This window comes from Desulfovibrio legallii (genome assembly GCF_004309735.1).
GTDB classification, from domain to species: Bacteria; Desulfobacterota; Desulfovibrionia; order Desulfovibrionales; family Desulfovibrionaceae; genus Desulfovibrio; species Desulfovibrio legallii.
Map to the genome: position 1 here is coordinate 1 of NZ_SIXC01000013.1, position 56,202 is coordinate 56,202.

The window sequence follows — 56,202 nt, forward strand, 5'->3', positions numbered from 1 at the left end:
CGAAACGTACACCCACTCATGGAAAAGGGCAGCCAACTTGCCCATATGGACGCATCACTACAATTATTCGCGTCCTCACACGGCTCTTGGCAGGAAACCTCCGGCTTCAAAATTGGAGCGAGGGTGAACAACGTATTGACACTCTACACCTAGAGTAGTTAACACTTGAAATGCTCGCTTACGGCAGGCAAAAGCCTGCCTTCTCGCATTTCGTGGCAAGGATTTTCAAGAAAATCCTTGCAGAGCAGTTAGCTCATTTCATTCGCGAACTGCTCTAGAGCAGATTACCTTTGAGAATATGTATTCTCAAAGGTGAAAACACGCTCGTTCCGGCGCTTAACCGCGCAAATAAATTGCGCTTGCGCCTCCACGGCGGGCGGCTGCTTACGCAACCGCCAAAGCATTGCAACGTTGCAATGCGTTACGGCGTCACAGCGGCTTCGTCCAACGGCTGGGGGACAGGCAAAGGCGGGGTTTCATCCCAGTGCAGGGGCGGCGCGGTATCCGGGGCCAGGGGGGCGCCCTTCAGGGCTGTGCGCACACGGGTCTGGAAGTCCTCCAGGCTGAAGCGGGCCGCCCCCACCACCGGGGGCGCGCTGACCACGGCCTCGCCGGCTTTGTGGGCGCGGTCGGGGTCTGCAGGCGGCGTCGCGCCGGGGGTCAGGGCTTCGGGCGGCAGGGGCGCGGCAAAGGGAGCGTGCAGGGCCTCCAGGGACTGGGCAAAGAAGCGCGGCCGCACCTCGCGTTGGCCGTTGCGTTCCCAAAGCTCCAGCAGCAGCACGCCGCCAGGCGGCACCATGTCGTCCGGGTAACCGGGGGCCTGCCAGGTGAGGCCCAGGAGAGAAGCCACCTGGGTGATGTTGGTGTCGTGCCCCACAAAAACGGTCAAAGCCGCCGCATTGCAGCGCTGGTCCGGGTGTTTGCCCAGAAGTGCGGCTGTCATGGCGTTGAGCAGGCTGGCCCCGTTGGCTTTGGCCACGTGCGGCGCACGGTTGATTACGTCAAAGACCCGCACACGCAGGGGCAGCAGTTGGCGCAGGGTCTGGGCGTCCACCTGGCCCCAGCCGGCGTTGCTTTCGGGCCACTGGGCGTATTCCAGCAAAAAAATTTCGGCCAGGCTGGCTGCTGCGTGCAGCCCCCCCGCCAGTTTGACCCCATTGCCGCCGGCGGCCACGCTTACGAAATTGGGGATGTCCGCCAGGCCACAGTTCGGCGACAGGTTGAAGCGCGCGCAGAATTCGGCCGAAACCGGCGCGCTCAGGGCCTCCAGCTGGATAAGGGCCTCGTTCTGCTCCTGGCGCAGCTGGTTCAGGTCGCCGTCGGCCATGCGCAGCACTTCGCCGGCCACCTGGGCCGGGTCAAAGGCGTAGAGGCCGGACTTGACGGGATGGAAGAGGGGGTCGGGGTCGGTATCGGCCACGGCGTAGCCCCGGTTGCAGCCGGGGGCCAGGCCTTCCAGCAGGGCTCTGGCCGTGGCGCGGGTGCGCTGATCCACATCGGCGCGCACAAAAATGCGTCCCGGCGGCGGGCAGACGCCTTCGGGCAGGATGCCCAGACGCAGCAGCTCGCCGCGCAGATCCTCCCACATGGCCGTGACGAGCTGCCCCCCGCGCGGCGTAAGCCAGCCCTGCGGCACGGGCCACTGCGGCCAGGCGCGGGTGCTCCAGAGGGCCAGGGTTTTGGCCTTTTGGGTGGGTGCGCGCACGCCGTGGCGGGTGAGGGCCACAATTTTGAGCAGCCGGGTCGGTTCGGATTCCGGGGTAGGGGCCTGCGCGGGCGCGGCCAGGGGCGCGCAGAGGCAAAGCGCCGCACAGACAAGGCCCGCAAGGAGCTGGTGGAGGGGGGTGCGCATGAGGTCTCCTTGGCAAGAACAGAGGCCGTCCGGCGGCCGCCGTGGGCTCCAGCATATCTGTAAAACCGGCGGCGGGCAATGCCGGCCCGTGGCGGCGGGGATTATTGCATTTGCCCGCGTTCAGCGCTAAAAGATTTTTTTTGCTTTGTCTCGCCGGTGCGGCCTTGTGGCCCCCGGCGACAAGGCGGATTTTTTGTCAGCACAGGTACAAGAGTTATGCCCGTCGCCGTCCCGCGCTTCGGCGCCGAAGAGTGTCCGCTGCTTCCCCCCGTGCGGGTGGAAGATCTGGAGGGTCTGGTCATCCGCCCGGCCACGGTGCGCGACGTGCACGGCATGTCGGCCCTGATCAACCAGTACGCCGCCGCCAACGTCATGCTGGCGCGCGGGCCGCAGTACCTCTACCAGCACATTCAGGACTACATGGTGGCGGTGACGCCCGCCGCCGACGGCAAGACGCCGGTGGTGGTGGCCTGCGGCGCGCTGCATGTGCTGTGGGAAGATCTGGCCGAGATCCGTTCGCTGGCGGTGCACGCCGCCTGTCAGGACCACGGCCTGGGCCGCCGGATGGTGGCTGCCCTGGTGGAACACTGCCGCGCCCTGGGCCTGCCGCGCGTGTTTGCCTTTACCCTGGCGGCGACATTTTTTGCCCGCTGCGGTTTCAGCGAGTACCAGCGCGACAAGCTGCCGCCCGTGGTCTGGGTGGAGTGCAGCAAGTGCCCGAAGTTCTACTGCTGTGACGAAACAGCCATGATTCTGGAGCTGTAGGCGGCCCGCAAAGGGCGCACAGAAATATTCTGACCATCCCCAAGCGGCGGGGCCCGTGCGGCCCCGGCGGTCAGGATGGCGTGACGCCGCCCGCGGGCGGGACAGAGAGGAGGCGGAAGCCATGAACAGACTGCACCAGCGCGATTTTTTAAAGGAACTGGACTTCACGCCCGAAGACCTCACCTATCTGCTGGACCTGGCGGCCTTGCTCAAGCGGGCCAAAAAAAACCGCACCGAGCCGCAGTATCTGCAGGGCCGGAATATCGTCATCCTGTTTGAAAAGGATTCCACCCGCACCCGTTGTTCCTTTGAGGTGGCGGCCTTTGACCAGGGCGCGCGCGTAACCTATCTGGGGCCCTCCGGCTCGCAGATGGGCAAGAAGGAATCCCTGGCGGATACGGCCCGCGTACTGGCCCGTTTTTACGACGGCATCGAATACCGGGGCTACGGGCAGGAGCGTGTAGAGGCCCTGGCCCAGCACGCTGACGTGCCCGTGTGGAACGGCCTGACCAATGAGTGGCACCCCACCCAGTTTCTGGCCGACATGCTGACCATGCGCGAAAGCTGCCCCAAGCCGCTTTGCGAGCAGACCTTGGCCTATCTGGGCGACGCGCGCTACAATATGGGCAATTCTCTCATGGTGGGCGCGGCCCTGCTGGGACTGGACTTCCGTTCTGTGGCCCCGCAGGCGCTGTGGACCTCTGACGAGGTCTTCCTTACGGCGCAGAAGATTGCCCAGAAAACCGGGGCGCGCATTACCCGCACGGAAAATGTGGATGAAGGCGTGCGCGGCTGCGATTTCCTTTCCACGGACGTCTGGGTTTCCATGGGCGAACCCGACGCGGTGTGGGAGGAACGTATCCGCCTGCTCAAACCTTACCGCGTGGACGCCTCGGTCATGAACAAGACCGGCAACCGCGACTGCAAATTCCTGCACTGCCTGCCCAGCTTCCACAACCGCGAAACCGCTGTGGGCGAGCAGATCTATCAGCGCTTTGGCCTGGAGTGCATGGAAGTGAGCGACGAGGTTTTTGAATCCCCGCGCAACCTGGCCTTTGAAGAGGCGGAAAACCGTCTGCACACCATTAAGGCCGTCATGGTGGCCACCCTGGCCCAGACGCCCATTGCGGTGGAGTAAGATCCCGATTGGATTTTCAGCTATGGAGGGGCCGCTGCCGGAAGGGGGCGGCCTCTATTTCGTCGTCTCGTCCTCTGCGTCCATAAGCCGCAGCAGCTCAGCGGTTTTGTCTTCCAGCAGGGCGCGGTCGCCGCGCGTTTCCACATTAAGGCGCAGCAGGGGTTCAGTATTGGACCTGCGCAGGTTGAAGCGCCACTGGGGAAATTCCAGGTTCACGCCATCGGTGTGGTCCTCGTGGACGGCCTGCGCCGCATAGCGCTCCCGCACGCGCCGCATGAGGGCCGGGGCGTCCGCCACCCGGCGGTTGATTTCGCCGCTGCAGGGGTAGAGGGCCATGCGCTCGGCCACCAGTTCGGCCAGGGGGCGGCCCGTGCGCTGCACCAGCCCCAGCACCAGCAGCCAGGGCAACATGCCCGAATCGCAGTAGGCAAAGTCCCGAAAATAGTGGTGGGCGCTCATCTCCCCGCCGTAGACCGCGTCTTCGGCCCGCAGGCGTTCCTTCATGAAGGCGTGGCCCGTCTTGCCCATGACGGGCGTGCCCCCGGCGGCCAGGACCACCTCGCGGGTGTTCCAGTACACCCGCGTGTCGTGCACCACCTTGCCGCCGGGAAAGCGCCGCAGCAGTTCTCCGGCCAGCAGGCCCACGCAGTAATACCCCTCGATAAAGTTGCCCTCGCCGTCATAAAAGAAGCAGCGGTCAAAGTCGCCGTCCCAGGCCAGGCCCAGGTCGGCCCCGGCCTCGTGCACGGCGGCGGCGGTGGCGGCGCGGCGTTCCGGCAGCAGGGGGTTGGGCACGCCGTGGGGAAAGGTTCCGTCCGGCTCCATCTGACGGCAGACAAAGTCGCAGGGCAGGGCGGCGGCCAGCTCCCGCAGGACCAGCCCGGCGCAGCCGTTGCCCGCGTCGGCCACGATTTTGAGCGGTCGGCCGGGGCGCGCCGCCGGTTGCGTCGCGCCGCTGTAGTCCAGCAGCCAGCGCACATAGGCGGGCCGGTAAGAAACGGCGTCCAGGGGCGCATCCAGGGCCGTAGTCTGGGCCGGAGCCAGGGGCGCCGTCTGCGTGGCGGCGGGCCTGTGGGCGTTCTGCGCTGCCGCCAGCAGCCGGGCTACCCGGTCGCGCAGGGCCAGCAGGCCGGAATCTCCGCTTACCGGCACGGCCCCGGCGCGCACGATTTTAAAGCCGTTTTCGTCCGCCGGGTTGTGGCTGCCGGTGATCATGATGCCCGCGTCGTAGGGCTGATGGGCGGCGGCATAGTAGATTTCCTCCGTGCCGCAGAGCCCCAGGTCCGCCACCCCGGCCCCAGCTTCGCGCAGGCCTGCGGCCAAAGCGTCGCGCAGTAAGGGGCCGGAGATCCGGGCGTCGCGGCCCAGCACCACCATGCGCGCGTTGAGAATTTCCGCCACTGCGCGGCCCAGAGCGCGGGCCAGGGGGGCGTTGAGGGCCTCCGGCACCCGGCCGCGGATGTCATAGGCTTTGAAGCAGGTAAGATCGACGCTCATGGGCTTTCCTTTCATAACGGCTGGCGGTGAAAAGGCTTGTGCGCGGTCGGGGCATGCCAACGTTGCAATGCCCTGGCGGTGGCGTGAGCAGACGCCCGCCGTGGAGGCGCAAGCGCCATGTAGTTGCGCGGTTAAGCGCCGGAACGAGCGTGCCGTGCCATTTGAGAATACTGCATATTTTCAAAGGCACGCTGCGCTAGAGCAGTTAGCGAATGAAATGAGCTAACTGCTCTGCAAGGATTTTCTTGAAAATCCTTGCCACGAAATGCGAGAAGGCAGGCTTTTGCCTGCCGTAAGCGAGCATTTCAAGTGTTAAATGCTCTAAAGGACAGGCGCTTTCCAGAAGGGGGCCGCCGCGTCCTTTTCTGACAACCGGGGTTTTGCCACGGGCCAGCGCACGTTGAAGGTGGGGTCGTTCCAGCGGATGGCCCCTTCATCTTCCGGGCAGTAGTAGTCCGTGCACTTGTAGTGGAAGTGGGCCGTTTCACTGGTGACCGCAAAGCCGTGGGCCAGGCCCGGCGCAATCCAGAGTTGCCACTGGTTTTCCTGGGTCAGCTCCACGCCGTACCACTGGCCGAAGGTGGGCGAAGCGGGGCGGATGTCCACGGCCACATCAAAGACCTTGCCCAGAGAAACATAGACCAGCTTGCCCTGCGGCCGGGTTTTCTGAAAGTGCAGGCCACGCAGAATGCCGTAAGTGGACATGGAGTGGTTGTCCTGCACAAAGGGCAGGTTTATGCCCGCCGCCGTGTAGCGCTCCTGCTGCCAGGTTTCCACAAAATAGCCCCGCGCGTCGCCCCAGATTTTGGGCTTGATCAGCAGCACGCCCGCGATAGGCGTGGACACTACTTCCACGGTTGTCCTCCCGTATCCACCAGTTCCAGAAGGTACTGGCCGTATCCTGTTTTAAGCATGGGGCGGGCCAGATCCCGCACCTGATCGGCCGTGATGTAGCCCTGCCGCCAGGCGATTTCTTCCAGGCAAGCCACTTTGAGCCCCTGACGGCTTTCCACAGCCTGCACAAAAGCCCCGGCGTCCATGAGCGAATCGTGGGTGCCCGTGTCCAGCCAGGCGATGCCCCGGCCCATGAGCTCTACATGCAGATCGCCGCGCTCAAGATAGGCGTTGTTCACGTCCGTGATTTCCAGCTCGCCCCGGGCCGAGGGGCGTACCTGCCGGGCGATGTCCAGCACGTCCCGGTCGTAAAAATAGAGGCCTGTGACCGCAAAGTTGGATTTGGGCGACTGGGGTTTTTCCTCAATGCTCAGCACGCGGCGCGCGGCGTCAAATTCCACCACGCCGTAGCGCTGCGGGTCGCGCACATGGTAGGCGAAGACCGTGGCCCCGCGCTGTCGCGTCATGGCCTCGTGGGTCAGGTCCGGCAGGCCGTGGCCGAAAAAGACGTTGTCGCCCAGGATGAGGCAGGTGTTCTGCCCGGCGATGTGTTCTTCCGTCAGCAGAAAGGCCTGGGCCAGGCCTTCGGGCCGGGGCTGCTCCACATAGTTGAGGCGGCAGCCCCACTGGCTTCCATCGTGCAGCAGGGCCCGGTAGAGGGGCAGATGCTCCGGCGTGGAAATGAGGCAGATATCCCGGATGCCCGCCATCATGAGCGTGGCCAGCGGGTAGTAGATCATGGGCTTGTCGTAGATGGGCATGAGCTGTTTGCTCACGCTCAGGGTCAGCGGATAGAGCCGCGACCCGGACCCGCCGGCCAGGATGATGCCCTTCCAGTCGGTCATGACGCGCCTCCCTGGGTCGCGCGCGCCGGGACGGCCCCTTCTGCTCCGGGGCTTGCCGCTCCGGTGCTTTCAGGGGCGGCGTCGCGGTTGGCATAGTTGACGGCCAGCCACTGGCGGTAGGCTCCGCTCTGCACATGCTTTACCCAGTCCGCATTGTCCAGATACCAGCGCACAGTGGCCCGCAGGCCGGAAGTGAAATCGTGCTGCGGCTTCCAGCCCAGGTCGCGCTCCAGTTTGGCGCAGTTCATGGCATAGCGGAAGTCGTGGCCCGGCCGGTCGGTCACAAAGCGGATGAGCTCCGCGTGGGGCGTTGCCGTCGGGGCCAGCTCGTCCAGCAGAGCGCAGACGGCCCGCACCACCTCCATGTTGCTGCGCTCGGCCCGGCCGCCGATATTGTAGCTTGCGCCGGGCCGGGCGGCCTCCAGCACGCGGAAGACGGCCGCGCAGTGGTCTTCCACATGCAGCCAGTCGCGGACATTGCTTCCTTGGCCGTACACGGGCAGGGGGCGGCCAGCCAGGCCGTTGAGGACCATGAGCGGGATGAGCTTTTCCGGAAACTGGCGCGGCCCGTAGTTGTTGGAGCAGTTGGTCAGCAGGACGGGCAGGCCGTAGGTTTCGTGAAAGGCCCGTACCAGGTGGTCGCTGGCGGCCTTGGAGGCGGAATAGGGGCTGTTGGGGCTGTAGGGCGTGGATTCCGTAAAGGGCGGGTCGTCCGGTCGCAGCGCGCCGAAGACTTCGTCCGTGGAAACGTGCAGAAAGCGGAAGGCCTGCTGCCGGGATGCGTCCAGCCCGCGCCACCAGTCCTTGACCACCCGCAGCAGAGTGGCCGTGCCCAGCACATTGGTGCGTGCAAAGGCTTCCGGGTCCACGATGGAGCGGTCCACATGACTTTCCGCCGCAAAGTTGAGCACGGCGTCGGGGGCGTAGACGCGCAGCAGGTAGTCCACCAGCTCGGCATTGCCTATGTCGCCGCGGACAAAGATGTGCTCCGGATCGTGGCGCAGGGCGGCCAGATTTTCCAGATTGCCCGCGTAGGTCAGCTTGTCCAGATTGACCACGCGAAAGCCGCGCGCGCGGGCCAGCAATACCTGGCAGGAGCCGATAAAGCCCGCGCCGCCGGTGATGAGCAGGGTGGGACGGTCGGTGGTGGGTGTCATGGGCGCGTATCCGCTCCGGGTTGGGGTTTGCCGCAACGCTTCGTGTCGGCAACGCGCCGGGCGTGGCCGGGCGTGCGGAACGGCGGCGTGGAATTGGTCCAAAAGCATAGGTCAAGATGCGGGGCAAGGCAAGACAGGGGCATTTCCGTCCTTTTTGGCCGGTGGGAGGGGCGGACTTGTCGATTCCGCTTATTTGTCAGATAACCACGGGGGCGGACCGCTTTTAACCCGGCGTTAACCGCGAACGTCTTCTAGTGTCGTTGAGGTAAACTATGACGGATTGGAAAACCTTGCTGCAAAGATACAGGAAACCTTTGCCGGCGTTTCTGGCTTTGACGGCATTGCTTCTGGCTGCCGGTCTTTGGTGGTGGACGGGCCGGGGGAGCGGCGAGCCCTTTTACCTGACCGAACCGGTGCGCCGGGGAGACATCAGCCACACCATCAGCGCTACGGGCGAGGTCAAGGCCGCGCACCTGGTCACGGTGGGCGCGCAAGTTTCCGGGCAGATCACCAGGCTGCACGTGAATGTGGGCCAGCAGGTGCTTAAAGGCGACCTGCTGGCGGAAATCAACTCTACCAAGCAGAAAAACCAGCTGGAAACGGACAGGGCCCGTCTGCAATCGTATCAGGCGCAGCTGGAATCCAAAAAGATCAGCCTGCGGGTGGCCGAGCGGCAATACAAGCGGGAAAAAAACCTCCATGCCGGGGACGCCGCCTCGCGTGAAGACCTGGAAAACGCCGAAACGGCCCTGGCCCTGGCCAAGGCCGAAGTGGCCGCTCTGGAGGCCCAGGTGCGCGAAACGACCCTGGCCGTGGATACGGATGCGGAAAACTTGGGCTACACCCGTATAACCGCTCCCCTGGACGGAACGGTAGTTTCCGTGCCCGTGGACGAAGGACAGACCGTCAATGCCGCGCAGACCACGCCCACCATCGTGCAGATAGCCGACCTCAACAAGATGGAAATCTGGCTGGAGATTTCCGAAGGGGACATTCCCTCGGTTTCGCCGGGCATGGAAATGTCTTACACCATTCTGGGCGAGCCGGACACGCGGCGCACGGCCGTCATCGACTCCATAGATCCCGGCCTGACTACCCTTTCCGACGGCAGCTACGAAACCAGCTCCAGCGGCGTTTCGGGCTCCAGCGGCTCGTCGTCATCCTCTTCCTCGGATACGGCCGTGTATTATTATGCCCGCGCGGTCGTGGACAACAACGACGCCCACCTGCACATCGGCATGACGGCACAGGCTTCCATTACTGCGGCCACCCACAAGGGCGTGCTGCTGGCGCCGCTGTTGGCGGTGGAAAACGCTGCCGGCGGCCGGTTCGTCCGTGTGCTTGACGCTGACGGCAAAGTTCAGACGCGGCCTGTGACCACAGGGCTGACCGACGGCGTGCGGGTGGAAATACGCTCCGGTCTGGAAAACGGCGCAAAGGTGATTGTGGGCGAGCTTACCCAGGCGCAGGTGGAAGCCAGCGAACAGCGTCGCGGCCCCGGCCCCGGAGGTCCGCACTGATGCCGCTTATTGCAGTGGAGGGCGTGTCCAAATGGTACGGGGCAGAGCAGAATCGTGTACAGGTGCTGCACGGGGTGAGCTTTACCATTGAGCGCGGCGAGTTTGTGGCCATTATGGGGCCCTCCGGTTCCGGCAAATCCACGCTTATGAACCTGCTGGGCTGTCTGGATACGCCCGGCGCGGGCGTCTGCCGCATCAACGGGCAGGACACCGCCGCTCTGGATGCCGATGCCCTCTCGGACCTGCGCTGCGCGCATCTGGGCTTTGTGTTCCAGCGGTACAACCTGCTTGGCAGCTGCACGGCGGTGCAAAACGTCGCCCTGCCCGCTGTGTACGCCGGCACGGGCAAGGCTGCCCGTCTGGCGCGGGCCGCCGCCCTGCTCGGCGCTCTGGGGCTGGCGGACCGGCTGTGCAGCCTGCCTGTGGAGCTTTCCGGCGGGCAGCAGCAGCGCGTGAGCATTGCCCGCGCCCTGATGAACGGCGGGGAAATCATCCTGGCGGACGAGCCTACAGGCGCGCTGGATTCCGCCAGCGGCGCGCAGGTTATGGATACTCTGGAGGCCCTTAACCGTAAGGGGCATACGATCATTGTGGTCACCCACGACCCCACGGTGGCGGCCCGCGCCGCCAGGGTCATCCGCATCAGCGACGGCCGCCTGGTGGCGGACGAACGCCGTGGGCCCCTGGTCACGGCCGCGCCGCCGCCGCAGACCGGCCTTGCGCCGTCCTGGGGTCGGCTGGAGCGGCTGCGCGAGGCCGCGCGCATGTCCGTGCAGGCCATCTGGGCGCACAAGCTGCGTTCCTGCCTGACCATGCTGGGCATCATCATCGGCATTGCGGCTGTGGTCTGCGTCATGGCCCTGGGCCGGGGCTCGCAGGAAAAAATCGTGGCCGACATCAGCGCCATGGGCACCAATACCATCGATAWTTTCCCCGGCAAAGATTTTGGCGACCGGCACGCCGCCAAGGTAACCACCCTCACGGCGGCGGACGCTGCCGTGCTGGCCCGGCAGACCTATCTGACAAGCAGTACGCCCAATGCCGCCGCCAGCGGCGTGCTGACCTGGCGCAATGTTTCCGTTACCGCCCAGCTCAACGGCGTGGGGGCGAGCTATTTTGACGTCAAGGGGCTGGAGCTGGCCGCGGGACGGTTCTTTGATGCGGCGGACGTACGGGCCAACGCCTCCTGCGTGGTTATTGACGACAATACGCGCAAAAAACTTTTTCCCCACGGCGATGCCGTAGGGCAGGTGGTGCTGTTCAACAAGCGCCCCCTGCGGGTTGCGGGCGTGGTGAAAAAAAAGGATATGGGCTTCGGCCCTTCGGATACCCTCAACCTCTGGGCCCCGTATACCACGGTCATGTACCGGGTAACGGGCACGCACAGCATTTCTTCCATCACAGTCAAGGTGGCGGACGACGTGCCGCCCTTGCTGGCCGAGCAGAACATCGTCCGCCTGCTTACGGCGCGGCACGGCAGCAAGGACTTTTTCACCTTCAATACCGACACCATCAAAAAGACGGTGGAGAGCGCCACGGGCACCATGACCCTGCTGGTCACAGGCATAGCGCTCATCGCGCTGGTGGTGGGAGGCATAGGCGTTATGAACATCATGCTGGTTTCCGTCACCGAGCGTACCCGCGAAATCGGCTTGCGCATGGCCGTGGGAGCCCGGCGGGGGCACATTATGGAGCAGTTTTTGATGGAGGCCGTGTTCCTCTGTCTGGCGGGCAGCCTGGCGGGCATTCTGCTGGCCGTGGCCGTGAGCGGCCTTGCGGACCTGCTGTCCACGACCTTTCCGCTACGCATTGCGCCCGATTCCATTATTCTTTCCGTGGTCTGCTCTTCACTCATCGGCACGGTGTTCGGCTTTGTGCCTGCTCGTAACGCCGCCCGGCTCAACCCCATCGAAGCGCTGGCCAGGGAATGAATATGCGGATTTTTTCTTCCGGCCGCCGGGCGCTGGCGGCCTTTGTCCTGGTGGGCCTTGTGCTGGGAGGCTGTGCCGGCGCGCGGTACGACAGCGCCGACCTCACCAGGGCCGTGGCCGCGGAGACGGATGTGGCCGCCCGCTATGGCCTGGATACGGCCTGGTGGCGCGCCTATGGCAACCAGGCGCTGGACAAGGCCGTGGACCTGGCCCTGGAGCGCAATGTGGACCTGGCTAAGAGCGCCCTTACGGCCCAAAAGGCCCGCTACGCGGCGCGGCTGCGCCTGAGTGACCTTATCCCCGCCCTGTCCGCAGAGGGGAGTGCAACCTCCACCCGCAATCTGGGCGAGCATGACGCGGGCGGGGAGCGGGACATGTACGAAAGCTGGGCGGTCCAGGGCTCTCTGAATTACGAACTGGACCTTTGGCAACGCCTGGCCGCCGCCCACGACGCCGCCTCCTGGGAATACCGGGCCACGCTGGAAGACCTGGCCGCCGCGCGTCTGGCCCTGATCAACAGCGTGGTGGGAAGCTGGTGGGAAATCGCCTACCTGGATCAGGCCATGCGACTGGTGGAGGGCAATATTGCGGCCTATGCGCGTATTCTGGACATAGCCCGGCAACGCTACGCCCAAGGCAAGGCGGCAGTAGTGGAGCCGCTGGAGGCTGACCAGGCGCTGCTGACGGCGCGCCATAGCCTCACGACCCTGCGCGTCCAGCGCGCCCAGGCCCTGCAGACCCTGCGCGATCTCTGCAACCTGCGCCCAGGCGAAGACCCGCCGCTGCCCGACGGCCTGGATATTCTGGCCCTTGTGGGAGCGCCGGTAAATCTGGACGTGCCCATTGCCGCCCTGGCCGCACGGCCGGACATTCGCGCGGCCGAATCCCGTGTGCAGTCCACTTTCAAGACCGTGGCGGCGGACCGGGCCGCCTGGTACCCCAGGTTCAGCGTGGGAGGCAGCCTGGAGGCCACGGCCGGCAGTTCCGGCGCGGTGCTTGACACCCCTCTGCTGAGCGGGCTGGTGCGCCTGAGCCTGCCCTTTCTGGACTGGAACACGCTTTGGTGGAACCTCAAAGTTTCGCAGAGTGAATTTGAAAGTGCCAAGCTGCAGCTGATCCAGAGTCTGACCACGGCCCTCAACGAGGTGGACGCGGCCTACGCCGCCTACCGTCTGGACGGCGAAGCCCTGGTCCAGCTGCAGACTGTGCACCAGCGCGACGTGCACATAGCGGCCTATTATCAGGCGCGGCATGCCGTGGGCCGGGCGGCCCTCAAGGACTATCTGGAGGCCCTGGCCACGGCCAACAGCTCGGCTCTGGCCGCGCTGGAAGCCCGCTACAACAGGCTGATGCAGGAAAACGACGTGTACAAGGCCATGGGCGGACGCTACACGCCCCTGCGCCCGGCACAACAGTAGGGCCTTGCAACGTTGCAAGGCCCTGGCGGCTGCGTAAGTACAAGTTATTTGCGTTGTTAAGCGCCGGAACAAGCGTGTCGTAAATTTTGAGGATATAGATTCGCAAAGTTGATTTGTTCCAGGGGGCGCAGATGCCGCAGGTACTGCTGGTCGAGGACGATGTGGATCTGGCCACCACCATAGTGGACCGGTGTTTCCCGGGCTGCCAGGAGGTGGAAGTACGGTTTACGCCGCTCGGGACAGGGGCGCGCATTCTGCCCCTGCCCTGAGCGGCGTTGTTTTCAGTTCAAAGCAATGGCGCCGTGGAAAAGCCCTAGCCGAAAAAGGCCTTGAGGTCGTCCTGCGGGGTGGTGATGCCCGCGATGTTGAACTGCTCCACCAGCACCTTGGCCACGTTGGGCGAGAGGAAGGCGGGCAGGGTGGGGCCCAGGTGGATGTTTTTCACGCCCAGGGCCAGCAGGGCCAGCAGCACAATGACGGCCTTCTGCTCGTACCAGGCGATGTTGTAGACGATGGGCAGGTCGTTGACGTCGTCCAGGCCGAAGACTTCCTTGAGTTTCAGAGCGATGACGGCCAGGGAATAGGAGTCGTTGCACTGCCCGGCGTCCAGCACGCGGGGGATGCCGCCGATGTCGCCCAGGTTGAGCTTGTTGTAGCGGTATTTGGCGCAGCCCGCCGTGAGGATCACCGTGTCCTTGGGCAGGGCTTCGGCGAACTCCGTGTAGTAGGAACGGGACTTGGCCCGGCCGTCGCAGCCCGCCATGACCACAAACTTCTTGATGGCGCCGGACTTGACGGCTTCTACCACCTTGTCCGCCAGGGCCAGCACCTGATTGTGGGCAAAACCGCCCACAATGGAGCCCGTTTCGATTTCCGTGGGCGGCGGGCAGGTTTTGGCGTGAGCGATGAGGGCGGAAAAGTCCTTGCGTTCGCCCACTTCGCCGGAAATGTGCTTGCAGCCGGGAAAGCCCACGATGTCCGTGGTGTAGATGCGGTCCTTATAGCTTTCCTTGGGCGGCACCAGACAGTTGGTGGTCAGCAGCACGGGGCCGTTGAAGCTCTCAAACTCTTCCTTCTGCCGCCACCAGGCATTGCCGTAGTTGCCCTTGAAGTGGCTGTATTTCTTGAAGGCCGGATAGTAGTGGGCGGGCAGCATCTCGCCGTGGGTGTAAACGTCCACGCCCGTGCCCTCGGTCTGCTCCAGCAGCATTTCCAGGTCGCGCAGGTCGTGGCCGGAGATGAGGATGCCGGGCCGGTTGCCCACGCCAAGGTCCACCGTGGTGATTTCCGGATGGCCGTAAGCCCCGGTATTGGCCGCGTCCAGCAGGGCCATGGCCGTAACGCCGGCCTTGCCCGTCTCCAGCGTCAGATTGACCAGTTCGGGCACGCTGAGGCTGTTGTCCAGGGTTTGGGCCAGAGTCTTCTGCATGAAGGCGTCCAGGCCCTTGTCGTGGCGGCCCAGCACGTCCGCGTGCTTGGCGTAGGCGGCCATGCCCTTGAGGCCGTAAGTGATGAGCCAGCGCAGGGAGCGTACGTCGTCGTCCGGGGTGGCCAGCACGCCCACGGTGGCGGCTCTGGCCAGAATGGCTTCGTCATCGCCGGCTTCCCACAGGGCGGCGTCGGTCAGGCCCGCGGCATCGGGCAGGCCCGTCCGCAGCTTTTTGGTGGCGGCACAGGTTTCGCGCACGCGCCGGGCCAGAATAGCATCGTCAAAGTTGGCGTTGGTGATGGTGGCAAAGAGGTTGCCAGTCACCAGGCGGTCAATGTCGTGGTCCACGGCGGCGCCCTGGGCGCGCAGCCTGGTGGTTACCTCGCCCAGCCCTTTGGTGGCGTATATCAGGGCGTCCTGCAGGGCGGCGGTACGGGGCTTTTTGCCGCACACGCCCATCTGGGTGCAGCCCTTGTTGCCAACGGTTTCCTGACACTGGTAGCAGAACATGGCGTTGCTCATAGCATTGTCCTCTTGCGCTCCGCGCTGCGGAGGTTGCGTGCCCGCCGGGGGGCGGCGGGCGGTCGTTTCAGGTTTGGGCTATTCCCCGGCCTGGGGGGCGAAAACAACAGTCAGCAGCATGGCGCTGCGCTCCACGGCGCGCACGGCGTGGGGCTGGCCTGCGGGCATGACGATGACCTCGCCCGCGCGCACGGGCTGCGTCGTGCCCGCTATGGTCACTTCCAGCGCGCCTTCCAGCACCTGCACAAGCGCATCGCCCGTGGAGGTGTGGCTGCTGATTTCTTCGCCCGCGTCAAAGGCGAACAGGGTCAGCCCCACGGCCGGGTTCTGCACCAGGGTCTTGCTGGCGATCTGGCCGGGGCGGCAATCTACCTGCGCCGCCAGAGGCAGCGGGGTGGCGTAGTCGAGATTTTTGAAGAAGTGTTGCATGGGGGCCCTCCTTGCCGTTTCAGGGTGCGAGGCTTTTGCCTGACGATTCTTTTGTAGCAGGGGTGGGGCCAGGGTTCCGTAACATTTGTTACGGGGCAGGAAAAAATGTGAAAAAGGTTATGCCGGCGTGAAAAAAGTCTGTGCCGCGTCGCGAAAAGTCGGCGCGAGGCCGCCTTTTGCCTGCGGGGCACGCTCTGCGCGCGCCCAGGGTGCCGGAAGGTTTTTGAAGGGTGGGGGGGATGAGAACGGGGAACTTTTGTCCGTAACAGTCCCCCGCCCCCAGACAAAAGAGCATTACATTTCGTTAGGATACTCGCAAATACGGCGCAGGGCGGCCGTGTCAGGCACGCGCACGCGCCTGCCGTGCAGGTCCAGCAGGCCCTCGTCACGCATGGCGGCCAGTTCGCGCGAGAGGGAGGGGCGGGTCACGCCCAGGAAATCGGCCATCTGTTCGCGGTTCATGCCTAAGGCCAGGCTGCCGTCGGGGTGCAGGTGCTCCAGCAGCAGGCCGGCCAGTTTGCGGCGCAGGCTGCCGGAAGAAAGCAGAGCCACCCGCCTGGTGAGAAAAAGGGCCTTGTGGGCGAAAATGCCGAGCATGTTGCGGATCATGCGGGCGTGCACTGTGCAGCCCTTTTCGCAGGTGGCGTAGAAAAACCGGCCGGGGATGCCCAGCACGCGGGTCTGGCTTTCGGCCAGCACGCTGCAGCCGTAGGCCGCTTGGTCCAGAAAGACGTAGACCTCGCCGAAGAGGTCGCCCGGCTGGTCGATGTGGGCCATGACCGCCCGCCGTCCCTGGGCGGATTCGCGGCAGACGCTCACCGCGCCATCCAGCAGCACATAGAGCCTTGCCGGGGGGTCTGTTTCGGCGAAGATAAGGCTGCCTTTGGCGTGGGAGGAGACTGCGGCGCCGCTGCAGGCCAGGCAGCGGCGGGCTTCTTCCGGTGTCATGCCATGGAACAGGGGGCAGGTGCGCAGGGCCTGATCCATCAGGTCTCCTTCCCGGAGCGGGATGTTACATATAAATCCCCAGCAGTACGCCCGCCAGCACCACAGGCGAAATGACGCCGTTGAGGGTAAAAAAGGCCGTGTTTACATAGCGCAGGTCCTGGGGCCGCATGAGCCGGTGCTCCACAAAGAGCAGGACGACGATGCCGCCCCAAAGGACGTACCAGGGCCAGGCGAGACCGGCGGCGTAGCCTGTGAGCAGCAGAAAAATGGCCGTCATGGAGTGGGAAAACGCCGCCAGCAGCAGGGCCGCGTCCGGGCCGTAGTCAGCGGGCACGGAGTGGAGCTCAAAGGCCTGGTCGAACTCCAGATCCTGAAAAGCATAATAGATGTCAAAGGCGGCCACCCAGAAGGTAACGGCAAAAAAGAGCAGCGCCGCGGGCAGACCCAGGCTGTCGGGGTTCACGGACAGCCAGCCCGCCAGGGGGGCCAGCCCCAGGGTGGCCCCCAGCCAGAAGTGACAAAAAGGCGTAAAGCGCTTGAGCAGGCTGTAGGCCGCGGCAAAGAGCAGGGCGGGCACGGAGAGCCACAGACAGACCGTGTTCAGCGCCGCGCAGCAGGCAATGAAAATCAGGGCCATGAGGGCGCAGAAGGCCCAGGTCTGTTTGGCGCTGATGACGCCGGTGACCAGGGGGCGGTCGCAGGTGCGGGGGTTGTCGCGGTCAAAGGGCAGGTCCGCCAGGCGGTTGAAGGCCATGGCAAAGGAGCGCGCCGCTATCATGGCAATGGTCAGAAAAATCAGGGCGCGGCCAGAGGGCAGCCCCCCGGCCGCCAGAAAGGCTCCGGCCCAGGCGTAGGGCAAGGCGAAGACGGAATGCTCTATCTTGACCATGCGGCAGATATCGCCGAACTGGCCGAAGGGGGTGGACAGGGCAAAGCCGGAAGGCGGCAGAAAACGCATGCGAAGTTCTCCTTGCGGGTGACAAAGCGGGGCACGGCGCGCCCCCAGGGGTTCCGGAAAATGTATCGGCGTGCGGCGGGACCGCACTGACGCAGTGTATTTTTGCAAAGGCGCATTCTGAAATTCTCATAACGCCCCTTCCAGCGCTTACGCCTTTGTGGCGGCGGTTGCCTGTGCAGCCGTCAGAACAGCGCCACAGTGGCGCTGCGCTATCCGCCGCAGTCGGCGGCATCGCCCTGCAGCTTGGCCAGGGCGTGGGGCAGGGCGGGCAGCACGGCGGCCAGGTTTTCAACCACGGCCTTACGGCTGCCCGGCAGGTTGATGACAATGCTGCGCCCCAGCGCGCCCGCCGCCGCGCGTGAAATGACCGCGTGGGGCGTCTTGGCCAGGCTGGCGGCCAGCATGGCCTGAGTAAAGCCCGGCAAGGGCATGTCCAGCAGGGCCGCCGTGACCTGCGGGGTAGTGTCGCGCGGCGAAAGCCCTGTGCCCCCGGTGGTGCAGATGAGGTCATAGCCCTGGTTCAGGGCCAGGTCCGTGAGCAGGGCGCGCAGTTCCTGCGGTTCGTCCGGCAGTAAAAAGCCCTGGCAGTGGCAAAGGGGCAGGGCTGCGCCCACGGCGACGGCAATGGCCGGCCCGCTCAGATCTGTGCGTTGGCCGCGCGCGCCCCGGTCTGAAAGCGTGACCCAGGCGAGGCTCAGGCCCTCTTTGCGGGGGGTGAGCTCCAGCGGACCTTCGGGAAGGTCGACCAAGGCCGTGAGCAGAAAGGCATTGACGGCGTGGAGGCTTTCGGCGGCAACCGGCGGCAGCCAGGCCCGGCCCGTCACCTTGAAAAGAGCCGTGCCGCAGGCCCCGCACAGGTTTGTGCCCACGTCCAGCCGGGGCAGGGCCCAGGGTTCCGGAGCCAGCAGGCCGTGGCCGCCGGTGCAGCCCGCGCCCTGGGTGGGGGCCGGCAGCAGGGGCAGACATCGGCCCTGCGTGCAGGCCTGGATGTGCAGTCGGATATTCATGCGTGTTCTCCACTGGGCTGGCGCGCGCCGGGGGGCGCGCGCGGACGGAGGCATTCCCTCATTGTAGCCGCAAGCGCGATAGGTTACAAGGGTGGGGAAGCGCCGTGCCCAACGGCGCGACCAGACAAGGAGTTCGCCCATGACCAGTCGCAGCCAGGACCAGACCGGGAACCTCAAGGTGCTCGGTTCCGGTCGCCTGCACGCCCCGGAAGGAGGCCCCAGCGTTGCTCTGCTGGAATCCTTTCCCAATTGTTTTCCCCAGCGTCCTTACGTCATCAGTTTTACGTTTCCGGAGTTCACCTCCCTTTGCCCTGTGACCGGCCAGCCCGACAGCGGGATCATCACGGTGGAATACATCCCGGACCAGCGCTGCGTGGAGTCCAAGAGCTTCAAGCTCTATATGTTCGCCTTCCGCAACCACCAGTCCTTTATGGAAACCATCACCAACACGGTGCTGGAGGATCTGCGCGCTCTCATGGACCCCTGCTGGTGCCGGGTCAAGGGCTTGTTCGCCCCGCGCGGCGGTACCCGCATCCATGTTTTTGCCGAGGATTTTAAAGAACTGCCGGAAGAACGCGAGCGCTTGGTGCGCGCGGCCGTGGCCGCCTGGAAGTCTGAGCCCGACCCGCACCGGCCGTAAACCGCACCCTGCGTGCAGGGGGACCACAAAAACCGCACGTCCGACCTTGCCGTGACCTGCGGATTCTTCCCCCTCGCCAAGGGTGCGGCCTCTGTGTACGGCCGTGCGGTATGCCCTGTGCCCGCTCATGTGTCCCCGCAACCCTGTAAAGGACGACCACCGTGYGGCCAGTGACAGAAAAGCCCCACGCGCCGACGGCCCCTGAAGCTCCGGCGGCGCAGTTGGCCCGCACAGCGGCCCGGCTGGGCGGCTATGCCCTGGCTTCGCGTCTGCTGGGGCTGCTGCGGGATATGTGCATGGCCTGGCTGGTGGGCAGCGGCCCCACGGCGGACGCTCTGGCCGCCGCCCTGCGCCTGCCGCACGCCCTGCGCCGCCTGCTGGGGGAAGGCTCCCTGTCCATGAGCCTCACCGCGGCTCTGGTGCGCCATTGTCGTCCAGATACGGCGGCGGGTCGCAGTTACCTTGCGCAGGTGGGCCGCGCCCTGGCTGTGCGCCTGGGAGCAGCGCTGGCCCTGCTGCTTCTTCTGGCCGTGGCGGCCGCGCCCTGGCTGGCGACAGGACTGGCTCCGGGCTTTGCCGGGCCGGAGCGGGAACTGGCGATCTTTTTGCTGCGCCTCTGTCTGCCCTATGGGCTGGCGGCCTGCATGGCGGCCCTGGGCACGGCCCTGCTGCACAGTCTGGGCCTGTTCCGGCTGCCGGGGCTTTCGCCTGTGCTGTTCAATGTCGTGGCCCTGGCCTTTGCCGGGGCGGCGGCTTTGGGGCTGTGCCCTCCGGCCCCGGCCCTGGCCCTGGGCATGAGCTGCGCGGGCTTGGCCCAGTGGGCCCTGCTGTGGTGGGGCGCGCGCCGCGCCTTGCGCCGACCGGGGCCTACAGGGGCGTCTCTGGGGGGCGCCGCTGCCGCCTTGTCTGAGACTGTCGTTGCGGCAGCGGCAAGGTCTGCGCCCGCACCTGCCCCCGTATCTGCGGCAGGGGCCGCTGCCTGGCGCTGTCTGGCGGGCACGCCCGCGGGCCTGCTGGGGGCCTGCGCGCCGCAGTTCTGCCTGCTGGCGGCGGCGGCTTTGGCCTCCGGCCTGGGAGCGGGTCTGGTGGCCGGTCTCTATTATGCTGAACGTCTGCTGGAAGTGCCCCTGGGCCTGGTGGGCGCGTGCCTGGGCACGGCCAGTCTGCCCGCCCTGAGCCGCCTGGCCGCGCAGGGCCGCCAGGCGGATTTTGCCGCAGCCCTGCGCACGGCCCTGCGCCTGACCTTGCTGCTCAGTCTGCCCGCTGTTGCGGGCCTCTGGGCCGTGGGCGCGCCCCTGGTGCGGGCTTTGTTTTGTCATGGCGCGTTTGACGCCCAGGCTGCACAGACCGCCTGGTTGATGCTGACCGGTTTTTTGCCCGCGCTGCCGGCTCTTGCCTGCAACCGTTCCCTGCTGGCGGCCTGCAACGCCCTGGGCCAGGAGCGGCGCACGGCGCTGAGCGCCCTGGCCGCCGTGGCGTCCACCCTTGCGGTGGGGGCCGCGCTGGTACATAGTCGTGGGGCCGGGCTGCTGCCCCTCGCATTTGTGCCGCCGCTGGCCGCCGGCGTGGGATTGTGGCTGCAGACGGGCTTTCTGCTGCGCGCCCTGGCCGTGGCCCTGGGCCGCGCCGGGGCGGCAAACGCGGGGGCCGTCGCCGTGTCCGCCTGTCTGCCCGGCTGGGCGGCGGTGCTGCGGCACGGGCTGGCCGCCCTGGTTACGGGGCTGGCGGCGCGGGGGCTGGTGCTGTTGACGGAGGGTTGGCCTCCGGGGTCTGGTCTGGCCGTGGCCGTGTCTGGCGGCGCGGTTGCCTGGGTCATGGGTCTGCTGCTGTTGCGGGATGGGGATATGCTGGCCCTGGCCGCGCATCTGCGCGGTCGGGGAGTGCTGGATTCCGTCAGAGAAACGCGGGGGACCGCCCCCCGTCGGTGAGTGTTATGCGCCACATTTTTTCCGTCAGACGACGTCGGCTGGCTTTGCTCCTCTGGGCGGCAAGTCTGCTGCTGTTTTTGCTGCTGGGCGTCTGGAACATCAATGCCGACAAGGAAGAGACCGCCAACCGCCTGAGCGGCGATGCGGGCCGCATGGCGGCTCAGCTGGCGGCCCTGCTTTCCCTGCCCGCCTGGGAACTGGACGAACTTACGGCCCGCACCATTGTCATGGCTGCCATGGAGGACGAATCCATCTACGCCATCAAGGTGCAGACCAAACGAGGCATGCTGGAGGGCCAGCGCCGCAACTACCAGTGGGAACCCGTGCCCTGGGACGATGAGATCACCGAAGACAGCGTGCAGGGCATGAACCCCCTTAAAATGGAAGGCCGGGTGGTGGGCTCCGTGGAGGTTTATCTTTCCCCCCGCGTGAGCGATGAAGATCTGGCCCGCAAGGCCCGGCGGGAGGTCTGGCGTTTTGCGCTTTCGGCCCTGTTGGCCACGGGCGTGCTGGGCCTGCTGCTCTGGCAGTGGGGCGACCTGGACCGTCTGCGCGGTCTGACCCGGCGGGGCGGCCGTGCGGACGGTCCCGCAGAGGGGCTGGAGGCCGTTGCCGGTGCGGCATTCGGGGCTGCAAAACCTTCTGCTGCAAAGCCGGGTTCGGCGGGCACGGGGGCGGACGCCGAAGGTGTGCCCTGGGGCGAAGCTCCGGCGGATGGCGTGTCGGGCCGGGTGAAAGACGACGCTTTGAGCGCCGGGGCCGTGGTCAGCCCGGCTCTGGGGCGGGCCTTTGCGCTGCGTCGGCCCGAAGCCTGGCGGGTGACGGCGGGGCTGTTTGGTCAGACCTTTGCCCATGCGCCCTTCCTGCTCGGCCGTCTGTATGAGGACGGGGACGCGGCGGCCCTCTGCCGCTTGGGGCAGGTACTGGAAAAGGCGGCCCCGGCCGTGGGCGCGGAGCGCCTGGCCGCGGCGGCCCGCGCCATGCAGGCCGCCCTCAACGATCCGGATTGCCCCACTACGGCTCTGGCCGTGGAAGACTGCCTGCACGCCCTGGAAGAGGTGCTGCGGACCCTGGACGGCGCGCCGCAAGGCCCGTCTTCGGAACAGACCGTTTAGAGCGCCGCATTTTTGCAAGGCTTCGGCGGCCGCCTACGCGGACGCCCGCCGGGGCGCAGACACAGCAATACAGACGTCGGGGCGGCACACCGCCCCTGTGCACATGTATAGGAGAGAGTGGTATGGGATTTTTCAGCGCCATCAAGAAGATATTCGGCGGTGAGCCCGGAGAAGCCGCGCCCGGAACAGTTGCGCCGGAAGGGAGCGGGCCCGTCGCACCGGCCCCGGCAGCGCCTGCGGTCGCCCCGCAGGGCGGCGCTTCCGAAACTGCGCCGGAATCCGCATCGGCTACAGAGGCGGTGGCGTCGTCCGCGTCGCCCGCCGTCGCCGCGCAGGAGACGGCCCTGACCCTGCGCCTACGCGAGGCCGAGCCGCGTCTTTCGGTCTGGCTGGGCATTGTGCTGGAAGGCGTGGAAGAAACTGGCGAGGCCCTCCGGCAACGGCTGCTTTTTCTGCTGCGCGCCCTGGACGCCCCGGAGGCCGAGGCCCAGGCCTTTGTGCGGGATTTTGAGGGCTGGCTTGCCCGCATGGACTACCGGCTGGTGGAGGAATTCCGCTCCGAGCTGCAGTACCGTCTGGCTCTGGCCCTGGACCTGGAGGACGAGGAGGACGAGCGCAACCGTCTGTTTGTGAAGATCAGCGAAGGCCTCAGCCGCACGCGGGAACAGCTGGCCCGCGGCCTGGACACGCTGTTTGCCGGGCACGGTGAGCTGGACGAAGCCTTCTGGGAAGAGCTGGAAGAGCTCTTCATCATGGCCGACCTGGGCTATGAACCGGCGCTGGAGCTGGTGGAGCGCCTCAAAGAGCGCGCCCGTAAGGAAAAGATCACCCAATCCGAGGGCGTGCGCGAGCTGCTCAAGGCCGAGCTGGAGGACATTTTCCGCGCGCCCCGGCGCATTGCGGCCGTCAATCCGCCCGAAGTGGTACTCATGATCGGCGTCAACGGCGTGGGCAAGACCACCACCATCGCCAAGCTGGCCCATCGGGAGCGCATGCAGGGCAAAAAGGTCATGATCGCCGCGGCAGACACCTTCCGCGCGGCGGCCATAGAACAGCTGCAGGTCTGGGCCGAGCGCGTGGGCGCGCTGTTTTACGCGCGGCAGGCGGGTTCGGATCCGGCGGCCGTAGCCTATGAGGCTGTGGAACGCGCCGTGAAGGAAGGGGTGGACGTGCTGTTTGTGGATACGGCGGGCCGCTTGCAGACCAAGGTCAACCTCATGGAAGAGCTCGCCAAAATCCGCCAGGTGCTGGGCAAAAAGCACCCCGGCGCGCCGCACCGCAGCATTCTGGTCATCGACGCCACTACAGGGCAGAACGCCCTTTCGCAGGTCAAACTTTTCAAGGAAGCCGCCGGGGTGGATGAGCTTATCCTCACCAAGCTGGACGGCACGGCCAAGGGCGGCGTGGCCATTGCCGTGGCCATGCAGCACCATTTGCCCATTACCTATGTGGGCCTGGGCGAAAAGCTGGAAGACCTGCGCCCCTTCAACGGCGCGGACTACGCCCGCGCGCTGCTGGAAGCGCCGTCAAGTTCCGCGCCTGTCGGCCGATAAGACCAACAAGGGGCCAAAGTCTTGGGCAGGGCGGGCAAGCCGTCCGTCAGTCCTGGCCGTATTCCTGCTTGAGGACGGCTTCGGCCTTGATGCGGTCCAGCAGCTCGGCAAAGGTGGCTTTGACATGCTCGCGGATGTCGCCGGCCACCACCAGAAAAAGCAGGTCGTCCCCAGGGCGGAGCAACCCCTCGGCGCTTTCGGCCAGAATGGCAAATATGCCGGGGCGTTGTTCCATCTCCCTGCAGATGGCGGACATTTTGGCCCTGTCCGGGGTGACGCGCACCTGGCTTACGGGGCTATGGTCCTTGCGCGACCAGGCGCGCACTACGCCGTTGTGCACCAGGGTCATGCCCACGTGTTCGGCGAAGCCGGGGCGGGCTTTGAGTTCCTGCAGCGTTTTATTAATATCCATGGCTACCTCTTGCATTGGGGCTGGCGGCACGGGCCGACCGTGTCGGCAGCTTGGTTACGGTTGCTGATGGTAGTCCTTTTCAGTCGGTTTTCAAAGGATATTGTGCATGGCGCAGTTATCGCAATTATTGGCCCGCCTGCCGGAGTGCCGGGAAGTGCGCATGAGCGCCACGGGGCATGTGCTGTGGGTCTGCTGGCAGGGGACGCTGGCCCCGGCCGTGGGGCAGACCCTGCTCAACTACGGCGGCATGCAGGTGGGCGAGGCAGCGGAACAGTCCCTTTGGTTCTTTTTTACGGATGACGTGTTTCTGGCCCTGGCGCGTCTTCAGGTCTGGGGCAATTTTAATGAGCTTGCGGTGGGCGTGGAGCTTATGCCGGGCCGGCTGCAGATGGGGCGGCGGCGCGAAGCCACTGTCTTGCTGGACGCTGCCCTGCAGAATCAGGAAATGCTGGTCACAGACCAGCTGGATGTCTGGGTGCACCCCAAGAGCCGTGAGGGCAGGGGCACCATGCCCGGCATCAGTTTTGAGCGTCACGCCGCCCGCCAGGGCATGGCCGCTGCGGATTGGTCCGGCATGGTTGTGGATGTGCGCATGCCCTACGCCTCCACCCAGTCCTGGTTTGCCATTCTGCACCCTTTGGGCAGCCCGCTGGATAAGGCTTTTCAGGCCGGCTGGAGCGCCATGTTTAAAAGGGTGGAAGCCCTGCTGCAGCAGCTCAAAATCAAGTTTATCGTCCATGAAACCTTTGTCATGCTGGCACTGGAAAATCTGCTCATGCTGCGCACCTTTATGCGCGATTACCTGCACAGCTTCGACAAGGAACACGGCGAAGGGGCCCACTGGCCCTGCGTCTGCGTGCTGGCAGACCGCAATAACCTCAATTTTAACAGTGAATTGCCCAAGAAAATCGGCCTGCAGTGGGATAAACTCATGCCCGATTTTCCCTACCTGAGCTACCGCAATGCCTATTTGCTGGGCGAGGGCTTTACGGTGCAGGATCTGCGCTACACGGGCGAACAGATGTCCGTGGACAACTGGTGCAACGTGCTGCTGGATGAAAACAGCTTGAGCGGCCGTTCCATCCCCCTGCTCATGCCTGGCCAGCTCACGGCCGGCAACGGCGTGGGCTGCTTTTACTGCGGCGTGCACAGCCATACAGCCGAACAGTGCCCCACCAGAGCCTGCCCCCCCAGCCGGGCACAGGTTTGGGACGACCTGGCCGGGATGGATCTGGAGTCGATTAACGAAGGCTTTCGGCAGACAGAACTGGCCCTGGCGGAACAAGGCGTGGCGGCCTACCCCGCCCTGCTGGCCGGGGGCGGCCCGGCGGCCACAGTGCTGGCGGCCGTGCTGGACCTTAACGGCGCCTGCCAGTTGCGCAACGTGCCCCGGCGCTGGCTGTACCGCAGTCACGACCCCGATACGGAAGGAGAAAATCCGGCCAGGGACGACAGCCCGGCCTGGGTCCTTTTGGACGCTCTGGCCGGAGCCGGGCCCGATGAACTGGCTGACCTGGAAAAAAGGATCACGCAGACCATTGCCCGCCACCAGCGCGACCCGCGCCTGCGCATGGTGCTGGCGTTCACTCAGGTGGAACGGGGTGAGCTTGAGCGCGCCCTGGGCTCCTTCCGGGAGGCGGCCTCCCTGACCCCTTCACCGGCCCTGCAGGCCTGGAATGAGTTTTTACAGGCCCGGCTGGCTGAGGAACAGGGGCAGTTCGGCTCTGCTATTGAGCAGTACACCCAGGTCTGGCGGGTCATGCCCCAGTGGCGCGAGGTCAGGTATAGGGGGATGGTCTGCAAGGTCAAAATGGGCTTTGCCGAGCCGGTTCTGGACCAGATTGTCAAACTGGTGCGCGAAGACCCGACCTACTTTAACCGCGTGCTCATCGACCCGGCCCTGGAGCGGGGCCGCCTGCTCATTCTTTCTGCCCTCTACGAGCTGTGGGAAGAAGCCCGCAAAAAGGCCGAGGCCGAGCGCGTCTGCATCAACGAGCTGCGCGCGCGGCTGGAGGCCTGGTTCCCCGCCGACCACCCCGTACAGCTGCAGATGGGCGAACGCCTGGGCAACCTGGAGGCGCTTTCCAACGTCAGCAACTACATGGCTTTTCTCAAGGTGGTGGCGGACCGTCCCACCCTGGAAAGCGAACTGGACGCAGCCATTGCGCAACAGGTGGAAGACCTGCGCAACCGCTACAAATACTATCTGGACATCCTGCAGGAAATCCGCGACGAAGCCTCATGGTTTCCCTTCCCCACGGCTCTGCGCGACTTCAGCCGGGAATTCAACGAGGCCGCCGGTATTATCAACCGGGCCTTTGCCTGCAACTTTCGCGAGGCTGCGTCCTTCAAGCAGGTGCAGGCCGAAGCCCCCCGCCTGGCGGAACTCTTGCGTGAGCTGCGCAAGCGTCTGCAAAACCTGCGCATGGTGCGCGACGGTACCCTGTTCGGCCTGACCATGGCCCGCACCTTCATCTGGGTGGAGGCCGTGGGGCTGCTGCTTTGCTTTATCGGTGTGCCCGTGGTGGTTTTTTGGGGCGACGCCCTGCGTCTGGGCTGGCTTAAGCAGATCCTGGGCGCAGACCAGTGGTCCATCCAGAAGGTGCTCATCCTTATCGTCAGTGTCGTGGCCTTGGGGCTGGCCGCCCTGCGCACTACCCTGACCTTTGACCGCAAGCGGGAAAAGCTCCTGGAGCAGGCGCGGGAACAGCGTGAGCAGGCCCAGCGCGCCCGGCTGGAAAAGATCAAACGCCAGCGCCGCGCTGAAGCGGAAAAGGCCGAGCGTGAACGCTCGGCCCTGGCTGCGCGAGAGATGAAAAAGCAGCGAGATCGTGCGTAAAACCGCTTGGCGCAGGGCGCACTTGCGCGCGAGGCGGCAGACAGCCTGCTTTCCTTTGAGAAACCTTCCCGAAGGAAGAGCCGTATGGGGAGCAAAGGGCGGGCCTTTGCCCTTGAAAGGTTTATTCCTGGCCCAGCTCGTGTTTGAGCCATGCCTTGACGGTGGGCGTAGGCGCGCTTATACCGCGCCAGTTGCCGTGGGCCTGGTGAAAGTCCGCCAGCAGTTCTTCCGGCAAAGGGACAGTAATCAGATCTTCGGCCTGTTCAGAATTGCGGCGCACCAGACGTACTACGGGCGGGTTCTGCCAGCTGTCCACCACAAAATAATGGGAAACGTCGTCCTTGGAACGCACGGGCGGGTATTCCGAATGCCAGTCGTTGTTGCCCCACTCCAGATACATGGTCACGGCGTGTTCCGGAGTCAGGTTCCAGTCGATGTCATAGAGGGCGAAATCCTTGAGCTGGGGCATAAGCGACCTCCTTGGTGCAAAGATCCCCTGGGCCGTTGCGCCACAGGCTTTGTGATTTATCAATAACAATTCTTGATAAATCTGGCAAGCCCCCAGCGTCCCTTTCGTGTGCGCCGGTGGTGCGCCGCTAGAGCAGAGTACCGTTGAGAACACATATTCTCAACGGCTACGGCACGTTTGTTCCGGATCTTACCCGTGCAACTACATAGTGGTGCTGTCTTTGCCCGTAACTTCCTTCCTCGTAACGGGCCAGGCGCTTGCGTTGCAACGGCTGAAACTGCGCTTGCACCTCCACGGCGGGCGTCTGCATCCGTAGCCGCCAGGCCTTGCAACGCTGTAAGGCCTTACTGCCCCTGCGCGGCAATCCAGGCATTGGCCTCTTCAAGGTGGAGCGTTCCTTCGTAGAGGGCTCTGCCGCTCACGGCCCCTACCAGGCTGGTGCTGCCCACCAGGGGGTAGAGGCGCTGCACGTCTGCCAGGGTGGCCACGCCTCCGGCGGCAATGACCGGCACGCGCGCAGCGCGGGCCAGGTGTTCCAGGGCGGGCAGGTTTACGCCGCTCTGCATGCCGTCGCGGTCGATATCCGTATAGATGATGAAGGCCGCGCCGTCGTCCTGCAGGCGGGGCAGCACGTCGTCCACGCTGAGGCCCGTGTCCGCCACCCAGCCCCGGCTTTTGAGCCGACCGCCTTCCGCGTCCAGTGAAACGCCCACCCGACCGGGAAAGGCGCGGCAGAGCGCGGCAAAAGTTTCCGGCTTTTCCAGGGCCAGGGTGCCGATGATGCAGCGGGTTACGCCCGCATCCAGGTAGGCGCGGGCCGTTTCCAGATCGCGGATGCCGCCGCCCAGCTGCACGGGAATGGTCAGGGCCGCGCAGATGCGGGCCACCACTGCGCGGCTCTTGGCCGCGCCGTCAAAAGCGCCGTCCAGGTCCACCACATGCAGCCAGCGCGCGCCGCGTTCCTGCCAGGAGCGGGCCGCTTCCGCGGGGTCTTCGGCAAAAACCGTGCTGTCGTCGGCGCGGCCGCGCCGCAGGCGCACGGCCTTGCCGTTCTGAATGTCCACAGCGGGGAAAATGATCATAAACCTATATCCTTCACAGCCTTGCGCATGCCTTCTGCGGCCAGTTGCTCGGCCGTGACCCATTGGCCCCGACGTTTAATAAACGTGCCCATATTCAGCAGGTTGTCCGCCAGGCCTACCTGCTGCTCGTCGTATACGGAGCGGGAGGCCACCTCGCCCTCGTCCACCCGCAGGAGGAAAAATTCCACCCGCACATGCGCGGCGTTGGTCACCCCGGCCTTGGAGCCCTCACGCTGGTGCCAGTCCAGCACTTGCGGCACCAGCAGATAGTGCGCGCCCTTTTTTTTGCCGTAGGCTATCCAGCGGGGCAGGCCCTGGGGCTGTTCAGAACTGTGAAACGCGGTGGCGTCTGCCGGCAGCTCCTGTTCGGTAATAAAAGTATACTGCCGTTTGCTCTCGGCCGTGAGGATGTGGCGCAACTGCAGGTTGAGGGCCTCCATGTCTTCGGGGGTGATGCGCCCCTGGTTTTCAGGGATGCGTCCCGCAATGAGCTGGCTGGCGTTGCGGGGCTGCGTAAAGGGCGCCACGCTGACGGCAAAGGCCGCCGGAAGAGAACGGGGTACCTCGGCCGTGCTGCGCGGACGGCGGCTGCAGGCGCAGAGCGCCAGGACCAGGCAAAGGGCCAGAATAGATAGGGAACGGGTGTGGGCGGGCATCAGTCAAGACCTCCCTTGGTGCTTCGGACAGTTGTGCCGTGTTGCCGTACGGCCTGGGCCAGGGCAAGGCCCAGACCCTTGGCGACGGACTCCAGCAAATGGTGGCCGTTCTGGCCGTAGCGAAATTCCACATGCAGGTTGCAGCGGGCGGCGCTGGCCAGGGCTTTGTAATATTCGCGCCAAAGGTCTTTTTCTTCCCCGGCCAGCACGGGGGGGAGCAGTTCGCCGCCGCGCCACTCCAGCCAGGGGCGGCCGGAAAGGTCTACGGTCACTTCGGCCAGGGCTTCGTCCATGGGCACGCGGCCGTAGCCCACGCGAGCAATGCCGACCCGGTCGCCCAGGGCCTCCAGCAGGGCTTTTCCCAGGGTCAGGCCCACATCTTCGGCCGTGTGGTGCGCGTCCACTTGCAGGTCGCCCTTGCAGTCCAGGCGCAGATCCATACCCGCCCAGAAGGCCGTGAGCGTGAGCATGTGGTCCAGCAGGCCGAAGCCCGTATTCACCTGGGTCTTGCCCGTGCCGTCCAGGTTGAGGCGCAGGTTGATGGCCGTTTCGGCGCTGGTTCGGGCCTGCTCGGCCACGCGCTGGGGCTGGTTCATGCGTCCTCCGTGGGGCCTGCGGCGGGCTTGTCCGCAGCTGCGGGGCCTTCCTCCGGCTTGGGCTGGTCGTCTTTGGGCGTGTCTTTTGCGGCGGCTGCGTCGGGTTTTTCAGCCTTGTCCTTTTTGTTGCGGTCGCGGCCGAACAAGGCCGCCACGCCAATGCTGATCTCATAAAGAATCAACATGGGGCAGGCCATAAGCAGCTGCGAAACCACGTCCGGCGGCGTCAGGATGGCCGCCACGATAAAGATGCCGAGAATGGCGTAGCGCCGCACCTTGCGCATCATGGCGGCGGTGATGAGCCCCATGCGCGCAAGGAACAGGGCAAACAGGGGCATCTCGAAAATGAGGCCGAAGGCCAGGATGAGCTTGAGCACAAAACTCAGGTAATCGCTGACCTTGGGCATGGCCACGATTTCTTCTGTGGCAAAGCTCACAAAGAAGCTGAAGGCATAGGGGAAGACCATGAAGTAGCAGAAGGCCCCGCCGCAGACAAAGAACAGGGCAGAGATCACGGCCACGGGGATGATGTAGCGTTTTTCCTCATCATACAGGCCGGGGGCGATAAAGGACCAGACCTGATAGAAGATGACCGGGCTGGAAACAAACACGCCCGCCACAAAGGCAATGTACATGCGGGTAAAAAAGCCTTCGGGCAGGGTGGTGTAGATGGCGTGCGAGCCCTTGGGCAGCACGGCCAGCAAAGGATCGACCAAGGCGTTGAAAATGGGGTCCACCACGGCCCAGCAGGCCAGAAAGCCCAGGCCCACGGCAATGCAGCAGCGCACCAGCCGCACGCGCAGTTCGCCCAGATGGTCCATGAGGCTCATGGGCGTGTCTTCGGGCGCGCTGTTTTTTTCGCCTTCCTGCGGTGCAGGCAGGCCGCTGTCGTCCGACAGCTGGGCCGGGGGCGGCGCGTCAATGGGCGGGGGCGGCGTGCCCGCCGCCTCAGTGGCCGGAGAGGTCGGCTCTGCGGCGGCCGCGTCCGGCTGCCATTGGGGCACGGCCAGAGCGGCGGCAAAAGCGTCGTCGGCCCCGGCCGGGTCAGAGCCAGCCGCGTCAGAAATAGGCGCGTCAGATAGGGGCGCGTTGGGCGTGGTCGCAATCGCTTGCCCGGAACCGGCGGCGTCCGTTTTGGGTGCGGCCTCCTGAGCCATTTTCGGCGGTTCGGGGGCGCCCTGCGGTGCGGCGTTCGTCGCCGCGTCTGCGGCGGGAGGCGCAGCGGCGGCGGCCGCGGCCACAAAGTCCGGGATGACAAAGCGCGGGGCGCTGGGGGCCTGGTCTGCCGTTTGCGCTGCTGGCTGTATGCCCGCTTCCGGCGTTGCTGCCGTCGGTTCGGGTGTGGTGGCGGGCGCAACGGCCTGAGGGGCCGTCGTCGCGCCCACTGCCGACGTTGCTTGCACAGCGCCGTCCTCGGCGGCAACGCTTACGGAAGCCGTTGCGTCCGCGACTGTGGGAGGAGAAGGCTGCCTTTCGCTCATACCTTGCCGCCGTCGCCGTTTTGCGGCTGGCCGCCCGGCGCGTTGACCGTGTCCATGGCCCCGGCGTTCCCAGTGTCGGCGCTTCCCTTGCGCGCTTCGGAAGCGTTGCCGCACGTAGCTGCCTGGGCTGCAGCGCTGGTCTTGGCCAGGGCGGCGGCCAGGGGGCTGCCCGGCGGGGGCGTGGGCGCGCCGGCGGTTTCGGGCGCGCCTGCCGCGGCCGGTGCGGGCGGGGCAGGGGTCACGTCAATGGTTGCGGTCTCCGCCGCAGTTGTTCCTTCTGCGGGGGCATCAGACGCTGCCGCCGCTGCAGCCGGTTTTGCCTTTGCCGCGCCTTCCGCCTGTTGGGGGGCGGGGGCGGCTTCGTCTGTGGCGGTGGGGGACTTGGCGGTTTTTACCCGTCGCTGCTCTTCCTCGGCCGCAGCCTCGGCGTTGAGCGTGCGTTGAAAGTCTGTGGAAACGCGGCGAAATTCGCCCATAGCCTTGCCCAGGGTGCGCGAGACATTGGCCAGGCTTTTGGGGCCGAGCACAATGAGGGCCACCACCAGGATGACCAGTAGTTCCGTGCTGCCGATGCCGAACATGGGTTTACTCCCATTCGATGGTGCTGGGCGGCTTGGAGGACACGTCGTAGACCACGCGGTTGACGCCCTTGACTTCATTGATGATGCGCCCGGAAATGCGCCCGATGAGTTCTGGGGGCAGGCGGGCCCAGTCTGCGGTCATGGCGTCCACGCTGTCCACCACGCGCAGGGCAATGACGTGCTCGTAGGTGCGGCCGTCGCCCATGACGCCCACGGTGCGCAGGGGCAGCAGCACGGCAAAGCCCTGCCAGACCTTGCGGTACCAGCCGGAGGCGCGCAGCTCCTCTTGCACGATTTTGTCCGCCTGACGGAGGGTGTGCAGCCGTTCCGGGCTCACTTCGCCCAGTACACGGATGGCCAGACCCGGACCGGGGAAGGGGTGCCGCCAGACCACGCTTTCGGGCAGGCCCAGCTCCACGGCCACCTTGCGCACTTCGTCCTTAAAGAGTTCGCGCAGGGGCTCGATGAGCTTGAGCTGCATGGTGTCGGGCAGGCCGCCCACATTGTGATGGCTTTTGATCACCGCGCTGGGGCCCTTGTGGGAGACGGACTCGATCACGTCGGGATAGAGCGTGCCTTGGGCCAGAAAATCCACTTGCGGCAGTTTGTTGGCCTCTTCATCAAAAATTTCAATAAAGGTATGACCGATGATTTTGCGCTTCTGCTCCGGGTCGTCCACGCCCTTGAGACGGGAGAGGAAACGCTCCTGCGCCTGTACAAAAGTGAGGTTGAGGTCGAAATGCTCAGTGAGGCAGTCCACCACTTCCTGACCTTCGCCTTCGCGCAGCAGGCCGTTATCCACAAAGATGCAGTGCAGGCGTTTGCCGATGGCCCGGTGCAGCAGCACGGCCACCACCGTAGAATCGATGCCGCCCGAAAGGGCGCAGACCACATGGCGGTCGCCCACCTGGGCGGCCATGTCGGCCACGCAACGCGTCACAAAGGAGGACATGGTCCAGTCCGGCGTGATGCCCGCCACCTTGAACAGGAAGTTCTGGAGCATGCGTTCGCCGTCCACACTGTGGTGTACTTCAGGATGGAATTGCACGGCGTAGATGCGGCGCTGCGTATCGGCCATGGCGGCCACGTCCAGGGTGGGGGTGCGCCCGGTGACGGCAAAACCCGGCGGCGGGGTGAGCACGCGGTCGCCGTGGCTCATCCAGACCCTGGTGGGGGAGGCCACGCCTTCCCACAGGGGGCAGGGGGCCGTGAGGGTGAGCTCGGCCGGGCCGTATTCGCGGGTCAGGGATTGGGCCAGCTCGCCGCCCAGATGCCTGGCCAGCAACTGCATGCCGTAGCAGATGCCCAGCACGGGCACGCCCAGGTCCAGAAAACCGGGGTCCAGGGCCGGGGCGTCTGCTTCGCCCACGCTGGCTGGCCCGCCCGAAAGAATCACGGCCTGGGGCCGCATGGCCGCCACCTGCGCGGCGCTGGTGACGCAGGAGTGGATTTCGGAATACACCCCCGCCTCGCGCACGCGCCGGGCAATGAGCTGGGTGACCTGAGAGCCGTAGTCGATGATGATGACCTTGCTGGGCATGGTTTGCGTCCCTGAAAAGCGGCAAAAGGTTGCGCGGCCCCCTCGCTGCAGCCAGGAGGGGGCGCGGGCCTAGTTTTCGATGCGGTAGTTGGGGGCCTCTTTGGTGATGACCACGTCGTGGACGTGGCTTTCACGCAGACCGGCCGGGGAGATTTCGCAGAAGGTGGTATTTTCGTGCAGTTCCTGCAGGTTGTGCGCGCCCACATAGCCCATGCCCGAACGCAGGCCGCCCATGAGCTGGTAGATGGCCTCCATGACCGGGCCACGGTAAGGAACGCGGCCCACAATGCCTTCGGGCACAAGTTTTTTGCTCTTTTCCTGGAAGTAGCGGTCGGAGCTGCCTTCCTTCATGGCGTCAATGGAGCCCATGCCGCGATAAATCTTGTAGGTGCGGCCCTGATAAAGGATGGTTTCACCGGGGCTTTCTTCCGTACCGGCAAAGAGCGAGCCGATCATCACCGAATGCGCCCCCACCACCAGAGCCTTGACAATGTCGCCGGAAAATTTGATGCCGCCGTCGGCAATGCAGCAGCGGCCCATTTCACGCGCGGCGCGGCTGGCGTCCATCACGGCCGTCACCTGCGGCACGCCCACGCCGGCCACAATGCGGGTGGTGCAGATGGAGCCGGGGCCGATGCCCACCTTCACGGTGTCCGCTCCGGCTTCCAGCACGGCCTTGGCGCCTTCATAGGTGGCCACGTTGCCGGCCACCAGCTGGCAGGTGGGGAAGGCGCTTTTGACCTGCCGGATGGCCTTGAGCACATTGACCGAATGCCCGTGGGCCGAATCCAGCACGAGCACGTCGGCCCCGCCCTCCAGCAGCTGTTCGGCGCGGGCCTCGCAGTCCCGCCCGATGCCGATGGCCGCGCCCACACGCAGACGTCCCTTGTCGTCCTTGCAGGCATTGGGGTATTTTTGCACCTTGTCAATGTCCTTCATGGTGATGAGGCCGCGCAGGCGGCCGCCTTCGTCCACTACCAGGAGTTTTTCGATGCGGTGCTCGTGCAGGTGGCGTTTGGATTCCTCCAGTGAGGTGCCCATGGGCACGGTGACCAGATTTTCGCTGGTCATGACCTCGGCCACGCGTACGGCCTGGGCGTCCTCCACAAAGCGCACGTCGCGGTTGGTAAGGATGCCCACCAGGCGGTCGCCCTCCACCACGGGCAGGCCGGAAACGCGAAAGTCCGACATGAGGTCCAGGGCTTCCTGCACCGTGTTGTTGGGCGAGATGGTCACAGGGTCGAGGATCATGCCGCTTTCGCTCTTCTTGACTTTTTCCACCTCCAGCCGCTGGCGGGACACGGGCATATTCTTATGGATGATGCCGATGCCGCCCATGCGCGCCATGGAAATGGCCATGGCCGCCTCGGTGACGGTATCCATGGCGGCGGAAAGCAGGGGAATGCGCAGGGGGATGGATGGCGTGAGCCATGTGGTGATGTCCACGGCGTCCGGGGTAATGTCCGAAAAGCCGGGGATGAGCAAAATATCGTCAAAGGTCAGGGCCTTGCCGCGATTGGTGAACATGACTGCCTCGTAATGGTCTGTAATAACTAATCAAAATATAGACAGATAGGGTATCCCCTTGCGGGGCGTATGTCAATGTGGCAAAGCCGCGCGCAAAGCCGCCCCACGCCGGGCAGCGGCGCCCTGCAAACCGGAGCAGCGCAAGGCGCGCCACTGCGGCGCGAGCCCGCGCGGCAGACTCCGGACGCGAACTGTGGCGGTCGTACTTGACGCGGGCGCGCAAACAGCCTATGAATCACCACTTCGCCCCTCTGGGGGCGCGGCGCAGAGGTAACTATGTTTGAGAGCCTTTCCGACAGACTTTCCGGGGTGTTCCGCGACTTTCGCGGGCAGGGGCGGCTGACCGAAGAAAACGTGCAGGCCGGCCTGCGCGAGGTGCGGCTGGCCCTCCTGGAGGCGGACGTCAACTTCAAGGTCGTCAAAGACTTTGTGGAAAACGTGCGCGAAAAATGCCTGGGCCAGGAAGTGCTCAAAGGCGTGAGCCCGGCGCAGCAGGTGGTCAAGATTGTCCACGATGCGCTGGTGGCTCTGCTGGGTGGCGAAACCGCCGGTCTGCAGCTGCAGGGGCGGGAGCCCGCCGTGATCATGCTGGTGGGCCTGCAGGGTTCGGGCAAGACCACTTCGGCGGGCAAGATCGCCAATCTGCTGCGCAAGCAGAAAATGCGCCCCTATCTGGTCCCGGCGGACGTTTACCGTCCGGCGGCCATTGACCAGCTTACCGTGCTGGCCAGGCAGCTGGATATGCCCTGCTACCCCTCCACCACGGATATGAACCCCGTGGACATCGCCAGGCAGGCCGTGGCGGCCGCGCGGGAGCAGCAGGCCACCGTAGTGCTGCTGGATACGGCGGGCCGCCTGCACGTGGACGAGCCCCTGATGCAGGAGCTGGCGGCCATCAAGGCGGCGGTGGAGCCGCAGGAAATTTTGTTTGTGGCCGATGCCATGACCGGTCAGGACGCCGTGACCGTGGCCCAGAGTTTTAATGATCGGCTGGGCGTCACCGGCGTGGTGCTGACCAAGATGGACGGCGACGCGCGCGGCGGCGCGGCCCTTTCCATCCGCGCGGTGACGGGCGCGCCGGTCAAGTTTGTGGGCATGGGCGAAAAGCTCTCGGAGATGGAAGTTTTCCACCCCGACCGCATCGCCGGGCGCATCCTGGGCATGGGCGACGTGCTCACCCTGGTGGAAAAAGCGCAGGGCGCCATCAACGCCGAGGAAGCTGAAGAGTTGGCCCGCAAAATGCAAAAGGCCAGCTTTGATCTGGAAGATTTCCGCACCCAGATGCGCCGCATCAAAAAACTGGGTTCGCTGGACAGCATCCTCAAGCTCATTCCCGGTTTGGGCGGCCTGCGCGAAAAGCTGGCCCAGGCGGGCGGGGCCGTGCCGGAAAAAGAGCTGGCCCGCACTGAGGCCATTATCAGCTCCATGACCATGGCCGAGCGCCGCAACCCCGATCTGCTCAACGGCAGCCGCAGGGCGCGCATCGCCAAGGGCGCGGGCGTCACGGTGGCCCAGGTCAACCAGCTGGTGCGCCAGTTTGAGCAGATGCGCAAGATGATGCAGGGTATGCTGGGCGGCGGCAAGGGCGGCAAAAAGGCCGCCATGCCACGTATGCCCCGCATGCGCGGCATGCCTCCGGGCCTGAATCTGCCCGCGGGCATGGGCGGCATGCCCTCCGGCATGGGGATGCCGGGCATGGGCGGCATGCCGGGTATGCCCGGTATGGAAGGCCTGTCCGCCGGGCGCTCCGGCTCTGGCAAGTCCGCAAAAAAGCGCAAGAAAAAAGAACGCCCCAAGCGCAAAAAGAAATAGACGCAGTTTTCCACGGCAAGGGCGCCGCCGCGAGCGGCAGACATCCTGTATGCGCCGGGCCATTTCGCCCTTGCCCTTTCCCGGACGCAACGCTAACATACTACCAGCAAGGGAGTTTGACGCAATGGCTGTAAAGTTGAAATTGACCCGCCTCGGCAGCAAGAAGCACCCCTTTTACCGGGTTGTGGCCGCCACGGACGAAACCCGCCGTGATGGCCGTCCTTTGGCTTTTCTTGGCTACTACAACCCCATGACCAACCCCGTGGACGTGAAGCTGGAAGCGGACCAGATCAAGGAATGGCTGGCCCGGGGCGCGGAACCCACGGACACCGTGCGCGCCCTCATCAAAAAATACATGGCCTGATTGCACCGGCCTTAAGCGCGGAGCGCCCTGAAACGCCGCGCGTTTCAAAGGTTTGTGCAGCTGAGAGCTTTGCTTTTCGGCTGCATTGACGCCGCTTCGCGTTACGCCGCATTCCTTGCGGCGCAGGTCTTGTGGCGCGGCAGCGCCCCGGCGACAGACGCCATTTTGTCCGGCCAGGCGCGCTGCGGCTGCCCGGCCCTTCAGGCCCAGGCCCCTTTGGGAGGAAACCCCATGAAAGAGCTCATCCAATACATCGCCCGGTCCCTGGTGGACCATCCCGAAGAGGTGCAGGTCAACGAAGTGGAAGGAGAGCAGACCACGGTGCTGGAACTGAAGGTGGCCAAGGAAGACCTGGGCAAGGTTATCGGCAAACAGGGACGCACGGCCCGCGCCATGCGCACTATCCTGAGCGCGGCCTCCACCAAGTGCAAGAAGCGGACGGTGCTGGAAATTCTGGAATAAGACCATCTATGGCCGCATCCTGGATTGAAATGGGCACGCTTGCGCGGCCCCACGGCATCAAAGGGGAGCTCTGCATCGACTGGCATGCGGACTCCCCCTTGCTTTTGCATACCCCCCTCTGGCTGCGGCAGGGCGCAGCTCCGCCCCGGCGCGTGCGCCCTTTGGCCGTGCGCAGCCACAAGGGACGGCCTTTGCTCGTTCTGGAAGGCGTGGACAACCGTACTGCGGCCGAGGCTCTGCGTGGTGCGGCACTTCTGGTGCGGCGCGAAGATTTGCCCCCCCCAGACCCGGACGAAGTCTATCTGCACGACCTGCTGGGCTGCGCCGTGTTTCTGCCTGACGGCGGCCGTCTGGGCCGCCTGGATCATGTGGAGTTTCCCGCCGGTCAGGAAGTCTGGTCCATCCGCACCGACGATGACCGCGAAGTGCTCTTTCCCGCCCGACCCGAATACATTCTGCAGCTGAGCCCCCACATCCCTGCCGTGACTATTGATCCGCCCGAAGGACTGCTGGAGATATATCTCGGCGAATAGAACATTTAACACTTGAAATGCTCGATTACGGCAGGCAAAAGCCTGCCTTTTCGCATTTCGTGGCAAGGATTTTCAAGAAAATCCTTGCAGAGCAGTTAGCTCATTTCATTCGCTAACTACTCTAGGGCGTCAACCCGGCCATGTTCGGCGCAACCCTGTATGCCGCGCGCAACTCCCGGAGAGAACCTGGCGGAGCGCTGCGGCCGGTCTGCATTTGATGGGGAGCGCGGCAACGCTGGCCGCAATGACAAAAACGGCCAGYCTTTTTTTCGGCCAGGGTACGCCCCGCGCGGTTCTGTGAGGAAATAACGTTTTTTGAAGGATRGGGGGTGTGGGGGGAAGGGAACTTTTGTTCACAAAAGTTCCCTTCCCCCCACAAAACGTTTCCCCCCAATCTATTGCAATGCCGCCAGCTTTTGCAGGAGCAAAGCGGCTTTGGCGGGGCCGATGCCAGGCAGGCGGCGCAGGTCATCCAGGGAGGCGGCGCGCATGGCTTCCACGCTGCCGAAGTGGTCCCAGAGCAGGCGGGCGGTGGCGGGGCCGATGCCGGGCAGGCGCATGAGCTCACCGGAGAGGGCCGCGCCGCGCCGGGCGCGGCGGTGGCGGCCGATGACGAAGCGGTGGGCCGTATCGCGCACGTTTTGCAGGAAGAGGAGCTCCGGGCTGCCTTCGCGCAGGGGCAGGGGGTTGACACGCTCTGGGGTAAAGATGCGGTCGGCAATGTTGCCGGCGCGGCGGTCAGCGTGGCCGGCGTCGTCGCGGGCCTTGGCGATGGCCGCCAGGGGGAAGAGGGCAGCGCGCCCGGCTTCGCGCAGGGCGCGCTGCACGGTATGGAGCTGGCCGCGGCCGCCGTCGATAAGCAGCAGATCGGGCCAGGGCGGGCCGCTTTCCAGGCGGCGGGCCACCCAGGCGTGGAGGGTGGCGTAGTCGTCCCCGCTGTCGGGCATGGCGTAGTTGCGGTACTGGCCGCGTTCGGGGCGGCCGTCCTCAAAGACCACCAGGCCCACGCGGGTTTGTTTGCCGCCGGTGTGGGAGACGTCCACGCATTCCAGGCGGCGGGGCGGGCCGGGCAGGTGCAGGGCCGCGCCCAGGCGGGCAAGGATATCCTGCGCGCCGCCGCGTTCCTGACGGTGGGCCTCCTCCCGGGCGTTGCCCTGGGCCAGATCCACCAGGCGGTTGTCCCCGGCGTTTTGCGGGGCCACCAGGCGTACGGGGCCGTTGCGGCGGTCGCTCAGAGTCTGCTCCAGCAGCTCGCGTTCGCTGCAGGCCGCGCGGGCGGCGGGGGTGGCGGAAACTGCGGCCGCCGCGGCAGTGGGGGCAGTTGCGGATGCGGGGACTGCGTTGGGGGTAGTGGGAGCCGCGGCGTGGTCCTCCCTGGAAGGTGCCTGCTGGGCGGGCATGGGCTGCGGCCCAGCGTCCGGCGCGGCGTCTGGGGCGACATTCAGCGCGGCGTCCGGCGCGGAATCTGGGGGGGCATCCGGGAGCGCAACGGTGGGGGGCTCCGCGTTGTGTGGGGCAGTTGCGGGGTCCGCTTCCAGATCCGGCGGCAGCCAGGGCAGCAGCACGCGCGGCGGCGGCGTGACCTGGTTGTAGTACTGAGAGAGGAAGGACCAGAGCAGTTCCGGGGCGTCCTCAAAGCTCAGGCCCGGCCAGTAGAAGGCCCGGCCGTCGGTCACGGCCCCGTTGCGCACAAAGACCAGGCCCAGGGCCAGGCCGCGCTCGCCCGGGGCTAGGCCCAGGGCGTCCATGTCGCCGCCGCCGGGCAGCACGGCGGCCTGCCGCTCCACCGTGCGCTCCACGGCGCGGATCTGGTCGCGGAGCAGGGCGGCGCGTTCAAATTCCAGGGCTTCGGCGGCTTGTTCCATGCCCGCCTGCAGCCGGCGCAGCAGCTCAGCGGAGCGGCCTTCCAGCAGATCGCAGACTTGGCGCACGCGGGCGTTGTATTCCTGCGGGGTCACCAGGCCCATGCAGGGGGCCGGGCACTGGCCCATGAAGTGGTAAAGGCAGGGGCGCACCCGGTTTTTCATGGCCTTGTCCGTGCAGCGGCGCAGGGCAAAGGCGCGGTGCAGCAGCTTCCAGGTTTCGCGCGCGGCCAGGGCGGAAGTGAAGGGGCCGAAGTAGCGCGCGCCGTCCCGCCGGGCCTGGCGGACAATTTCCAGCCGGGGAAAGGGGTGGCGCAGGTTGCAGCGAAAAAGCACGTACTGCTTGTCGTCGCGCAGCACGATGTTGTAGTGGGGTCGGTGCTTTTTGATCAGGCTGGCCTCCAGCAGGAGGGCCTCTTTTTCCGTGGTGGTGGTGAGGTAATCCAGTGTGGCGGCGTGGGAGAGCATGGCCAGGGTTTTGGCGGGCAGGCCATCGGGCCGGAAATAGGAAAGCACCCGGCGGCGCAGCACGCGGGCCTTGCCCACATAGATGACGCGGCCGCGCGCGTCCTTGTACAGGTACACGCCGGGGGCCGTGGGGATGCTGGCGGGGTCGGGCTTCTGCATGGGCGGCGGGCTGGGGGAGGAAATGGCGAGGGACGCAAAGGGGGAAGCCTTGCGGCTTCCCCCTTATAGGCTCTGTAAGCGCGTGCGCTCTTAGAAGGAGTACACGAAGCTCAGGTTCACGTTCCAGGGGTCACGCACCTGATCGCTCTTGCCGTTCAGCTTGCTGTCGCCCCACACGGAGTCGGACTGATCCAGCCAGGTGGCGATGTACGCGGCGTCCAGGAAGACGGTGAAGTTTTCGTACATCTTGTAGCTGTTGGTCAGGCCCACTTCCATGGCGGTGTCGTTGGTGGTCAGGTACAGGGGATCCATACCCACGCCGTAGGCATTGGCGCCGTCATAGACATCTGCGCGGCTGCTGGCGCTGCTGCGCAGATACCGCTTGGCCATGGTGGTGCTGTTGGTGCCACCCATGACGTTCAAGCGCAGGGTGTGCTTCAGGTTCTCCACGAAGCTCACGTCCTTGACGCGCACGCCGATGCCCCAGGTGCCGGTCATGGAGTCGCTCAGGATGGCTTCACGGGCGATATAGGGGTTGCCGTTGAGGGCGAAGTTGGAGAACTCGTTGTTGCCGTTGGCGTGCAGGGTAGGCATGCGCTCGGAACCGTTGGCCGGGTTGTTGTCGTCGCCGGAGCCGTACCAGCCGTACAGGCCGGGAACGCCCCAATCCAGCTTGTATTCAAAGAGCAGAGAGGCCAGCCAGCCGGCGCGGTTCAGGCGGCTGTCGTCATAGGTCACGGAGCCGTAGTTGAAATCCCACGCGATGCGGAAGGGATCAAACATGGTCACGTCGCCGGTCACGCCCGCCCAGATGGCGTTGCCGTATTCAAACAGGCCCTTGCCGTCAGGCGTGCCGTCCTTGTGGAGCGCGCCGCCCACGGGCAGCATGCCAGAAGCGAGGTTCCGATAGGCGTTGCCGTAGGTTGAGCTGCTGGTGCTGCTGGTGGGGTCGGCGAAGTTGCCGTCGCTGGTGCGGAAGGCGTTGGGGCCGATGCCGGCGTACATGGCCCAGGGGGTCACCTTCACGCCGTCAAAGGTCAGGGGCAACAGCAAGGCAACAAGGTCCACATTGTCCATGTAGTTGTTGCGGGTGCCGTTACGGTAGTCCTTGTCGGAGAAGTTGTCGTTGTAGGGGCGCGCCCAGAAAGCGGAGAGGCCCACGTTCTCGTTGAACTGGTAGGAGGCCACCACGGCGGCCACGTCGTCGTTCAGCACGCTGCTGGCATTGGTGGTGAAGCTGGGCAGGGCCAGGCCCTGGATGCCCATGCGCACCTTCAGGTCAGTCTGGGGCACCATCCAGTCGATGTAGGCGTTCTTCACTTCCACAACCTGGCCGTCAGCGCCCAGCGCGCCGCCCTGTTTATTTTTGCCCCAGGTCTGATCGCCGATTTCAAAGAACACGGTGCCGGACAGGGCTTCGGAGGCCACGGCGTCCAACTGCAGGCGCACGCGCTGCTTGGCCTCAAATTCGTCTTCATTGGCGTAGCGGCCGCCCTTGACCCCATTAAAGCCGGTCTGGCCGTTGCCGCCGGTGAAGCCGCCGTTCTGGCCGTAGTCAAAGCTCATGATCCACTGGCCCTTCGCCTTGAAGTCGATGGCGCTGGCGCCCGTGGCAGCGCCGAACACAAGGCCGGCCGCCAACAGAAGAGTAGCGATCTTTTTCATGGTTAACCTTCCTTTCTTTTGCCCCGCATGGGACGATGGTTTCACTGTAAACGCCTGTGGAGCGGTTTCCCGCTTCGTTGAGAATATATGCAAGGCCCGTGCACTTTGCAAGCGGAATCGTGCAAAAATTTTTACCCTTCGCGGTCCTTTTGGTTCCTCCTGGTATTTTTATCCGTAAAATCGTTATATTAAATACTTTCTAGAGAGAAAGTTTTTTTGGAGACAGGGACGACGAAGGGCCCATGATAGAAAAATTTTGCCGCATTTGCCCGTCATTTGCCCGTCATTGGCCCGTTAGCGCTTGCGAATGCGACGGTATAAAAATTTTTCCGTGTCATTTTTGTGACGCGGCCTGCAGCGGTCATGGAAGGTAAAACCGGCCGCAGACCGCGCCTGGGTGGGGAGCTTTGCCGTTATGCCGGGGGCGTTTCCCGGCCCAGGGCCGCCACCTGGGCCACATCCTTGTCGCCCCGGCCGGAGAGGTTGACCAGCAGGATGGCCTCGGGCGGCAGGGTGGGGGCCATTTTGAGGGCCTGGGCCAGAGCATGGGAGGATTCCAGCGCCGGGATGATGCCCTCGTGGCGGGAGAGGGCGAAAAAGGCGTCCAGGGCTTCCTGGTCCGTCACGCTCACATAACTGGCGCGGCCCGTATCCTTAAGCAGGGCGTGCTCCGGCCCCACCGAGGGATAGTCCAGCCCTGCGGAGATGGAGTAGACCTCCCCGGCTTCGCCCTTGGCGTCCTTGATCATATAAGAATTAAAGCCGTGCAGCACCCCCGGCTCGCCCAGGCAAAGGGAGGCCGCGTGCTGGCCGTAGCCTGTGCCGCGCCCGCCGGGCTCCACGCCGATGAGTTTGACTGCCGCGTCCTGCAAAAATCCGGCGAACAGCCCGATGGCGTTGGAGCCGCCGCCCACGCAGGCCAGGCAGGCGTCGGGCAGGCGGCCCGTCTCGCGCAGCATCTGGGCCCGGGCCTCCCGGCCGATAACCGACTGGAAGACGCGCACTATATAAGGATACGGGTGCGGCCCCACGGCCGAGCCCAGCACATAGAACATCTCCGGGTCGTTGACCCAGAGCTCCAGCGCTTCGTCCACGGCTTCCTTGAGGGTGCGCTGGCCGCTTCTGGCCGCCACCACCCGCGCGCCCAGCATCTGCATGCGCACCACGTTGAGGTGCTGGCGCTCCATATCCACTTCGCCCATGCAGATGGTGCACTCCAGCCCCATAAGGGCCGCGCTGGCCGCCGTGGCCACGCCGTGCTGGCCCGCGCCCGTTTCGGCGATGACCCGCTTTTTGCCCATGCGCCTGGCCAGCAGGCACTGGCCCAGGGTATTGTTGATTTTGTGCGCGCCCAGGTGGTTCAGATCCTCGCGCTTAAGCCAGATCTGCGCGCCCTTGCCTTCGCGGCTCAGGTTGGCGCAGTGGAACACGGGGCTGGGGCGGCCCGCAAAGTGTTCGTTAAGGCTGTCCAGCTCCCGCTGGAATTCCGGATCGGCCTGGGCGGCCTCCATGGCGCGGTTCAGTTCGTCCAGCCGCGCCTTGACCGGCTCCGGCACATACTGGCCGCCGTATGCGCCGAAAAAGCCCTTGCTGTCCGGTTTGTCGCCGGAAGTGGATTGATCGCTCATGCCTGCTCCTTACTGCTTCAGATTTCGTTTCCAGATTCCGTTGAGGTTTGGGCGCAACGGGCCCCGCACCCCGTCGCCGTAGCACGCCGTGGAGGGACGGCGTGCGCGGGCAGGCGGCCGACAGACCCTGCCTTGCCGCCCCTTCGCCGTAACAAAATATTCTGGCGGGGGGGCAAGCGGCTGTCAAGGCGCATGCCCCTGCAGCGGGCGCACGCCTTGCCGCCCAGAGGGCTTTGGCCTATACTGCGCCTTCCCCGCGGGCGGACGCCGCGCGGCACCACATACGGAACAACAGCGCTGCGGCGCGGGTGACGGAAGCTATGCTGGAAGAAAAGTATACGGGCAAGGGCAAGGTCAGGCTGCTGGCGGGCGGCGGCAAAATCTACACGGACATAGCGGCCCGTTTTGTGCGCAGCGAGCGCAGTATGGACGATATTGCGGCCTCGCCCTATTCCCGCAAGATTGTGCAGAACATTCTGGAGTCCGGCCACCGCGCCGCGTTGGAATTCGATTTTTTTCTTTTTGGCGTGGAGGGCTACTCGCGCGTCACCGAAGTGCAGCTGGTGCGCAAGCGGCTGGCCTCCTACCTCATCAAATCCGGCCGGGCGGAGCTGGGCGGCAAGCGCAGTTACAGCGTGGTATATCCCCGCCGGGTGGCGGACTTTGCGGCGCGGGTCACCTTGCCGGACGGGCGCGAAACGTCCCTCAGCGGGCGTGATCTGGCCGATTTATCCCGCCAGTGGTACGAGGCCGGACTGGACGCCGGTCTGCCCGAAGAAGATCTGCGTTATCTGAAGCCCCAGGCCACGGAATTTAAGGCCATCATCGGCATGAACGCGCACGCCCTGCTGGACTGGTTCGCTATCCGCTGTTGCCGCAACGCCCAGCACGAGATCCGCCATCTGGCCTGGCAGATGCTGCGGCTCTGCCGCAAGGCCGCGCCCGATTTGTTTGTGGGGGCGGGCCCCAGCTGCGTGCAGCTGGGCTACTGCCCGGAAAACCGTCTGCAAAATCCGCGCTGTCAGGGGCGCATCCTGACCAGGGACGCCGCCCTGGAGCTGCTGCGCGCCCGCGCCGCAGAGCGCAACGCCCCCTTGCCGCCCGCCCCGAACGAGTTTGACGAGGACGAGGCCTAACCCTGCGTCCCCGCCGGGGCGGGAGCCTGTGCGGCGCCGTGTCCGGCGCGCGCCGGGCAGGCCGGTTCCGGCCCGTTGCACACGGCCCCCAACATGACGCCCAGATGGCTCATGGCCAGAGCCAGCCACCAGATGCGGTAAAAATCGTGGCCGAAAAGGCCGTTGGCGAACCAGGCGGCATAGCCCAGCCAGAACCAGGCCGTCAGCCGCCAGTAGACGCTGCCGTAGCCGGCGGCCCGTTCCGCGGCCAGCCGCGGGCGGATGCGCGCATAGCCCCACCACAGAAAGCCCAGCAGGGCGGTCATGCCCAGGGCAAAGCCCACCAGGCCGTGAGCGTAGAGGATATCCAGATACAGGTTGTGAGGATGGCTGATGGTGATGAGGTCTTTTTCCGGAGCGAGGCCCAGAGCGCGGAAGGCTTCATTATAAGTGCCCGCGCCGTTGCCCAGCCAGGGGTGCTGCATAAAGACGCGCCAGCCCAGTTCCCAGAGACTCCAGCGGCCATCTTCCACCACGGCGTCCACCTGAGCCCGGCCTTGCAGGGCCAGCACGGCCAGCAGCAGGGTCAGGGCGCAGAGGGCGGGCTTGAGGCGGCGACCGTCGGGCCAGGCCAGCACAAACCAGAGGGCCACGGCGGCCGCCAGGGCCAGGGCCCCGCTGCGGCTGGCCGCGCCCACCAGCAGAAAAAAAGCCGGCCAGAGCGATGCCGCCCACAAAAAAACCGCAGCCGCAGGCGGGAGAGCCCGGCGCAGCAGAAACCAGAGGGCGCAGGCCGGCACCAGGGCCAGGGCAATGTAGTTGCCCACGGTGTAGTCGCCCAGGCTGCCCGTGAGCCGCCCGGCGTTGGGCTGATAGCCCATGATGAAGTCGTAGCCCGTGCAGGCCTGCCACAGGCCGTCCAGACCCTGCCAGAAGCAGGCCAGCACGCAGGCCCAGACCAGACGGCGCAGATCTTTTTCGTCCCGCACGCATTCCATGGCGATAAAGGGCAGGATAAAGCCTTTGTTGATGCCCGTGCCCGCGTGGAGCAGGGAAGTCCACACGTCTTCGGAAAAAAACACGCCTATGAGGATCATGCCGCCCAGGCAGTAAAACAGCGGACGCACGGGCAGGCGGCAGAGCACGCTTTGCCGCCAGGCGCGGCGGTAGTAAAGGAGAAGAAAGACCAGGCAGACCAGGGGCGTGACCTCACGCAGGCCGTAGCCCATGGGAAAGGTGGCCAGAGAAAACCAGAAGGACCAGAACAGGCAGATCCACGGAGCCTGACCAGAAGGGTCGCGCCAGACCGAGGCCGTCAGGCTGCACAGGCGCTGCGCGCCCTGGGCCAGGGCGGTCCGGGCCGCTGCAAGGCGACCCGCTGGACTACCGTTGTGTTCTGTTGCTTCCATACACGCTCCCGGCGCAGTTTTCATGAAGGTGGCCCGTCTTTTGCGCCGTACGGTGGCGCTTCCGTGCGGAAGGCACCGTATCAAGTTGGGGCACAATTGAAAAGAAGGCTGGGCCCCGCAAAAATCTTGCCTTGACGCGGCACAGAAAATATACTTCTTTTCTTGGCTTCGACTTTTATTTTGTAGAGGATACTATGGCACGTTTTACTGGTTTTGATGAAGTGCTCAGCGCACTGTATGTGGATTTTGACAACATTTATACCAGGTTTCTTGAAATTGACCCAGAAGCCGCCCGGTCTTTTGGATCCGCCCCCTACCGCTGGGTGCGCTGGATCGAGAACCACGCCCTGCGCATTCTGTACGGCGAGGGGGTGCGCAGGCGCATTCTCAAACGCATGTGCTACCTCAATCCGCAACGCTATCAGGAATTCCGCAATCCCTTCATCCGCAGCGCTTTTCAGGTGGTGGACTGTCCGCCGCTGACCTCGCGCGGCAAGACCAGCACGGACATCCACCTGGTCATGGATTGTATGGACGACCTCTCGCATACCACCCATTTTGACGAATTCATCATTCTTTCCGGCGACGCCGATTTCACGCCCCTGCTCATCCGTTTGCAGGAGCACGCCCGCCGCACCCTGGTGCTTTCTGTGGGCTATTCTTCGCCGGCCTATACGGCGGCGGCCTCCTGGCGCATCCGTGAAGACTGGTTTCTGCAGCAGGCCCTGCGTGATGAGCGGCCGGACGATGCAGAAAACGAACCCCAGCAGCGCCCGTTGCCCTCCCCGTCGCATCCGTCCGTGACGGACGTGGAGGAAGGGGGAGCGGACGGGCCGGAAGGCGCTGAGGACGATACGGACCCCGCCCCCGGCAACCGTTGGTAGTAATGGGTTTGGGTGGGGGTTGCCCTTGACGCGACCCGCGCCCGAAGCTACATAGAACCACGTTCTTTTCTGGTTGGTTGCCCGCCTGCGGGGGCCGTGCCGGAGTGGCCAGCGCGGCGGCCTGACGCAGCCGCGTTGGCAAAAACCCCCGGTTCCGCAGGACGGGCCGTCGCTGTTACGGGCCATTGCGGGCCACGCCAGAGGCGACGGCGTCCCCCACAGGCGCCAGCAGGAGAGCTTTGCGCACGGTTTGCGCCGCCGCCCGGCAGCATGCCCGCGCGTGCGGTTTCGGGCGCGGTTGGCCCGCCCCGGCCATTGAACCCACCAACCCCATTGTCAAGGAGGTTCCATGTTTCGCCGAATCACTCTCGCTCTGCTGGCGCTGACCCTGTGCTGCGGTCAGGCCCTGGCCGCCGACAAGTACATTGTGGCCAGCGACTGCACCTGGCCCCCCATGGAAATGCTGAGCGCCGACAAAAAGCCCGAAGGCTTCTCCACCGACTACATCCGCGCCGCCGCCAAGGCCGCCGGTTTTGAGGTGGAAGTGCGCAACATCGCCTGGGACGGCATCTTCGGCGGCGTGGCCACGGGCCAGTACGACATCGTGGCCTCGTCTGTGACCATCACCGAAGAACGCAAAAAGCAGTTCGATTTTTCCGACCCTTATTATGAAGTGGTCCAGGCCGTGGTGCTGCCCGCGGGCAAGAGCATCAAGAGCCTGGCCGACCTCAAGGGCAAGAAGGTGGGCGGTCAGATCGCTACCACCGGCATCTTCGTTATGCGCAACGCCAAGGTGGGCGCGGAAATCAAGGAATACGACGACGTGGGCCTGGCCATTCAGGATCTGCTGGGCGGCCGCATTGACGCCGTCATCTGCGACGACCCCGTGGCCATGTACTATGTGAATAAAAAGGCCGACACCGCCGGCAAGCTGAACATCTCCTTCAAGGCCGCCGAGAAGGAATACTACGGCTTTACCGTGCGCAAGGGCCGCAAAGACCTGCTGGAAAAGCTCAACAAGGGCATTCAGGCTGTTAAAGCCTCTGGTCTGGACAAAAAGCTTGTCCAAAAGTGGATGGGCACAACCAACTAACGGACGCGGGGCGTCCGGCCCTGCACGCCGGACGCCCCGCAAGCCTTTGTAAGGAGATCGCATGAGCCGTCATTTGACCCTGGCCCTGCTGGCGCTGCTGCTGCTCTGCGCGCCCGCCCGCGCCGCCGAACACTATGTGGTTGCCACCGACTGCACCTGGCCCCCCATGGAACTGCTGGACGAAAACAAACAGCCCACGGGTTTTGACGTAGACTACATCAAGGCCGTGGCCAAGGCCGCGGGCTTTACCGTGGACGTGCGCAACATCGCCTGGGACGGCATCTTCGGCGGCGTGGCCACAGGCCAGTACGACATCGTGGCGGCGGCCACCACCATTACTGAAGAACGCAAAAAGCAGTTCGATTTTTCCGACCCTTACTATGAAGTGGCCCAGGCCGTGGTGCTGCCCGCAGGCAAGAGCATCAAGAGCCTGGCCGACCTCAAAGGCAAGAAGGTGGGCGGCCAGATCGGCACCACCGGCGTCTTCGTCATCCGTAAATCCGGCGTGGCCGTAGACCTCAAGGAATACGACGACGTGGGCCTGGCCATTCAGGACATGCTGGGCGGTCGCCTGGACGCCGTCATCTGCGACGACCCCGTGGCCCTCTATTACGCCAACAAAAAGCCGGACACCGCCGGCAAGCTCAACCTCTCCTTCAAAACGGCCGAAAAGGAATACTACGGTTTTACCGTGCGCAAAGGCCGCAAGGACCTGGTGGACAAGCTCAACAAGGGCATCAAGGCTGTGCGGGCATCGGGCGAAGAAGCCCGCCTGCTGGACAAATGGATGGGCGTGGACCGCTAGTCCGCCGCTCCGTTGCAACAGCTCCCTGCGGACGTCCGGGGTCTCCCGGACGTCCGCCATCCCATTGCCTATAAGAGACCGATATGCAGGATAAAAAAGACGGCAGCAAGGGCAACATTATTATGGTTACGGACGGGGCCTCCATCCCCGATCCGCGCGAATGGCGGCTTATCAACGCCTGGTCCCTGGCCCTGGCCGGCGCGCTGATCACCCTTGGCAGCCTGTGTCTGCTCTGGCCGGAACCCTACCTGCGCATCCTGCTCTACCTGCCGGACGGCGTGCTGATCACCTTTAAAATCACGCTGCTCTCCATCTGCTGTGCCGTGCCCCTGGGCCTGCTCACCGGGCTTGGCCGCATTTCGGACAACCGTCTCATCAACCTCGTGGCTTCCACCTATGTGGAGGTTATTCGCGGCATTCCCCTGCTGGTGCAGATTTTTTACATCTACTATGCCATGTCGCGTTTTGTGCAGGTAAGCGGCATCACCTCCGCGGTGGTGGCCATCAGTTTTTGTTATGGGGCCTACATGGGCGAGGTCTTCCGCGCCGGCATCACGGCCATCAACAAAGGCCAGAGCGAGGCCGCCCGCTCCCTGGGCTTCAACCGCTACCAGACCATGCGCCATGTGGTGCTGCCCCAGGCCATGCGCACCATTTTGCCGCCCGTGGGCAACGAATGCATCGCCATGCTCAAGGATACCTCCCTGGTTTCCATCATGGCCGTGCCGGACATCATGCAGCGCGCCCGCAGCTTTGTGGGCACCACCTACCTGTATTTTGAAACCTACACTATGGTGGCCCTGCTCTACCTCATCATTACTCTGGTGCTCTCCAAAGCCGTGAGCATCATGGAATCCAGGCTGAACTACTATGACGGAAAGTAACGCCACCCCCCAGGGCGTCGCCCCTGCGGCCACAACCCCCGCAGCGGACGCGGCAGCCCCCATCATTTCCATTGACCACGTCTGGAAATACTTCGGCGCACTGTCGGCCCTGCAGGACGTGAGCCTGGATATCGCCCCCGGCGAGCGCGTGGTCATCATCGGCCCCTCAGGTTCCGGCAAGTCCACGCTGCTGCGTTCCATCAACCGCCTGGAAGAGATCGACCAGGGCAGCATCATGGTCCAGGGCAAGGACATCCAGAGCGACGCGAATAATATCAACGAAATGCGCCAGAATCTGGGCATGGTCTTTCAGCAGTTTAATCTTTTTCCCCATAAAACTGTGCTGGAAAACCTTACCCTGGCGCCCATCATCCTGCGCAAACTCTCCCGCGAGGACGCCGACGCCCGCGCTTTGAACCTGCTCAAAAAAGTGGGCATCAGCGATAAAGCCAACGTCTATCCCGCCATGCTCTCCGGCGGCCAGCAGCAGCGCGTGGCCATTGCCCGCGCCCTGGCCATGCAGCCCGCCATCATGCTCTTTGACGAACCCACTTCCGCTCTGGACCCAGAAATGGTGGGCGAAGTGCTGGACGTTATGGTCAAACTGGCCGAAGAAGGCATGACCATGATCTGCGTCACCCACGAAATGGGCTTCGCCCGCACCGTGGCCGATCGTCTTATTTTTATGGATCAGGGCCAGATTGTGGAAATGGGCAAGCCGGAGACCCTCTTCACCCACCCCCGTCACCCCCGCCTGCGTCAGTTTTTGAACCAGATTTTGTAGGGGAAGAGTAAAGGGATTTTGTGGGGGGAAGGGAACTTTTGTTCACCAAAGTTCCCTTCCCCCCACGCCCTCCCTTCTTCAAAAATCTTTTCTTGTTTCAGGCGACGCTCAGGGCAGGCCCCGCCCTGGTGCAGAGAGGGAGACGGTTTCTGTATGCTGCAGCCGTGCGCTTCCGGAGCAATATAAAAAACTGATGGATTGCCGTATTCCGAAGGTCTTCTTCTCCGGCAGTTGGCACGGCACAACGGGTGCGGTTGCGGAGAGCCCTGCGCCGCCCAACCGGGCTGGGGGAGAGGCTGACGGCATGCCCCGGATTCCCCTGCTTTTAGAGCATGTAACACTTGAAATGCTCGCTTACGGCAGGCAAAAGCCTGCCTTCTCGCATTTCGTGGCAAGGATTTTCAAGAAAATCCTTGCAGAGCAGTTAGCTCATTTCATTCGCTAACTGCTCTAGCGTAACGCCCTTCCCCGCATTGGGATCCTTTGGTGAGAGTATGTACGCGCATCCGGCAAAAACAATGCAAACCGTGGCTGTAGCCGTGAGCGGCGGGGTGGACAGCCTGTGCGCCCTGCTCTTGCTGCGTCGCGCGGGGCACAAGGTGCTGGCCCTGCACGGGCGTTTTCTGCCCGAGGGGCCGGAAGACGCGCCTCTGGGGCTGTACCGGGCCTGTGCCGCCCTGGACGTGCCCCTGCATGTGGTTGATTTGCGCCAGGGCTTTGCGCGCGAGGTGCTCACGCCCTTTGCCGCCGCCTATGCCGCCGGGCGCACGCCCAACCCCTGCGCCCGTTGCAACCGCGCCATTAAGTTCGGCGCGCTGCTGGACGCGGCCCTGGCCCTGGGTGCAGACCGCCTGGCCACAGGCCACTACGCCCGGCTGGTTCCCGGCCCGGACAGATCGGAGCTGCCGCTTCTGGCCACGGCGCAGGACGCCGCCAAGGACCAGAGTTATTTTTTGAGCCTGGTGCCGCGGCAACGCCTGGCCCGCGCGCAGTTCCCTTTGGCCGGACAGGACAAAACGACCACCCGCGCCCTGGTGGCGGCAGCCGGGCTTACAGTGCCCCTGCCGGGTGAAAGTCAGGATATCTGCTTTGTGCCCACACCGGAGAAAGGGGCTGGCAACGAGGCCTACAGGCCTTTTCTGGAAAGCCGCTGGCGCGCGGCCGGGCTGGACGCGCCCGAACCCGGCCCGGTGCTGCTGGCCGACGCCCAGGGCGGCCTGCGCGAAATCGGGCGGCACCGTGGCCTCTGGCGCTATACCGAAGGCCAGCGCAAGGGCCTGGGCATTGCCTACAGCGAACCTCTCTACGTATTGCGCAAGGACAGGGCCGCCAACGCCCTGGTGGTGGGCCCCCGCCACCTGCTGGGCATGCGTTGGTGCCGCACGGCGCGGGCCAACCTGCTGCTGCCTCCGGAGTTCTGGCCGGAGGCGGTTTTGGTGCGCTTGCGTTACCGGCAGCGCCCTGCCTCGGCCCAGGTGCGCGTTGCTGCGGACGGCGGCCTGCACATTTCGCTGGCGGAACCGCTTTTCCCCTCCGCTCCCGGCCAGGTGGCCGCTGTGTACGACCCCGCAGGCCGCGTGCTGGCCGCCGGCGTGGTGACGCTTATGGGCTGAGCCCCAGCCGCAGAAAGTTTTGACCATATTCCTTTGCCAAGTGAACCCGCACCCCAGGGGCGCCCCTTCGGACGCGTAACCACGGTTACGGCAGCGTTGTCTTCGCCCGTGCTCAGTCCGGAGCGTACGGCTTCAGACAATCTTTTTCGTGTCGTAAAAACCGCTTATGTCCTGATCCAGACGGATGGTGCAGGGGGCAAAGCCGTGCGCGGCGAGGATGGCCTCCACCTGCGGGCGCAGTTCCGGGGGCAGGCGCTGGGCCTGGAGCAGCGGTTCGGGCGTGACGCGCAGGCGAAAGTCGCCCAGGGCGGCTCCTTGTTCTGCGTCGGCGGCGGCCGACGCATCCGCCGGGGCGGGCAGGGCGTCCAGGGCGGCTTCGGCGGCGGCCAGGCGGCGCAGCAGGTCTTCGGTCGGTTCGAAGCCGTAGGCCAGGCGGGTCAGCAGGCAGGGCCGGGCGCGCTGGTCCGGCCGGTCCAGGCCGGTCTGGCGGGCCAGACGGCGGATGTCGTCCTTGGTCAGCCCGGCCTCGGCCAGGGGGGAGCGCACGCCGGCTTCTTTGAGGGCTCGCAGTCCGGGGCGAAAGGCCCGCATGTCGTCGGCGTTGGTGCCGTCGCAGAGCGTGCAGGGCGCGTCTTGTCCCGTGAGGGCCAGGGTCGCCCGCAGGGCGGCCATGAGGCCGCGCTTGCAGGCGTAGCAGCGCTCGCGGCTGTTGGCGGCCACCTCCGCCAGAGGCAGGGGGCTGTAGTGCACAAGCCGCAGGGGCAGACCGCGACGACGGGCCCAGTCCTGCGCTTCCGCACTTTCCTGCGCGGCAATGTGCGGCCCCTGGGCGTGCAGGGCCAGGACGCGGCTGCCGCAGAGCAGGGCGGCGTGGCAGAGAAAGCGACTGTCCAGCCCACCGGAAAAGGCTATGGCGCAGGCGGGCAGACTGCGGAAAACTTTCCGCAGGCGGTGGGGCAAGGCAGCGGCTTTGGTGGGATCGGCATCCATGACATACCTGTATCTATAGTAAATAGAAAGGGGGTACCGGGGGCGCGCCTCCTGACTCGGGGGGGGCGGCCGTGTCCTGGTCCGTTTATTGCGCCGTGCCCAGGGCCCAGAGCGCGCCGTTGGGCACGTGGGGAAAAACTTTGTCGCCGTAGCTGATGCGGGTTTTGCGCACAGTCATGGCAGGCCAGGGCCCGAAATCGGCCTTGAAGGCCTTGAGCAGGCAGAGGGCGGTAGGGGTGACGGTTTCGCCCTGCCCGGCAAAGCCCTGCACGGCTACGCCTTCCAGCATGTGCAGCACGGCCGGGGCCGGGGTGGGCAGGCAGCCGTGGGCGCAACGGACCAGGCCGTCGGCCAGGGGCAGGGGGCTGCAGACAAAGCGGTGGGGGGCCAGCTGGGTGAACAGACGGCAGGCGAGGCAGATGTCCAGAATGCTGTCCAGTGCGCCCACTTCGTGAAAGGTCACCTGCTCCGGACTTTTGCCGTGCACTGCGCCCTCGGCGGCAGCCAGAACAGTGAAGGCCTCCCTGGCCAGGGTGGCGGCGTCGGCGGGCAGGGCGCTGACGTCCAGCAGGGCCAGAATGTCGGCCAGGCTGCGGTGGCTGTGCTCGTGGGGCAGGTCAATGTGGCAGCCTACACCGGCGATGCCGTTAACCTGGCGCGCTTCCAGCCGCAAAACGCCGTGCAAGGCTGGCAGGCGCAGTTCGTCCGTCAGGGCGTCCAAGGCCGGGGCGTCCAGGTCCAGCAGGGCGGCCAGACCGCTGAGCAGCATGTCGCCGGAAAGGCCCGAAGCGGGCCGTACGGTAAGGACTGTAAGGCTGGCGGGATGTTGCGCAGGCGCGTCGGGGGCCGGATGCGTATCTGGCGCCGGATGTGCGCAGGGGGCGGAGTGGCAGTGCGGCGCAGGATTGTGGCTGGGCGCGCTGTGGGGCGGCGTCAGGGTTTGCCGGGGCATGGGGTTTCCTTTTCATTGAGAAGATTGATGATTCTTGCGGCGGCGCAGGCCGCGCCGTAGCCGTTGTCAATATTCATGACGCCCACGCCTGGGGCGCAGCTTACCAGCATGGCGGCCAGGGCCGTATGCCCTTGACGGGCCATGCCGTACCCCACGGAAGTGGGCACCGCAAAGATGGGGCGCGGCGTAAGGCCTCCTACCACCGAGGCCAGGGCCGCGTCCAGACCGGCAACCACGATGACCGCGTCGGCGGCGGCCAGGTCCGGCAGGCTGGCAGTGATGCGCCAGAGCCCGGCCACGCCGTTATCCTCTATGACCTGGTGGTTTATGCCCAGATACTCCAGGGTGCGCGCGGCCTCCCAGAGCACGGAGCCGTCGGCCGTGCCTGCGGAAACCAGGGCTACGCGGCCGTGGGCTTTGGGGGGCAGGGGCCGGGTAAAGGCCGTGCGGGACAGAGGATGATACCTGTAGCAGGCGCGGATGTCTTCCGGCGCTGCGGCAAAAACGTCGGCGGCGAGCCGGGTAAACAGCACGGGGGCGGGGTCGGCGGCGCGGTCGCGCAGCAGATCCAGCACGGCCTCGCGTGGTTTGCCCTGGCAGAAAACGGCTTCGGGCAGGCCGATGCGGGCGTGGCGGCCGTGGTCGAACAGCACGCCGTAGTTGGTGGTCTGGTTGGTCATGGCGGTATGCACTCAGCGGCGCAGAATGGTGCGCAGGGTTGCGGCCTCCGGGCCGGATTGACTGTTCAGGGCCTGCGCCACGCGGGCGTCGACCTCAGGATGCCGGGGGGCCATGTCGTAGAGGGAAGCCGCGGCGGCGGCGCTGACGGAAAAGTCCGGATCGTTCTGCAGCCCTGCGGCGTTGAGCCGGGCGTAGCGCAGGGCCGCCGCGATGATAGGGTCCAGATAGGCCGCGTCGCCCGAGGCCAGGTAGGCGGTCCAGTACATCTGGAGCACGGTTTTTTCCGCATAGAGATTCCAGCGCAGCAAGGGGGCCGGGCTGGCAGTGATCTGCCGGAGCAGCAGGGCGTCGTCGGGCTGCAGCAGGCTTTGGATCAGAGCGTCAGCGTCGGGCAGTTGGGCCAGGTGCGCAGCCCAGGCCAGGGTGCGGCGTCCGTCGCGGCTCAGGCTGGGCGCGGGCGGCAGCAGGCGCGGTCTGGCCGAAGGGTCGCGGCGCAGCACTTCGGCCAGAAAGGCGGCCAGGGCCAGTTGTTTGCGGCTGTCGGCCAGCACGCCCTGGGCGTCAAAGGTGCGCAAAATGCCGGGCAGGGTTTCGGCCCGCTGCTCACGGTAGTAGTATTCCATGTCGCGGGCGTAAAAGGGCACGCCCTTGGCAATGGTCAGGGCCTGTGCCGCCAGAGGCGTGAACAGCGTGCAGAAGGCCAGCAGCAGGGCCGACAGTGCGGCTGGTGGGGCGGGAAGACGTTTCATGGTCAGTCAAAGTCCGCCAGCAGGGCGTCCAGGTTGAGGCAGGCGAGGGGGCTTTCGCGCAGGCGAGTAAGCAGGCGCACGCGCGCTTCCAGCAGGTGCGGCGAGGAAACCCCGTTGCGGATGGAGCTGTGGGCCTCCAGAAAGGCGGCCAGGTTGTCGCAATCTTTGAGCAGGCGGCCGTCCTTGGGGTCCAGGTCGTCCGTATTGCCCTCGCGCTGCAGGGCGTCAAAGCCGTCCAGCGTCCGGACGCGACCCTGGCGACGGACGCATTCCTGAAATTCCGAACCCACCTCCAGGCCCAGAAAGTAGGAGATGCGTGCCACCAGGTCCGTAAAGCCTTCTTCCCGCAGAGGGGCGAACAGGCGGCGTTCCAGTTCCGTTTCTTCGTATTCTTTGATCATCTTGGGCAGGCTGGCGATGGATTGCTTGACCGGCGAGATAATGTCGCGGGTGAGCACTTCGGGCAGGTCGTGAAACAGGCCGCAAAAAAAGTTATTGTCGGCGCGGGCCGGGCAGGCCTTGACCGTGAGGCTGAAAAAGTAGGCCAGACAGGCCACAATG

At 65.1% G+C, this 56,202-nt stretch carries 50 protein-coding genes and 1 pseudogene (1 of these 51 only partly in view); 23 read left to right on the plus strand and 28 right to left on the minus strand.

Features of this window, described 5'->3' with window-relative positions; all coding sequences use genetic code 11:
- Positions 1-153: pseudogene (locus EB812_RS09825) on the plus strand (integrase core domain-containing protein); the annotation flags it as partial.
- A gap of 268 nt (positions 154-421) precedes the next feature.
- Here the strand turns inward: EB812_RS09825 and EB812_RS09830 are convergent.
- Positions 422-1,852 (minus strand): histidine-type phosphatase, encoded by a 1,431-nt coding sequence (locus EB812_RS09830; RefSeq protein WP_130958225.1) that lies wholly within the window; start codon positions 1,850-1,852, stop codon positions 422-424.
- A gap of 216 nt (positions 1,853-2,068) precedes the next feature.
- Between EB812_RS09830 and EB812_RS09835 the strand changes: the two genes are divergently transcribed.
- Both EB812_RS09835 and argF read left to right on the plus strand, forming a co-directional pair.
- Positions 2,069-2,617 carry an N-acetyltransferase gene (locus tag EB812_RS09835; RefSeq protein ID WP_118229471.1) on the plus strand — a complete coding sequence of 183 codons (549 nt, stop codon included), beginning with the start codon at positions 2,069-2,071 and terminating at the stop codon, positions 2,615-2,617.
- A 121-nt stretch (positions 2,618-2,738) separates the two neighbouring features.
- The gene (argF, locus tag EB812_RS09840) at positions 2,739-3,755 is read left to right on the plus strand and encodes an ornithine carbamoyltransferase (protein WP_118229472.1); all 1,017 of its coding nucleotides are present in this window, start codon (positions 2,739-2,741) and stop codon (positions 3,753-3,755) included.
- Positions 3,756-3,809: 54 nt separating this feature from the next.
- On the opposite strand, the gene EB812_RS09845 is transcribed toward argF, so the two are convergent.
- The 4 genes from EB812_RS09845 to rfbB all read right to left on the minus strand — a co-directional run bounded on the left by EB812_RS09845 (position 3,810) and on the right by rfbB (position 8,148).
- Positions 3,810-5,252: a phosphohexomutase domain-containing protein gene (locus tag EB812_RS09845; RefSeq protein WP_130958226.1), complete on the minus strand. Its 1,443-nt coding sequence runs from the start codon at positions 5,250-5,252 to the stop codon at positions 3,810-3,812.
- A 321-nt stretch (positions 5,253-5,573) separates the two neighbouring features.
- Complete coding sequence (rfbC, locus tag EB812_RS09850) at positions 5,574-6,107, minus strand: dTDP-4-dehydrorhamnose 3,5-epimerase (protein ID WP_130958227.1); 534 nt, start codon at positions 6,105-6,107, stop codon at positions 5,574-5,576.
- Positions 6,098-6,991: a glucose-1-phosphate thymidylyltransferase RfbA gene (gene rfbA / locus EB812_RS09855; RefSeq protein WP_118229475.1), complete on the minus strand. Its 894-nt coding sequence runs from the start codon at positions 6,989-6,991 to the stop codon at positions 6,098-6,100. The genes rfbC and rfbA overlap by 10 nt, the downstream gene beginning before the upstream one ends.
- Complete coding sequence (gene rfbB / locus EB812_RS09860; RefSeq protein ID WP_130958228.1) at positions 6,988-8,148, minus strand: dTDP-glucose 4,6-dehydratase; 1,161 nt, start codon at positions 8,146-8,148, stop codon at positions 6,988-6,990. The genes rfbA and rfbB overlap by 4 nt, the downstream gene beginning before the upstream one ends.
- Before the next feature lie 314 nt (positions 8,149-8,462).
- Between rfbB and EB812_RS09865 the strand changes: the two genes are divergently transcribed.
- The 4 genes from EB812_RS09865 (at position 8,463) to EB812_RS11695 (ending at position 13,286) form a co-directional block, all read left to right on the plus strand.
- On the plus strand, positions 8,463-9,668 hold the full coding sequence (locus EB812_RS09865) for an efflux RND transporter periplasmic adaptor subunit (RefSeq protein ID WP_242621266.1): 1,206 nt from the start codon (positions 8,463-8,465) through the stop codon (positions 9,666-9,668).
- Positions 9,668-11,599: a MacB family efflux pump subunit gene (locus tag EB812_RS09870; protein WP_130958229.1), complete on the plus strand. Its 1,932-nt coding sequence runs from the start codon at positions 9,668-9,670 to the stop codon at positions 11,597-11,599. Before EB812_RS09865 ends, EB812_RS09870 begins: the two co-directional genes overlap by 1 nt.
- A 2-nt stretch (positions 11,600-11,601) precedes the next feature.
- Positions 11,602-13,017 carry a TolC family protein gene (locus tag EB812_RS09875; RefSeq protein WP_165450934.1) on the plus strand — a complete coding sequence of 472 codons (1,416 nt, stop codon included), beginning with the start codon at positions 11,602-11,604 and terminating at the stop codon, positions 13,015-13,017.
- Between the two features lie 131 nt (positions 13,018-13,148).
- Positions 13,149-13,286: a hypothetical protein gene (locus tag EB812_RS11695; RefSeq protein ID WP_165450935.1), complete on the plus strand. Its 138-nt coding sequence runs from the start codon at positions 13,149-13,151 to the stop codon at positions 13,284-13,286.
- A 44-nt stretch (positions 13,287-13,330) separates the two neighbouring features.
- On the opposite strand, the gene hcp is transcribed toward EB812_RS11695, so the two are convergent.
- From hcp to EB812_RS09900, 5 genes are all read right to left on the minus strand, one after another.
- Complete coding sequence (gene hcp / locus EB812_RS09880; RefSeq protein WP_207287368.1) at positions 13,331-14,956, minus strand: hydroxylamine reductase; 1,626 nt, start codon at positions 14,954-14,956, stop codon at positions 13,331-13,333.
- A 90-nt stretch (positions 14,957-15,046) separates the two neighbouring features.
- The gene (locus EB812_RS09885) at positions 15,047-15,397 is read right to left on the minus strand and encodes a cupin domain-containing protein (protein WP_118229481.1); all 351 of its coding nucleotides are present in this window, start codon (positions 15,395-15,397) and stop codon (positions 15,047-15,049) included.
- A gap of 294 nt (positions 15,398-15,691) precedes the next feature.
- On the minus strand, positions 15,692-16,384 hold the full coding sequence (locus tag EB812_RS09890; RefSeq protein ID WP_118229483.1) for a Crp/Fnr family transcriptional regulator: 693 nt from the start codon (positions 16,382-16,384) through the stop codon (positions 15,692-15,694).
- A gap of 25 nt (positions 16,385-16,409) precedes the next feature.
- Positions 16,410-17,303 (minus strand): UbiA-like polyprenyltransferase, encoded by an 894-nt coding sequence (locus EB812_RS09895; RefSeq protein ID WP_118229484.1) that lies wholly within the window; start codon positions 17,301-17,303, stop codon positions 16,410-16,412.
- A 209-nt stretch (positions 17,304-17,512) separates the two neighbouring features.
- The gene (locus EB812_RS09900; RefSeq protein WP_118229485.1) at positions 17,513-18,310 is read right to left on the minus strand and encodes a MogA/MoaB family molybdenum cofactor biosynthesis protein; all 798 of its coding nucleotides are present in this window, start codon (positions 18,308-18,310) and stop codon (positions 17,513-17,515) included.
- A gap of 139 nt (positions 18,311-18,449) precedes the next feature.
- On the opposite strand from EB812_RS09900, the gene queF reads away from it, so the two are divergent.
- The 4 genes from queF to ftsY all read left to right on the plus strand — a co-directional run bounded on the left by queF (position 18,450) and on the right by ftsY (position 23,546).
- Entirely contained in the window at positions 18,450-18,950 is a 501-nt protein-coding gene (gene queF, locus EB812_RS09905; RefSeq protein WP_118229486.1) for a preQ(1) synthase, read from the plus strand.
- Between the two features lie 161 nt (positions 18,951-19,111).
- Positions 19,112-20,878 (plus strand): murein biosynthesis integral membrane protein MurJ, encoded by a 1,767-nt coding sequence (gene murJ / locus EB812_RS09910; RefSeq protein ID WP_242621267.1) that lies wholly within the window; start codon positions 19,112-19,114, stop codon positions 20,876-20,878.
- A 5-nt stretch (positions 20,879-20,883) separates the two neighbouring features.
- On the plus strand, positions 20,884-21,993 hold the full coding sequence (locus EB812_RS09915; RefSeq protein WP_118229487.1) for a hypothetical protein: 1,110 nt from the start codon (positions 20,884-20,886) through the stop codon (positions 21,991-21,993).
- A gap of 122 nt (positions 21,994-22,115) precedes the next feature.
- Positions 22,116-23,546, plus strand: a complete 1,431-nt coding sequence (ftsY, locus tag EB812_RS09920; protein ID WP_118229488.1) for a signal recognition particle-docking protein FtsY — start codon at positions 22,116-22,118, stop codon at positions 23,544-23,546.
- Positions 23,547-23,592: 46 nt separating this feature from the next.
- Here ftsY and EB812_RS09925 read toward each other — a convergent pair whose 3' ends face one another.
- Positions 23,593-23,958, minus strand: a complete 366-nt coding sequence (locus tag EB812_RS09925) for a molybdenum cofactor biosynthesis protein MoaE (protein ID WP_118229489.1) — start codon at positions 23,956-23,958, stop codon at positions 23,593-23,595.
- A 106-nt stretch (positions 23,959-24,064) separates the two neighbouring features.
- Between EB812_RS09925 and EB812_RS09930 the strand changes: the two genes are divergently transcribed.
- Positions 24,065-26,797 (plus strand): tetratricopeptide repeat protein, encoded by a 2,733-nt coding sequence (locus EB812_RS09930; protein ID WP_118229490.1) that lies wholly within the window; start codon positions 24,065-24,067, stop codon positions 26,795-26,797.
- 121 nt (positions 26,798-26,918) lie between these two features.
- On the opposite strand, the gene EB812_RS09935 is transcribed toward EB812_RS09930, so the two are convergent.
- The 8 genes from EB812_RS09935 to guaB all read right to left on the minus strand — a co-directional run bounded on the left by EB812_RS09935 (position 26,919) and on the right by guaB (position 34,729).
- Positions 26,919-27,266, minus strand: coding sequence for a DVU0772 family protein (locus EB812_RS09935; RefSeq protein WP_118229491.1), 348 nt, complete (start codon positions 27,264-27,266; stop codon positions 26,919-26,921).
- 344 nt (positions 27,267-27,610) lie between these two features.
- Positions 27,611-28,348 carry a 1-(5-phosphoribosyl)-5-[(5-phosphoribosylamino)methylideneamino]imidazole-4-carboxamide isomerase gene (gene hisA / locus EB812_RS09940; RefSeq protein WP_118229492.1) on the minus strand — a complete coding sequence of 246 codons (738 nt, stop codon included), beginning with the start codon at positions 28,346-28,348 and terminating at the stop codon, positions 27,611-27,613.
- On the minus strand, positions 28,345-29,004 hold the full coding sequence (locus EB812_RS09945; protein ID WP_130958230.1) for a hypothetical protein: 660 nt from the start codon (positions 29,002-29,004) through the stop codon (positions 28,345-28,347). The genes hisA and EB812_RS09945 overlap by 4 nt, the downstream gene beginning before the upstream one ends.
- Positions 29,004-29,600: an imidazoleglycerol-phosphate dehydratase gene (locus EB812_RS09950; protein ID WP_118229494.1), complete on the minus strand. Its 597-nt coding sequence runs from the start codon at positions 29,598-29,600 to the stop codon at positions 29,004-29,006. Before EB812_RS09950 ends, EB812_RS09945 begins: the two co-directional genes overlap by 1 nt.
- The gene (tatC, locus tag EB812_RS11985; RefSeq protein WP_130958246.1) at positions 29,597-30,430 is read right to left on the minus strand and encodes a twin-arginine translocase subunit TatC; all 834 of its coding nucleotides are present in this window, start codon (positions 30,428-30,430) and stop codon (positions 29,597-29,599) included. The genes EB812_RS09950 and tatC overlap by 4 nt, the downstream gene beginning before the upstream one ends.
- 647 nt (positions 30,431-31,077) lie before the next feature.
- Positions 31,078-31,662, minus strand: a complete 585-nt coding sequence (gene tatB / locus EB812_RS09960; protein WP_118229495.1) for a Sec-independent protein translocase protein TatB — start codon at positions 31,660-31,662, stop codon at positions 31,078-31,080.
- Positions 31,663-31,666: 4 nt separating this feature from the next.
- Positions 31,667-33,202 (minus strand): glutamine-hydrolyzing GMP synthase, encoded by a 1,536-nt coding sequence (gene guaA, locus EB812_RS09965; protein WP_118229496.1) that lies wholly within the window; start codon positions 33,200-33,202, stop codon positions 31,667-31,669.
- Between the two features lie 69 nt (positions 33,203-33,271).
- Positions 33,272-34,729, minus strand: a complete 1,458-nt coding sequence (gene guaB, locus EB812_RS09970; RefSeq protein WP_118229497.1) for an IMP dehydrogenase — start codon at positions 34,727-34,729, stop codon at positions 33,272-33,274.
- Between the two features lie 276 nt (positions 34,730-35,005).
- Between guaB and ffh the strand changes: the two genes are divergently transcribed.
- The 4 genes from ffh to rimM all read left to right on the plus strand — a co-directional run bounded on the left by ffh (position 35,006) and on the right by rimM (position 37,900).
- A complete protein-coding gene (gene ffh / locus EB812_RS09975) occupies positions 35,006-36,541 on the plus strand; it encodes a signal recognition particle protein (RefSeq protein ID WP_130958231.1) in 1,536 nt (511 codons plus the stop codon).
- Between the two features lie 124 nt (positions 36,542-36,665).
- Entirely contained in the window at positions 36,666-36,905 is a 240-nt protein-coding gene (gene rpsP / locus EB812_RS09980; protein ID WP_118229499.1) for a 30S ribosomal protein S16, read from the plus strand.
- Positions 36,906-37,136: 231 nt separating this feature from the next.
- Positions 37,137-37,367: a KH domain-containing protein gene (locus EB812_RS09985; protein WP_092154800.1), complete on the plus strand. Its 231-nt coding sequence runs from the start codon at positions 37,137-37,139 to the stop codon at positions 37,365-37,367.
- Positions 37,368-37,375: 8 nt separating this feature from the next.
- Positions 37,376-37,900, plus strand: coding sequence for a ribosome maturation factor RimM (rimM, locus tag EB812_RS09990; RefSeq protein WP_242621269.1), 525 nt, complete (start codon positions 37,376-37,378; stop codon positions 37,898-37,900).
- 395 nt (positions 37,901-38,295) lie between these two features.
- Here rimM and uvrC read toward each other — a convergent pair whose 3' ends face one another.
- The 3 genes from uvrC to trpB all read right to left on the minus strand — a co-directional run bounded on the left by uvrC (position 38,296) and on the right by trpB (position 43,682).
- Complete coding sequence (gene uvrC, locus EB812_RS09995) at positions 38,296-40,389, minus strand: excinuclease ABC subunit UvrC (RefSeq protein ID WP_130958232.1); 2,094 nt, start codon at positions 40,387-40,389, stop codon at positions 38,296-38,298.
- Between the two features lie 90 nt (positions 40,390-40,479).
- A complete protein-coding gene (locus EB812_RS10000) occupies positions 40,480-42,054 on the minus strand; it encodes an outer membrane homotrimeric porin (RefSeq protein ID WP_165450936.1) in 1,575 nt (524 codons plus the stop codon).
- A gap of 413 nt (positions 42,055-42,467) precedes the next feature.
- A complete protein-coding gene (trpB, locus tag EB812_RS10005; protein ID WP_130958233.1) occupies positions 42,468-43,682 on the minus strand; it encodes a tryptophan synthase subunit beta in 1,215 nt (404 codons plus the stop codon).
- A gap of 320 nt (positions 43,683-44,002) precedes the next feature.
- Between trpB and thyX the strand changes: the two genes are divergently transcribed.
- The gene (gene thyX, locus EB812_RS10010; RefSeq protein WP_118229502.1) at positions 44,003-44,818 is read left to right on the plus strand and encodes an FAD-dependent thymidylate synthase; all 816 of its coding nucleotides are present in this window, start codon (positions 44,003-44,005) and stop codon (positions 44,816-44,818) included.
- On the opposite strand, the gene EB812_RS10015 is transcribed toward thyX, so the two are convergent.
- Positions 44,815-46,206: an O-antigen ligase family protein gene (locus tag EB812_RS10015; RefSeq protein ID WP_130958234.1), complete on the minus strand. Its 1,392-nt coding sequence runs from the start codon at positions 46,204-46,206 to the stop codon at positions 44,815-44,817. The genes thyX and EB812_RS10015 overlap by 4 nt on opposite strands.
- Before the next feature lie 194 nt (positions 46,207-46,400).
- On the opposite strand from EB812_RS10015, the gene EB812_RS10020 reads away from it, so the two are divergent.
- The 6 genes from EB812_RS10020 to mnmA all read left to right on the plus strand — a co-directional run bounded on the left by EB812_RS10020 (position 46,401) and on the right by mnmA (position 52,269).
- A complete protein-coding gene (locus tag EB812_RS10020) occupies positions 46,401-47,090 on the plus strand; it encodes an NYN domain-containing protein (RefSeq protein WP_242621270.1) in 690 nt (229 codons plus the stop codon).
- A 349-nt stretch (positions 47,091-47,439) separates the two neighbouring features.
- The gene (locus tag EB812_RS10025; RefSeq protein WP_118229504.1) at positions 47,440-48,183 is read left to right on the plus strand and encodes a basic amino acid ABC transporter substrate-binding protein; all 744 of its coding nucleotides are present in this window, start codon (positions 47,440-47,442) and stop codon (positions 48,181-48,183) included.
- Between the two features lie 61 nt (positions 48,184-48,244).
- The gene (locus tag EB812_RS10030) at positions 48,245-48,988 is read left to right on the plus strand and encodes a basic amino acid ABC transporter substrate-binding protein (RefSeq protein ID WP_130958235.1); all 744 of its coding nucleotides are present in this window, start codon (positions 48,245-48,247) and stop codon (positions 48,986-48,988) included.
- Positions 48,989-49,071: 83 nt separating this feature from the next.
- Positions 49,072-49,872 carry an amino acid ABC transporter permease gene (locus EB812_RS10035; protein WP_118229506.1) on the plus strand — a complete coding sequence of 267 codons (801 nt, stop codon included), beginning with the start codon at positions 49,072-49,074 and terminating at the stop codon, positions 49,870-49,872.
- Positions 49,859-50,656 carry an amino acid ABC transporter ATP-binding protein gene (locus EB812_RS10040; RefSeq protein ID WP_118229507.1) on the plus strand — a complete coding sequence of 266 codons (798 nt, stop codon included), beginning with the start codon at positions 49,859-49,861 and terminating at the stop codon, positions 50,654-50,656. Before EB812_RS10035 ends, EB812_RS10040 begins: the two co-directional genes overlap by 14 nt.
- A gap of 518 nt (positions 50,657-51,174) precedes the next feature.
- A complete protein-coding gene (mnmA, locus tag EB812_RS10045) occupies positions 51,175-52,269 on the plus strand; it encodes a tRNA 2-thiouridine(34) synthase MnmA (RefSeq protein WP_118229509.1) in 1,095 nt (364 codons plus the stop codon).
- Between the two features lie 132 nt (positions 52,270-52,401).
- On the opposite strand, the gene larE is transcribed toward mnmA, so the two are convergent.
- From larE to EB812_RS10070, 5 genes are all read right to left on the minus strand, one after another.
- Positions 52,402-53,259, minus strand: a complete 858-nt coding sequence (gene larE / locus EB812_RS10050; RefSeq protein WP_242621271.1) for an ATP-dependent sacrificial sulfur transferase LarE — start codon at positions 53,257-53,259, stop codon at positions 52,402-52,404.
- Between the two features lie 85 nt (positions 53,260-53,344).
- A complete protein-coding gene (larC, locus tag EB812_RS10055) occupies positions 53,345-54,211 on the minus strand; it encodes a nickel pincer cofactor biosynthesis protein LarC (RefSeq protein WP_118229510.1) in 867 nt (288 codons plus the stop codon).
- Positions 54,193-54,891, minus strand: coding sequence for a nickel pincer cofactor biosynthesis protein LarB (gene larB / locus EB812_RS10060; protein ID WP_130958236.1), 699 nt, complete (start codon positions 54,889-54,891; stop codon positions 54,193-54,195). Before larB ends, larC begins: the two co-directional genes overlap by 19 nt.
- 12 nt (positions 54,892-54,903) lie before the next feature.
- Positions 54,904-55,641: a translation initiation factor 2 gene (locus EB812_RS10065; RefSeq protein WP_130958237.1), complete on the minus strand. Its 738-nt coding sequence runs from the start codon at positions 55,639-55,641 to the stop codon at positions 54,904-54,906.
- Between the two features lie 2 nt (positions 55,642-55,643).
- A protein-coding gene (locus EB812_RS10070) for an HD domain-containing protein (RefSeq protein ID WP_130958238.1) crosses the window boundary here: on the minus strand, positions 55,644-56,202 show its 3' end. Its footprint extends 683 nt past the window's final position; the window shows 559 of its 1,242 coding nt (coding positions 684-1,242); the start codon falls outside the window, past its right edge; the stop codon is at positions 55,644-55,646.

Coding starts and splice junctions, on each gene's coding strand:
- EB812_RS09830 (WP_130958225.1), bottom strand. CDS start 1,852: ATGCGCACCCCCCTCCACCAGCTCCTTGCGGGCCTTGTCTGTGCGGCG.
- EB812_RS09835 (WP_118229471.1), top strand. CDS start 2,069: ATGCCCGTCGCCGTCCCGCGCTTCGGCGCCGAAGAGTGTCCGCTGCTT.
- argF (WP_118229472.1), top strand. CDS start 2,739: ATGAACAGACTGCACCAGCGCGATTTTTTAAAGGAACTGGACTTCACG.
- EB812_RS09845 (WP_130958226.1), bottom strand. CDS start 5,252: ATGAGCGTCGATCTTACCTGCTTCAAAGCCTATGACATCCGCGGCCGG.
- rfbA (WP_118229475.1), bottom strand. CDS start 6,991: ATGACCGACTGGAAGGGCATCATCCTGGCCGGCGGGTCCGGGTCGCGG.
- rfbB (WP_130958228.1), bottom strand. CDS start 8,148: ATGACACCCACCACCGACCGTCCCACCCTGCTCATCACCGGCGGCGCG.
- EB812_RS09875 (WP_165450934.1), top strand. CDS start 11,602: ATGCGGATTTTTTCTTCCGGCCGCCGGGCGCTGGCGGCCTTTGTCCTG.
- EB812_RS11695 (WP_165450935.1), top strand. CDS start 13,149: ATGCCGCAGGTACTGCTGGTCGAGGACGATGTGGATCTGGCCACCACC.
- hcp (WP_207287368.1), bottom strand. CDS start 14,956: ATGTTCTGCTACCAGTGTCAGGAAACCGTTGGCAACAAGGGCTGCACC.
- EB812_RS09885 (WP_118229481.1), bottom strand. CDS start 15,397: ATGCAACACTTCTTCAAAAATCTCGACTACGCCACCCCGCTGCCTCTG.
- EB812_RS09890 (WP_118229483.1), bottom strand. CDS start 16,384: ATGGATCAGGCCCTGCGCACCTGCCCCCTGTTCCATGGCATGACACCG.
- EB812_RS09895 (WP_118229484.1), bottom strand. CDS start 17,303: ATGCGTTTTCTGCCGCCTTCCGGCTTTGCCCTGTCCACCCCCTTCGGC.
- EB812_RS09900 (WP_118229485.1), bottom strand. CDS start 18,310: ATGAATATCCGACTGCACATCCAGGCCTGCACGCAGGGCCGATGTCTG.
- queF (WP_118229486.1), top strand. CDS start 18,450: ATGACCAGTCGCAGCCAGGACCAGACCGGGAACCTCAAGGTGCTCGGT.
- EB812_RS09915 (WP_118229487.1), top strand. CDS start 20,884: ATGCGCCACATTTTTTCCGTCAGACGACGTCGGCTGGCTTTGCTCCTC.
- ftsY (WP_118229488.1), top strand. CDS start 22,116: ATGGGATTTTTCAGCGCCATCAAGAAGATATTCGGCGGTGAGCCCGGA.
- EB812_RS09925 (WP_118229489.1), bottom strand. CDS start 23,958: ATGGATATTAATAAAACGCTGCAGGAACTCAAAGCCCGCCCCGGCTTC.
- EB812_RS09930 (WP_118229490.1), top strand. CDS start 24,065: ATGGCGCAGTTATCGCAATTATTGGCCCGCCTGCCGGAGTGCCGGGAA.
- EB812_RS09935 (WP_118229491.1), bottom strand. CDS start 27,266: ATGCCCCAGCTCAAGGATTTCGCCCTCTATGACATCGACTGGAACCTG.
- hisA (WP_118229492.1), bottom strand. CDS start 28,348: ATGATCATTTTCCCCGCTGTGGACATTCAGAACGGCAAGGCCGTGCGC.
- EB812_RS09945 (WP_130958230.1), bottom strand. CDS start 29,004: ATGCCCGCCCACACCCGTTCCCTATCTATTCTGGCCCTTTGCCTGGTC.
- EB812_RS09950 (WP_118229494.1), bottom strand. CDS start 29,600: ATGAACCAGCCCCAGCGCGTGGCCGAGCAGGCCCGAACCAGCGCCGAA.
- tatC (WP_130958246.1), bottom strand. CDS start 30,430: ATGAGCCTCATGGACCATCTGGGCGAACTGCGCGTGCGGCTGGTGCGC.
- tatB (WP_118229495.1), bottom strand. CDS start 31,662: ATGTTCGGCATCGGCAGCACGGAACTACTGGTCATCCTGGTGGTGGCC.
- guaA (WP_118229496.1), bottom strand. CDS start 33,202: ATGCCCAGCAAGGTCATCATCATCGACTACGGCTCTCAGGTCACCCAG.
- guaB (WP_118229497.1), bottom strand. CDS start 34,729: ATGTTCACCAATCGCGGCAAGGCCCTGACCTTTGACGATATTTTGCTC.
- ffh (WP_130958231.1), top strand. CDS start 35,006: ATGTTTGAGAGCCTTTCCGACAGACTTTCCGGGGTGTTCCGCGACTTT.
- rpsP (WP_118229499.1), top strand. CDS start 36,666: ATGGCTGTAAAGTTGAAATTGACCCGCCTCGGCAGCAAGAAGCACCCC.
- EB812_RS09985 (WP_092154800.1), top strand. CDS start 37,137: ATGAAAGAGCTCATCCAATACATCGCCCGGTCCCTGGTGGACCATCCC.
- rimM (WP_242621269.1), top strand. CDS start 37,376: ATGGCCGCATCCTGGATTGAAATGGGCACGCTTGCGCGGCCCCACGGC.
- uvrC (WP_130958232.1), bottom strand. CDS start 40,389: ATGCAGAAGCCCGACCCCGCCAGCATCCCCACGGCCCCCGGCGTGTAC.
- EB812_RS10000 (WP_165450936.1), bottom strand. CDS start 42,054: ATGAAAAAGATCGCTACTCTTCTGTTGGCGGCCGGCCTTGTGTTCGGC.
- trpB (WP_130958233.1), bottom strand. CDS start 43,682: ATGAGCGATCAATCCACTTCCGGCGACAAACCGGACAGCAAGGGCTTT.
- thyX (WP_118229502.1), top strand. CDS start 44,003: ATGCTGGAAGAAAAGTATACGGGCAAGGGCAAGGTCAGGCTGCTGGCG.
- EB812_RS10015 (WP_130958234.1), bottom strand. CDS start 46,206: ATGGAAGCAACAGAACACAACGGTAGTCCAGCGGGTCGCCTTGCAGCG.
- EB812_RS10020 (WP_242621270.1), top strand. CDS start 46,401: ATGGCACGTTTTACTGGTTTTGATGAAGTGCTCAGCGCACTGTATGTG.
- EB812_RS10025 (WP_118229504.1), top strand. CDS start 47,440: ATGTTTCGCCGAATCACTCTCGCTCTGCTGGCGCTGACCCTGTGCTGC.
- EB812_RS10030 (WP_130958235.1), top strand. CDS start 48,245: ATGAGCCGTCATTTGACCCTGGCCCTGCTGGCGCTGCTGCTGCTCTGC.
- EB812_RS10035 (WP_118229506.1), top strand. CDS start 49,072: ATGCAGGATAAAAAAGACGGCAGCAAGGGCAACATTATTATGGTTACG.
- EB812_RS10040 (WP_118229507.1), top strand. CDS start 49,859: ATGACGGAAAGTAACGCCACCCCCCAGGGCGTCGCCCCTGCGGCCACA.
- mnmA (WP_118229509.1), top strand. CDS start 51,175: ATGCAAACCGTGGCTGTAGCCGTGAGCGGCGGGGTGGACAGCCTGTGC.
- larE (WP_242621271.1), bottom strand. CDS start 53,259: ATGGATGCCGATCCCACCAAAGCCGCTGCCTTGCCCCACCGCCTGCGG.
- larC (WP_118229510.1), bottom strand. CDS start 54,211: ATGCCCCGGCAAACCCTGACGCCGCCCCACAGCGCGCCCAGCCACAAT.
- larB (WP_130958236.1), bottom strand. CDS start 54,891: ATGACCAACCAGACCACCAACTACGGCGTGCTGTTCGACCACGGCCGC.
- EB812_RS10065 (WP_130958237.1), bottom strand. CDS start 55,641: ATGAAACGTCTTCCCGCCCCACCAGCCGCACTGTCGGCCCTGCTGCTG.